This window comes from Streptomyces sp. NPDC001822, from assembly GCF_042892135.1.
GTDB lineage: Bacteria > Actinomycetota > Actinomycetes > Streptomycetales > Streptomycetaceae > Streptomyces.
Map to the genome: position 1 here is coordinate 55,071 of NZ_JBIATW010000002.1, position 54,113 is coordinate 109,183.

Here is a 54,113-nt window from a genome sequence, read left to right on the forward strand (position 1 = left end):
GCGGGAGGAGCGGCGGCCCCGGACGTGGCGGCCCCAACACGAAGGCGCTGCTGATCGCGGCCGTCGCCGTGGTCGCGGTCGTGCTCATCGGCATCGGCGCGGCGCTGATGACGGGCGACGACAGCGACAAGAAGAAGGACCAGGCGGGCACGTCGACGGGTGCGGCCGGCGAGGTGTCGGAGTCCCCGAAGCCGGAGAAGTCCGACAAGCCGTCCAAGGAGCCCGTCGAGCTGCCCGAGCAGGACGCGGCGACGCTGACGCTGGGCGGCACGGCCTCGCTGGACAACACCGTCAAGGGTGCCAAGGGCGCCAACGGGCAATACATCAGCCTCAACGAGGTCGGCCGGTCGGCGACCTGGACGGTGGACGTGCCGGACAAGGGCCCGTACACGCTGTTCGTGACGTACGGCGTGCCCGGCAGGGACGCGAAGACGTCGCTGACGGTCAACGACGAGGACCCGCGGTCGATCAACATGAAGAACTTCGCGAACGCCGCGGAGGGCGATCTGGAGAAGGGCTGGACGACGACGTTCGCCTATGTCCAGCTCAAGAAGGGGTCGAACACCCTGATGCTCTCGTGCAACCAGGGCGACTCCTGCGACGCCAACCTCGACCAGCTGTCGCTGAAGTCGGGCCACGTCCAGAACTAGTCACCACTGATCCGCCCCACCGTCCCGGTCGTCGCACGGCGATGACCGGGACGTGGTGTTTCTCCGGGCCGCGCTCCGGGCCGCGCCCGTTGTGTCAGGCCGCCGGCGCGTGCTGTTCGACGGCGACGCGGGTCAGCAGGTCCTCGTAGGCGGCGCGGTCGAACTCGCCGGCCGCCGGGGCCATGACGGTCGCGGTCGACAGGGCCACCGCCCGGGTCAGCCTCTCCTGCCAGTCCAGCCCCTCCGAGAGGGCGGACAGCAGCCCGGCCACCGCGGAGTCGCCCGCACCCGTGGGATTGCCCCGAACCGCTGACGGCGGCGCCGCACGCCAGATGCCGTCCGGGGTCACGGCGAGGAGGCCGTCCGGACCGAGCGAGGCGACGACGCTGCGCGCCCCGCGGCGGCGGGCGTCGCGGGTGGCGCGCAGGGGTTCGCGGGCTCCGGTGAGCCGGGCGAGTTCGTCGGCGTTGGGCTTGACGAGGTCGGGGCGTGCGGCGATGCCGCGTCGCAGGGGCTCCCCGCCGGTGTCCAGCAGCACGGGTACGCCGGCGGCGCGGGCGAGCCGTATCAGCTCCGCGTACGCGCCGACGTGTATGCCGGGCGGGAGGCTGCCGCAGAGGGCGACGGCGTCGGCGCCGGCGAGCAGGTCGCGGTAGGTCCCCAGGAGGGCGGCCCACTCGTCGGGGCCGATGTGCGGGCCGGGCTCGTTGAGCTGGGTGGTGTCCCCGGTGGTGCCGTCGACGACGGCGAGTGTGCGGCGGGTGTTCCCGGCGACGGTCACGAGCGCGTCGGTGGGCGGGTCGGGCAGCGCGCCGAGGAGTCCGCGCAGGACGGCCCCGTTGGCGCCGCCGGCGAAACCGGTGACCACGGTGTCGTGGCCGAGCGAGGAGAGCACCCTGGCCACGTTGACGCCCTTGCCGCCCGGCCGCTCGGTCACCTCGCCGACGCGGTGGGTGGTGTGCGGGACGAGAGCGGGGACGGCGTACGTCAGGTCGAGTGCCGTGTTCAGCGTGACGGTCAGTATCACCTGTACCGGCCCCCGGTTCCTTGGTCGTTCGTCTCCGTGCGCCGTCCCCCCGCGGCACTGTCCCGGTGATCATGCCAAAGAGGCGGCGGCCGTCCCAGGTTTCCGGGACAACCGCCGTCTCTTCGTTACGTGTTCAACCCGCCGTCGGACGGTGACGGGCCGTCACCCCTCGCGGGGGTCGACGATCCACTCGCCGCGGCGCATGACGCCCTTCAGCGTGAAGTCCGCGTCCAGGACCACCAGGTCGGCGTCCTTGCCCGGGTCCAGCGAGCCGACCCGGTCGTACATGCCGAGAAGCCTCGCCGGGGTGGCGGAGATGGACTGGACGACGTCCTCGACGGGGATCCCGTCGATCGTCACGGCCCTGCGGAACGCGGTGTCCAGGGTGAGGGTGGAGCCCGCGATGGACCCGCCCTCCACGAGGCGGGCGACCCCGTCCCTCACCTCGACGGCGAGCGGCCCGAGCTCGTAGTGGCCGTCGCCCGCACCGGCCGCGTCCATGGCGTCCGTGATCAGCGCGACCCGGTCCGCGCCCGCGTGGTGGTAGGCGAGCCCGAAGGCGGCGGGGTGCAGGTGCGTGCCGTCGTTGATCAGCTCGACGGTGACGCGCTCGTCCTCCAGGAGTGCCGAGACGGGGCCCGGCGTACGGTGGCCGATGGCGGGCATCGCGTTGTAGAGGTGTGTGGCGACGGTGGCGCCGGCGTCGATCGCCTCGACGGTCTGCTCGTAGGTCGCGTCGGTGTGGCCGACGGCCGCGATCACGCCGTGCTCGGCGAGCAGGCGTACGGACTCGATGCCGCCGGGGAGTTCGGTGGCCAGGGTGACCATCTTCGCGGTCCCGCGGGCCGCTTCGAGCAGCTTGCGGACCTCCGCCGGATCGGGGTCGCGGAGCAGCCCCTCGCTGTGTGCGCCCTTGCGGCAGGGCGAGATGAAGGGGCCCTCGAAGTGGATCCCGGCGAGCTCGCCCTGCTCGACCAGTTCGGAGAGCATGCCGGCCTGCCGGGCCAGGAAGTCCGTCTCGCCGGTGACGGTGGAGGCGACGACGGTCGTCGTGCCGTGGGCGCGGTGCGCCCGTACCCCGGCCAGGACGTCCTCGGCGGAGCCGGTCGCGAAGGACGCGCCGCCGCCGCCGTGGTTGTGGATGTCCACGAACCCGGGGACCACCAAGTGGCCGGAGAGGTCGACGGTCCGGGCGCCCTCCGGGGTGCTGCCGGCGATCCGGGTGCCCTCGACGATCACCCGGCCGTTCTCGACGGTGCCGGTGGGAAGGACCACCCGGGCACCTGCGAGGACTGTGCTGTCTGCGCGTCCGGCCATCAGGCGGATACCTCCGTGGAGAGTAGATCCCAGGCGAGCAGCCCTGCGCCCAGGCAACCGGCGGTGTCCCCGAGGGCCGCCGGGACGATGTGGGGCAGCTTCTGGAACGTGACCCGTTCCTCGACGGCCGCACGCAGTGGTGTGAACAAGGTTTCCCCCGCCTCGGCGAGACCGCCACCGATGATGAGCGTGCGGGGGTCCAGCAGAGTGAGGGCCGTGACCAGTCCGGCGGCGAGCGCGTCGACGGCGTCCTGCCACACGCGCACGGCCGCGGGGTCGCCCGAGGCCACCGCCTTCGCGCAGTCCGCGGCGTCCGCGTCGGGGTCGCCGGAAGCGGCGGCCCAGGCCCGGGACACCGCCGAGGCGGAGGCGAGGGTCTCCAGGCAGCCGCGTTGTCCGCAACCGCAGTCCGGGCCGTCCGGCCGGACGACGACGTGGCCGATCTCGCCGGCGTAACCGTGGGCGCCCGCCTCGATGGTGCCGGCGATGCCGATGGCTCCGGCGATCCCGGTGCCCAGCGGCACGAAGAGGAAGCGGTCGGCGCCCCGGCCGGCGCCGATACGGCCTTCCGCGAGGCCGCCGGTCCTGACGTCGTGGCCGAGCGCGACCGGTATGCCGCCGAGCCGCTCGCCGAGCAGCTGTCGCAGGGGCACGTCGCGCCAGCCCAGGTTGGCGGCGTACACGGCGATGCCGCGATCCGCGTCGACGATGCCGGGCACCGCGACGCCCGCGGCCACGGCGCCCTCGCCGAACTGCTCCCGGCCGTGGGCGTACAGGTCCGCGGCGAAGCCGAGGATCGTCTCCACGACGGCCTCCGCGCCGCGCTCCCTGCCGGTCGCCCGGCGTGCCTCGTGGAGCAGGGTGCCGTCGGCCCCGACCAGTGCGGCCTTCATTCCTGTGCCGCCCACATCGAGGGCGATGACGTGTCTCACGGAAGACAGTTTCGCCCGCCGACCCCTAAAAGGTCTAGTCCACTAGCGCGGTTTGTTGACCACCCATACAAAACGGCCCTGCTAGATTGCCGAATCGATACTCCGGGTGGTGTAGACCTCCACGCCGGACCTGAGGCAGGATCGCGGGTCACCGCTCGTGCGGTGGACGCGGCAACCAATGTAGGGATGGACAGGCTGTGCAGCGGCGCTTTGTGGGTCTGACCGCGGCGGTTGCCGCACTCGGTATGACGGCGACGTTGTCGGGATGCGGTTCGGACACGGGTGGCGGTGACGTCACTCTCAAGCTGGTCGCGGCCGATTACGGCACCGACGCGGAGAACAGTTCCCAGCACTACTGGGACGACGTCGCGGCGAAGTTCACGGCGAAGAACCCGGGCATCAAGGTCGACGTGGCCGTCTACTCCTGGAAGGACGTCGACCGCAAGGTCGCCGAGATGGTCGAGGCCGGCGACGCCCCCGACATCGCGCAGATCGGGGCGTACGCCGACTACGCCGAGGCGGGCAAGCTCTACTCCGCCGACGACATGATCACGATCCGTACGGGGGCCAACTTCCTCCCCTCGCTCACCGACGCGGGCAAGGTCGACGACAAGCTCTACGGCCTTCCGTTCGTGGCCAGCACCCGTCTGCTCTTCTACAACAAGAAGATGTTCACCCAGGCGGGCATCACGGCCCCGCAGACGTGGGACGACATCCGCAGTGACGCCGCGGCCCTCAAGCAGCGCGGGGTGAGCTACCCCTTCGCGCTGCCCCTCGGCGAGGAGGAGTCGCAGGCCGAGACCCTGATGTGGCTCCTCAGCGGGGGCGGCGGCTACACCGACGAGGTCGGCAACTACGACATCGACTCCCCGGCGAACATAGCCACCTTCCGCTGGCTGAAGGACAACCTCGTCGACAAGGGCCTCACCGGTCCCGTGTCGCCCGGCAAGCTCGACCGTGCGCAGGCCTTCGAGGCCTTCACCAAGGGCGATGTGGGCATGCTCAACGGCCACCCCACGCTCATGCAGGAGGCGGAGAAGAAGGGCGTCGACGTCGGCATGGTCCCGCTCCCGGGGGCCGACGGGCCCACCGAGGGCTCGATGGGCGTGGCCGACTGGATGATGGGCTTCAAGGAGCACGGCAACCGGGTGGCGATAGGGAAGTTCCTCAACTTCGCCTACGAGGACGAGAACGTGCTGTCGTTCGCGGACCAGTACGACCTGCTGCCCGTCACCGGCACCGCCTCCGAGGCGATGGAGGCCGACGACAAGCACAAGCAGCTCCACGCGTTCCTGGAAGCGCTGCCGAACTCGCAGCTGCCTCCCTTCGGCAAGACGTCCTGGGCGAAGGCCAGCGAGACGATCAAGAAGAAGATCGGCACCGCCGTCGAGCCCGGCGCCAACCCGGAGACCGTGCTCGTGGACATCGCGACCCAGGCCCGGCAGGCGGAGAGCGCGGAGTAGGTTGGCCGACATGACCGCCGACCCGCTCCCCGACCAGGCGCACGCGGTGCTGGCCATGGAGCGGCGCTCCTGGCCCGGCCCCGGGGCGAAGGAGCGGGCGATCCGTGAAGAGCTCGACATGTCTCCGGTCCGCTACTACCAGCTGCTCAACGCGCTGCTGGACGACCGCCGCGCGCTCGCGGAGGACCCGGTGACGATCAACAGGCTCCGCCGGGTCCGCGACGCGAGGCGGGGCCGCCGCTGAGCGCGGCATCGGGCGTACGGCGCCGGGTTCCCCGGTGACTCCGGCGGCGTCGCCCGTCGGGCTCACCGGACCGGTCCGGTGAGCCCGTACCCCCGCAGGCGCGGTCGTCTCCGGGCGGGAGCGGCCCCGGGAGGACCGCGCGGCCGCGGGGCCCGCCCGCTACGCTCGGCCGCATGGGCAATCAGGACCACCCCCTCCCGACCCCGTCCACCCGGGCCGGCCGCGACGGCCTCGCCGCGCTGCTGGCCCGGCCCGGCCGTGCGGTGATCGCGCTCGACTTCGACGGCACGCTCGCCGACATCGTCCCGGACCCCGAGCGGTCCCGCGCCCATCCCGACGTCGTCCCGGCCCTGTCGGCGCTGGCGCCGAGGGTCGCCGCCGTCGCGGTGATCACCGGGCGTCCGGCCGGCACGGCGGTGCGCTTCGGCGGTTTCGCCGGGGCGCCCGGCCTCGACCACCTGGTCGTGCTCGGCCACTACGGTGCCGAACGCTGGGACGCCGTCAGCGACAGCGTCCACGCACCCGCCCCGGACCCCGGCGTCGAAGCCGTGCGCGCGGAACTCCCCCGGGTGATCGAGGAGTCCGGGGCGGGCGACGGCACCTGGATCGAGGAGAAGGGCCGCGCGGTCGCCGTGCACACCCGCCGCGCCGCCGACCCGCAGGCCGCCTTCGAGGCGCTGCGGGTCCCGCTGAGCGGCCTCGCGGCCCGCCACGGCCTGATCGTGGAACCCGGCCGTCTCGTACTGGAGTTGCGCCCCGCCGGCATGGACAAGGGTGTGGCGCTGGAGGAGTTCGTGCGGGAGACGGGAGCGGAGACCGTCCTCTACGCGGGCGACGACCTGGGCGACCTCGCCGCCTACGCCGCCGTGGAGAAGCTGAGGGCCCGGGGCGCCCGGGGCCTGCTGGTGTGCAGCGGCTCCGAGGTGCCCGAACTCGCCGAACGGGCCGATCTGTCGCTGCCGGGGCCGGCGGCGGTGGCCGGCCTGCTCGCGGCCCTGGCCGGGCGGCTCGCGCAGGACTGACGCCGCCACGAGGACCGGTCCGCGACGGGGTCCGGGCCGACGGGGCCCGGACCCCGGACCGTCGCCGGTCAGGCCCGCAGCGCCTCCAGCTGGTCCAGGAACCACTGCTGCGGCGGCAGCGCGGTCGCCGCGGCGGCGAGGCGCTTCGAGCGCGCCGCCCGCTCGCCGGACTCCATGGTCAGCGCCTCGTGCAGCGCACGCGCCGTGGCCGACACGTCGTAGGGGTTGACCACGAGGGCGTCCTCGCCCAGCTCCTCGTACGCGCCCGCCTCCCGGGAGAGGACCAGCGCGCAGCCGTCGTCGGAGACGACGGGTACCTCCTTGGCGACCAGGTTCATGCCGTCGCGGATGGGGTTGACGAGGGCGACGTCGGCCAGCCGGTACGCGGCGAGCGAGCGGGCGAAGTCGTCGTCGACGTGGAGCAGGACAGGGGTCCAGCCCTCCGTCCCGAAGTCCGCGTTGATCGCGTCGGCGACCCGCTGGACCTCGGCCGTGTAGTCCCGGTACACCGCGAGGTCCTGCCGTGAGGGGTAGGCGAAGGCGATGTGCACCACACGCTCGCGCCACTCGGGGCGCTCCTCCAGAAGAGCCCGGTAGGCGTGCAGCCCGCGGACGATGTTCTTGGAGAGTTCGGTGCGGTCCACGCGCACGATCGTGCGCCGGCCGGCGCCCACCTGGTCCCGCAGCGTCTCCATGCGCTCGTCCACGTCCGCCTCGCGGGAACGGCGGCGCAGGAAGTCCGCGTCCGCCCCCAGCCCGTGCACACCGATCCGGGTGCGTCCGGTGCCGCCGAGGATCTCCGTGCAGCAGCCGATGAAGGCGTCCGCCCAGCGGCGCGTCAGGAACGCGGCGCGGTCGGCGCCGAGGATGCCGTTCAGGAGCTGCTCGCCGATGTCGTCGGGCAGCAGGCGGAAGTAGTCGACGGGCGCCCAGGGAGTGTGCGAGAAGTGCCCGATCCGCAGGTCGGGGCGCAGCTCGCGGAGCATCCCGGGGACCAGCGAGAGGTGGTAGTCCTGCACGAGGACCGCCGCGCCCTCGCCCGCCTCCTCGGCCAGCGCCTGGGCGAAGGCCCGGTTGTACGCCTCGTAGGAGGCCCAACGGCGGCGGAACTCCGCGTCGAAGACGGGCTCCACCGGCGTCTCGTAGATCATGTGGTGGACGAACCAGAGCACGGAGTTCGCGATGCCGTTGTAGGCGTCCTCGTGGACTCCGGCGTCGATGTCGAGCATGCGCACACCGGGCTCGGACACGCCACGCCGGACCGCTTCCCGGTCGCCGTCGCCGAGAGCGGCGCACACCCACAGCTTGTCGTCGACGGCGCTCAGCCCGGAGACGAGCCCGCCGCCACCGCGCTTCGATTCGAGCGTGCCGTCCTCCCGCTCGGCGTACGACACCGGGCCGCGGTTGGACGCGACGAGGACCTGGGCAGCGTGCTCGGAGACCATGTACCCGAACCTAGCCCGTGAGGGAAGGCGCCAAACGTGAGGAACGGCCGGAGATCCGGTCCGGCTCCGCGGGCGCGCGGGCCGCTATGCGGCGTTCCTGGACGCGTACTCCGCGATCTCCCGCATCGGCGGACGCTCCTGCGTGTCCACCGCGTGGGTGCGCGGGACGAACCCCTCGGGTCCCCGCTCGAACTGCGTGATCTCGGGCCGTACGAGCGGGCCCCGGGACAGCCTCGACTGCGCGGTCCGGTAGATCGCCGCGGCCATCCGTCCGAGCGCCTGTCCGTCCTGGTGGCGGTGTCTGCGCACGCCGACGTCGACCTGAGCCAGTGCGTCCAGGCCCACCGTGTGCAGCGCGTCGACCAGCAGGCCCAGCTCCACCCCGTAGCCGACCGGGAAGGGGAGCCGCTCCAGCAGGGAGCGGCGCACCGCGTACTCGCCGCCCAGCGGCTGGACGAATCCGGCCAGCAGGGGCCAGTGGAGGTTGAGCAGCGGGCGTGCCACCAGTTCCGTCACACGACCGCCCTGACCAGCGGCTTCGCCCAATGGCCGGTCGTACATGGCCTTGACGAACTGTACGGACGGCTCGGTCAGCAGGGGGCCGACGATCCCCGACACGAAGTCCGCGGAGAAGTCCCTGAGGTCGGCGTCGACGAAGCAGACGATCTCCCCGCTCGTCACCAGCAGTGAGCGCCACAGGACCTCGCCCTTGCCGGGGAGGGCGGGGATCCGGGGGAGCACGGAGTCGCGGTGCACGACCCGGGCGCCGGCCCGCCGTGCGACCTCGGCCGTGGCATCGGTGGAACCCGAGTCGATCACCACCAGCTCGTCGACCAGGCGGACCTTCTCCATCAGCTCGCGCCGGATCTCCGTGACGATGGCGCCGACCGTCGCCTCCTCGTTCAGCGCGGGCAGGACGACGCTCACGCGCGCGCGCCGCGGATCCCGTGCTCGCGCGGCCGTGAGGCGGTCGAGCGGACGGTCGTCGGCCGACCAGGAACGCCTGGTCAGCCAGCGTTCCACCTCTTCCAGCACGGTCGATACTCCCTGTGTGTGATCCATCTCGCGGTACGGACGACTCATCCGGTCGTCCGGTGCTTCGGTTACAGTCTTGAACAACGCGGATGGCCCTCGCATGTCGGGGTGGGTCCGTGAACAAACGCCCGGATCGATGGTCCGGTGCCATAGCGCTCATCCAGAGGGACTGAGGGAACGGCCCGTTGAAGTCCCGGCAACCCTCCTGCCGACCGCGAGGTCACGGTGGGGAAGGTGCCAATTCCGTCTTGTGGCGAAATACGTTGCAAGGAAGATGAGGAGAAAGGGCCTCCGCCATCATGGCTGTGCAGACAGTTGCAGCGAACACCGATTCTTCGGCCGTGGATCTCGGTCCCGCCGCGGCGCTTTCCTGCCGCGAATGCGGCGAGCGTTTCGAACTCGGCCCCCTTTTCGCCTGCGCGTCCTGTTTCGGGCCGCTCGAAGTGGCGTACGACCTGCCGAGCGGCTCCCCCGAAGAGCTGAAGAAGCGCATCGCCGAGGGGCCGGACAACATCTGGCGTTATGCGCTGCTGCTCCCCGTCCCCGCCGACGTCGCGGACAAGCCCAACATCAACCCCGGTTTCACGAAGCTGGTCAAGGCCGACAACCTCGCCCGCGAGCTGGGCGTGACCGGCGGCCTGTACGTCAAGGACGACTCCGGCAACCCGACGCACTCCTTCAAGGACCGTGTCGTCGCCATCGCCGTCGAGGCCGCCCGGGCCTTCGGTTTCACCACGCTCTCCTGCTCCTCCACCGGCAACCTCGCCGGCGCGGTCGGAGCCGCGGCGGCCCGCGCCGGATTCCGCTCGTGCGTGTTCATCCCGCACGACCTGGAGCAGGGCAAGGTCGTCATGGCCGCGGTGTACGGCGGTGAACTGGTCGGCATCGAGGGCAACTACGACGACGTCAACCGCTTCTGCTCGGAGCTCATCGGCGACCCGCTCGGCGAGGGCTGGGGCTTCGTCAACGTCAACCTGCGGCCGTACTACGGCGAGGGCTCCAAGACCCTGGCGTACGAGATCTGCGAGCAGCTCGGCTGGCGGCTGCCGGACCAGCTCGTCATCCCCATCGCGTCCGGTTCGCAGCTCACGAAGATCGACAAGGGCCTCCAGGAGCTGATCAAGCTCGGCCTCGTCGAGGACAAGCCGTACAAGATCTTCGGCGCCCAGGCCGAGGGCTGCTCCCCGGTCTCCACCGCCTTCAAGGCCGGCCACGACGTGGTGCGGCCGCAGAAGCCGAAGACCATCGCGAAGTCCCTGGCCATCGGGAACCCGGCCGACGGACCGTATGTACTGGACATCGCCCGCCGCACCGGCGGTGCGGTGGAGGACGTCGACGACGAGCAGATCGTGGACGCGATCAAGCTGCTGGCCCGCACCGAGGGCATCTTCGCGGAGACCGCGGGCGGTGTGACGGTCGGCGTGACGAAGAAGCTGATCGACGCCGGTCTGCTGGACCCAACCCTGACCACCGTCGTCCTGAACACCGGCGACGGACTGAAGACGCTGGACGCGGTCGCCCCCACGACCGGCCTGTCGGCGACGATCCGGCCCAGCCTGGACGCGTTCCGCGACGCGGGCCTCGCGGCCGCCAGCTGACCCCCCGAGACCGAAGGAAGGCACCGACATGAGCGTCAAGGTCCGTATCCCCACCATCCTCCGCACCTACACGGGCGGTCAGGCCGAGGTCTCCGCCGAGGGGGCGATCCTCTCCGAGGTCATCGCGTCGCTGGAGCAGAACCACCCGGGCATCGGCGCCCGCGTCCTGGACGACCAGGGCAAGCTGCGCCGCTTCGTCAACGTGTACGTCAACGACGACGACGTGCGCTTCGAGGGCGGACTGGACGCCGTGACGCCGGACGGCGCGGGCGTCTCGATCATCCCGGCCGTCGCCGGAGGCTGATCCCCGGCAGGGCGCGCGGACCGGGGAGTGACGGCCCCGGCCGCCCGCCGACTGCGCAGCGTGAGCACGATGGCCCTCTCCGCAAGAGAAGCGGAGGGGGCCATTCTGCATGGTTGAGCGCGGTACAGTTGGGGAAGCCCCCGCCGCTGCCCGTGCCGCCCGCATATGAGAATGCGCCCGGCCGCGACAAGAAGCAGCCAAAGTACGTGAACCCCTTGAGGCATAAGTGGCCTTTGTCAGGCCCGACTTGCCCAGGATTCCTCCCGATCATCCCTATCCGGGTGATCCCGCGTGCCCAGAATTCCCGTCCGATTGCCCTGTTGCAGAGGGCAGTTGGGCAGATACATTCGGCCGCGGTCGACGCGTTCCGGCGCACGCCACCCTCTCCTGTCGGAGGGTGCGTTCTGACCCGGGCCCGCGAAGTGCGGTCTCGTGCAAGGGCCAGTAATAGGGGAGTTGGGCATGGCTCAGGGCACCGTCAAGTGGTTCAACGCGGAGAAGGGGTACGGCTTCATCGCGGTCGACGGTGGTGCGGATGTTTTCGTCCACTACAGCGCGATCCAGATGGACGGGTACCGCACCCTCGAAGAGGGTCAGCGAGTTGAATTCGAGATCTCGCAGGGCCAGAAGGGGCCGCAGGCGGACATGGTCAAGCTCGCCGTCGGCTGAGCTCGGCGCGGTCGGCCAACGACGCTTCTCACGCACGCAGGGTCCGTTCCTCCGCAGGGGGACGGGCCCTGCGTGCGTCCGCGTGCACCCCCGGGCGCCCCTCCGTCCAGCGAGCCGTCGCCGAAGGCGCTTGCACTCGACGGGGTCGAGTGCTAATCATTGGCGTTAGCACTCTCCAGGTGAGAGTGACAGAAACTTGGACCGGGCCGGTGAGGCCCGCAGGCTCAGCGGGGCAAGGAACCGCTGAGCAGGCAGGCCGTCCGTCGCGGGCGCCTCTCGGTCCGGAGCAATCCACCCCTGTCCGGGAGGACCACTTCACATGGCCAAGATCATCGCGTTCGACGAGGAGGCACGGCGCGGTCTCGAGCGCGGGATGAACCAGCTCGCCGACGCCGTCAAGGTCACCCTCGGCCCCAAGGGCCGTAACGTCGTCCTCGAGAAGAAGTGGGGCGCGCCCACGATCACCAACGATGGTGTCTCCATCGCCAAGGAGATCGAGCTCGAGGACCCGTACGAGAAGATCGGTGCGGAGCTGGTCAAGGAGGTCGCCAAGAAGACGGACGACGTCGCCGGCGACGGTACGACCACCGCCACCGTTCTCGCCCAGGCGCTCGTCCGCGAGGGCCTGCGCAACGTCGCCGCGGGTGCCAACCCGATGGCTCTGAAGCGTGGCATCGAGAAGGCCGTCGAGGCCGTCTCCGCCGCCCTCCTGGAGCAGGCGAAGGACGTGGAGACCAAGGAGCAGATCGCTTCGACGGCCTCCATCTCCGCTGCCGACACCGAGATCGGCGCCAAGATCGCCGAGGCGATGGACAAGGTCGGCAAGGAAGGCGTCATCACCGTCGAGGAGTCCCAGACCTTCGGTCTGGAGCTGGAGCTCACCGAGGGTATGCGCTTCGACAAGGGCTACATCTCGGCGTACTTCGCCACCGACATGGAGCGCATGGAGTCGTCCTTCGACGACCCGTACATCCTGATCGTCAACTCCAAGATCAGCAACGTGAAGGACCTCCTTCCGCTGCTCGAGAAGGTCATGCAGTCGGGCAAGCCCCTGCTGATCATCGCGGAGGACGTCGAGGGCGAGGCCCTGTCGACCCTGGTCGTCAACAAGATCCGTGGCACCTTCAAGTCCGTCGCCGTCAAGGCTCCGGGCTTCGGTGACCGCCGCAAGGCCATGCTCGGCGACATCGCCATCCTCACCGGTGGCACCGTCATCTCCGAGGAGGTCGGTCTCAAGCTGGAGAACGCCGGCCTGGACCTACTCGGCACCGCCCGCAAGGTCGTCATCACCAAGGACGAGACCACGATCGTCGACGGCGGCGGTGACAGCGACCAGGTTCAGGGTCGTGTCAAGCAGATCCGTGCCGAGATCGAGAACTCCGACTCGGACTACGACCGCGAGAAGCTCCAGGAGCGCCTCGCGAAGCTGGCCGGCGGCGTGGCCGTCATCAAGGCCGGCGCCGCCACCGAGGTGGAGCTCAAGGAGCGCAAGCACCGCATCGAGGACGCGGTGCGCAACGCCAAGGCAGCCGTCGAGGAGGGCATCGTCGCCGGTGGTGGCGTGGCTCTGCTCCAGGCCTCGGCCGTCTTCGAGAAGCTCGACCTCACGGGCGACGAGGCCACGGGCGCCAACGCCGTGAAGCTCGCGCTGGAGGCCCCGCTCAAGCAGATCGCCGTCAACGGTGGTCTTGAGGGTGGCGTCGTCGTCGAGAAGGTGCGCAACCTGCCGATCGGTCACGGCCTGAACGCCGCGTCCGGCGAGTACGTCGACATGATCGCCGAGGGCATCATCGACCCGGCGAAGGTCACGCGCTCCGCCCTGCAGAACGCCGCGTCCATCGCCGCGCTCTTCCTCACCACCGAGGCCGTCATCGCCGACAAGCCGGAGAAGGCCTCTGCGGCCGCTCCGGGCGGCATGCCGGGCGGTGACATGGACTTCTGATCCCCGGATCAGCAGCTCCAGCAGTACCCGCAGTATCCGTACGACGCCGGCCCCCGGGATTCGTCCCGGGGGCCGGCGTCGTACGTGCGACCGGATACTGAACACTTCTGCCCCATCGTGAAGGAGTGTGACCGGTGACCACCGACGTGCGTACAGGGCCGCCGACCGCGGGCGACGAGCGCGAGACGCTGCGGGCCTTTCTCGACTACCACCGGGCCACTCTCGCCATGAAGTGCGAGGGCCTGGACGACGAGCAGCTGCGGCAGCGGTCGATGCCTCCCTCGACGCTCTCGCTGCTGGGCCTGGTGCGGCACATGGCGGAAGTGGAACGTGCCTGGTTCCGGCGCGTGTTCGACGACAACGAGGCCCCGATGGTGTGGTCGGACCGGATCGACTTCCAGGCCGCGTACGACGCGAGCGCCTCGAACCGGACCGAGGCGTTCGGCGCCTGGGAGGCCGAGGTGGAGAACTCCCGCCGCATCGAACGGGAGGCCGCCTCCCTGGACCTGACAGGCCTTCAGCCCCGCTGGGAGCGGGAGGTCTCCCTGCGCATGGTGATGGTGCACGTGCTGCTCGAATACGGCCGCCACAACGGCCACGCGGACTTCCTGCGCGAGGGCGTCGACGGGACCGTGGGCGCGTGAGGCGCGTACACCGGAAGGTCTGAGGCGTCCACGGGCCCGCCGCGTGGGCGGGGAAGGCCGTCGCCTCGCTCTCGCTGTCGCCGTCGCTCGCGCGCTCCGTGCACCGCGACCCGGGCGGGAGTCGCCCGCAGCACGCACTTCCTACGCAAAAACATGACGTGAACTTGCATGCATTGTGCAGCAGGGCGAAATGTTCTCGCACGACTCTTGTGGTGGTAGTTCCGCGCGCCCTAACGTCGCCTCACCTTCCGAGAGAAACGGGCATGCGATGTCACGTCACATCACGGTCGCCGCGCTGACGGCAGCCGTTGTCGGACTGGGGGCGCTGACCGGCGCTCCCGCGGCTCAGGGTGCGGAGGGGAAACCGTCCGCCCCGTCCGCCCCGGTGGTGACGCGCGCGGGCCTGGCCCCCGCGCTGGTCGCCGGCCGGGGCGCCGAGGTCCCCTTCGCCGAGCAGGAGGCGGAGAACGCGGCGACGAACGGCACGGTCATCGGCCCCGACCGTGCCGCGTACACCCTGCCCGCCGAGGCCTCGGGCCGTAAGGCGGTCCGGCTGGTGCCGGGCGAGCACGTCGAGTTCACGCTGCCGGAGGCCGCGAACGCGATCACGGTGCGCTACAGCATCCCGGACGCCCCGGGCGGGGGTGGCATCACCGCGCCGCTCGATGTCGCCGTCAACGGCACGAAGCGCTCGACGATGACGCTGACCTCGCAGTACTCCTGGCTGTACAACCAGTACCCCTTCACCAACGACCCCGGGGCCGGGCTGCTCCAGCCCGGCTGGTGGATCACCGAGTGCGCCTGCGTGCCCAGCGAGACGACTCCCGCGCCGGTGATCTCCAAGCCGTTCCGGCCGAGCCACTTCTACGACGAGCAGCGCCTGCTGCTGGGGAAGCGGTACCGCGCGGGTGACACCGTCCGGCTGACGGTTCCGGCCGGCAGCCGTGCCGCCTGGACGGTCATCGACGTGCTGGACTCCGAGCTCGTGGGACTTCCGCACGTCGAGCTGAAGGCCGCCAACGCGCTGCTGTTCGGGGCCGATCCCACGGGGCGCCGGGACTCCGCGGACGCCCTGGAGCGGGCCATCGCCTTGGCCAAGCGCACGAACCTGCCGGTGTACGTGCCTCCGGGCACCTTCCAGGTCAACCGCCACATCGTCGTGGACGACGTCACGATCAGGGGGGCGGGCAGCTGGTACACGAAGTTCAAGGGCAGGGAGGTCGCGCTCGACACCCCTGCCGCCGACGGCTCGGTGCACACAGGCGTCGGCTTCTACGGAAAGGACGCGGCCGACGGCGGCAGCCGCAACGTCCACCTGTCGGGCTTCGCCATCGAGGGGGACGTCCGCGAACGCGTCGACACCGACCAGGTGAACGGCATCGGCGGGGCGATGAGCGACTCCTCCGTCGAGGGGCTGCACATCCGGCACACCAAGGTCGGCATGTGGTTCGACGGCCCGATGTCGAACCTGAGGATCACGGGCAACGTCATCGTCGACCAGATCGCCGACGCCATCAACTTCCACGGCGGTGTCACCGGTTCGACCGTCACTCACACCTTCGTCCGGAACTCGGGCGACGACGGCCTGGCGATGTGGTCGGAGAAGCGCGCCAACACCGGCAACACCTTCGCCCGCAACACCGTGCAGAGCCCGGTCCTGGCCAACGGCATCGCGATCTACGGCGGTACGGACAACGAGGTGTCCGGCAACCTCGTCGCCGACCCCGTCCGCGAGGGAAGCGCGCTGCACGTGGGCGCCCGCTTCGGCGCGGAGGCCTTCCGGGGGCGGCTCGACCTGACCGGCAACACGACGGTCCGGGCGGGGACGTACGAACTGAACTGGAAGATCGGGCTCGGAGCCATCTGGTTCTTCGCGCTGGACCGGGACATCGACGCGGACATCCGGGTGACCGGGAACCACTTCCTCGACAACACGTACAACGCGATCATGCTGGTCACGGACTGGCCGGTGAAGGACACGTACGAGATCCGGGGCGTGCACTTCAAGGACATCAGGGTGGACGGCACGGGGACGTCCGTGGTGAGCGCGCGGGCGGCGGGGTCGGCGACCTTCGAGAACGTGGACGCGCGCAACGTCGGTGCCGTGGGCGTCAACAACTGCGGGTCCTTCAACTTCACCCCGGCGGGTTCGGAGTTCTCCCTGGTCGATCTCGGCGGCAACGACGGCGGCGGCACGACGGGCGACTGGCTGGCGCCCTGGCTGCTGCCGAACACGATCACGTGCGACGACCGCCCGCCGGTCGTCGCCCCGCCCGCGCCGGGAGCCTGGTGACGCGCGCCGCCCTTCAGGACCGGTCGGCGCAGGGTTCGCCCGCGTCGGCCGGTGCGCCGTCGGCGTCGACGGAAGTCTCCGCGCCCGGCCGGACCCGCTGCCTGCCCGACGGTCGCGTGATCTTGCGCGCGTGAACCGTCCGCTCCGACCGTGGGACGAGGCCCGCCCGGACGGTCGCCATCCGCTCGGACACCCCGTCCGTGGGGACGGTGCCCGGCGGACGGGCGGCCTCGCCCGCCTCGCCCCGGCAGATCGCGCAGAGCCCTCCGCGCAACGCCTCGGGGCTTCCGGGGGCGCGGCACTCGCCGCATTCCAGCGCACGCAGCACGACGGCGCTCGGCGCCGGGACCGGACGTTCCGGCGGCAGCTTGTCGACGAGCCGCCGTCGGACGAGGGCGGCCGCGTGGTGCACGGGGGTCGGCAGGCCGTGGGTGAGGGCCCGCAGGGTCTCCGCCTCGGTGGCGCCCCGCTCGAACCACTCCGCGACCAGCGGCTCCAGGCTCAGGCAGTCCGCCGCCGACAGGCTCAGCGACGGCGCGGTACGGCCGAGGGCGGCCAGCAGCACGAAGGCCCGTGAGCGCGTGGGACGTCGGTGCTCCTGAGGTACGTCCCCCCGGGTGAACGCCGCCCACCAGTCGTCGTCGCGCGCGGTGCGGGAGAAGAACGTCCGGGTCACCCAGAGCATGACCGTGTCGGTCGCGAGGCACTCGCCGCCCCGGCGCAGGTGTCCGGCCGCCTGGAGCCGGTTGAGCGAGGTCCGCAGGGCGCACTGGCCGTACGGCAGCCACTTGGCCAGCGTCTTCACGGAGATGTCCGAGCCGTCCGGCAGCCGGTCGATGTAGGCGGCGACGGCGGCCTCGCGGGGCGGCAGGTGGGAGAAGTCGCGGGCGTCGCGCGGACGCTGGTCCGGGGCGGAACGCTTGCCGTAGCCGGGGTTCGCCATCGGGTGCGGGGGCTCGTACGGAGCGCGGGGGGCAGCACTAAGCTGGTCGACAGCCATCAGATCGCCTCTGGATCTCGTTGGTCAGACCCTCGTCCGGTGTTGGCGCACCGGCGGGGGTCGTCTGTTGTTCGGCACGCTAGAGCGTTACGACGCTCCGTTGCAAATCGCTCACACGGGGTCAACTTTCCAGGCGGGGAGGGTGGGTGGGTGAAGGCCCTCCGCCCATTCCTCAGAAAGAGCGCTCGGACTCCAAGGCTTGAGCTCCGGGCCGTACATCCCTCGGTTCGTGCCTGATGGTGCATCACCTATGTGTGGATGCGACGGAGTTCCAGCGGCACCGGCGGCGGCAGCGGGGCCGTCGACCCGGCGCGGAAGGACTGGAGCAGATAGGCGACCAGCCGCCGGGACGCGGCGGGCGCGTCGGCGCCCGCTCCGGCGGTGGCGCCGCTGTTGGCCAGCATCAGCAGCGTGATGTCGTGCACCTCGAAGTCCCGCCGCAGCTGCCCGCAGTCCTTGGCCCGCTCGATCAGCAGGGACAGACCCCGCTCGGCGCGGCTCTGTTCCTCGGCGTAGTCGGCGTGGTCGGGGAACTGGCTGAGGAACGCCTGGGTGAAGCCCCGCTCCGTCGCCTGCATCATGCAGACCTTCTCGACGACCGAGCGGAAGCCGCGCCACGGGTCCGGGTCCGCCAGACCCTCGTCGAGGACGGCCACGCAGTGCGCGAGCTGTTCGGAGAACGCCTCGGTCACCAGTGCGTCGCGCGTCGGGAAGCGCCGGTAGAGCGTGGCGACCCCGACCTTCGCGCGCCGGGCGATCGCTGCCATGGGCACGTCGAGCCCGTGCAGCGCGTAGGCCTCGCGGGCGGCGGCGAGGATGCGCTCACGGTTCTCCCGGGCGTCCGCGCGCAGGGTCTCGGGGGGTTTCTGAGAGGGCTGAGCAGGCATGTTTCTCACTTCGCTTCAAATGGAGGGCGCCATCCACTTACCCGTCTAGCGTGGGACGTATGGACGATATGCGCGCAGCGCTCTACGACCGCTACGGCCCTCCCGAGGTGCTGTACGAAGGCCGGGTTCCGGTGCCGGAGCTCCGGGACGGCGAGGTGCTGGTCCGCGTCCACGCGGCGAGCGTCAACGGAGGGGAGCTGTACGGCCGGGCCGGACGCGTCCGCCTTGTCACGGGCCGCCGCTTCCCCCTGCGGACGGGCATCGACTTCGCCGGCGAGATCGCCCGGGTGGACGGCGCCGTGAAGGGACTGCGTGAGGGCGACCGGGTGTGGGGCCTCCTCGGCCGCACCTTCGGCAGCGCCGCCGAGTACGTCGCGGTCCGGCCGCGCCGACTCTCCTACGCTCCCGAGAACATCACCCTCGTCGAGGCCGCCTCGCTGCCGGTCGGGACGACCGCCATCACCGCACTGGAGACCAAGGCGCGCCTGAGGGCGGGGGAGCGGCTGCTGGTGCGGGGCGCGGCGGGCGGGGTCGGCAGCATGGCCGTACAGCTGGGCAGGGCGCTCGGTGCGCATGTGACCGCGCTGGCGGGCGAGAGGAACCTCGACTTCGTACGCGAACTGGGCGCGGACGAGGCGTACGCCTACACGACGACGGGCCCGGACGATCTGGGCGCCTTCGACGTCGTCCTCGACACCGTCGGCACCGAACACCGGGCCTTCAGGAAGCTGCTGGCCCCCGGAGGACGCATGGTCTCCATCGCCTTCGACATCGACCGCCCGGCCGCGAGCCTCTCCTACCTGCTTGCTTCTACGGCCCATGGTCGCCGCCGGGTCCGTTTCTTCAGCGGCAACCCGACGCACGACCTCTTCGCCCGGCTGACCCGCTACGTGGAGAGCGGCGCGATCCGCCCCGTGGTGGACACCGTCCACCCGCTCTCCGAGATCGCCGCCGCGCACCGGGCGCTGGAGGCGGGAGGTGTGCGGGGGAAGCATGTGATCCGGGTGATCTGATCTCCGTCCGGCCGACGGTGAGCATCCGTCAGAGAGGCCTTGCTGACTGAAAATCGTGGCAACTCGGCGGGGATTCGTGGAACCGATCCGCTGATACAGGACCTGGACATTGCGGGCATCATTTGAAGATCGACCCAGCTCTAGAGTCCTTCGTGTCAGCAGGAAGCACCGCAACCGACAACCGCTGGAGATCATGATGCGCTCGCGTCTCGCCGCCCGTTCCGCCCGTCTCGCCCTGGCCGCCGCAGTCATGACGGCCCTTGCCGCCACCTCCGCCTGCGGGCCCCAGGAATCGAAGGCGAGCGCCGACTCCGCGGCCCTCGTCGCCTCCTCGTCCGACCGCAGCGGGAGCGAGGCGCCCTCCGGCAACGACAAGTCGACCGGCAGCGTCACTCCCGCCAAGGGAACCAGCAGCGACAGCACAGGCGACAAGGGCGGGTCCAGCGGTAGCGCACCCGCGAAGAGCGGCGGCTCGGACCAGGGCGGCAAGAGCGGCTACGGGCAGTCCTGCGGTACCAACGACCTGAACTTCACGGTGAACTGGGTGCACGAGCCCGAGATCGACGGCTACTACCTCGTCGCCGCCAAGGCCAAGCCGGGAATCACCTGCTACCTGGACGTCAACACCCCCAGTGTCTCCTTCGGATCCGGCGCCGACGGCGTCGCCTCCCCCGTCGGACAGGGCGGCGAAGACCCCATCAAGCTCACCGGCTCCGCAACGGCGTACACCGGCATCGACGTCAAGACCACCGACGGCGAGGGCGGCACGGAGTTCGGGAGTGTCATCATCGCGGTCACCGAGGACGACCCCGACCCCGCCGAGCTGGAGCTCCCCGACATGGCCACCGTGGACAAGCCCGTCGTCACCAACTGGTCGACTCAGCGCGACGAGGTCGTTCCCCGGATCATCTGACTGTGACTTCGTCGGGAACGGGACAGCCCTCAGCTCCGCTTGAGGCTGGTGATAAAGGCCGACCAGGTGGTGGTCCGGAACACCAGTACCGGGCCGCCGGTCGCTTTGGAGTCGCGGACGGGGACGGCGTCGGGGTGATCGGTGACTGCTTCGAGGCAGTCCCCTCCGTCGCCGCCGCTGTACGAGGACTTGTGCCAGACCGCCGAGGCGAAGTCGTATTCAGAGCTGCTCATCGTCATGGGCGTAATCCTCCGCCACGGACTCCAGCAGGACCAGGGAGGCATCAGGTGACAAGGCATCAGCCACCAGCAGGTCGTAGGTGAGTGCATATCGAGCGACGGTTGCTGGGTCGTCCTGGAGTCTGCCCATTCCCAGGCCGTCCACATACGCGAGCGGTGGTGCGTCCGTGAATGACATGAGCTTCACTCCTCCGTCCAAGGCTGCATGTGCCCCTACCGAGAAGGGCAGTACCTGCCCGATCACCCGATTCTGCCGGGCCAGGCCCACGATGTGCCGTAGTGCCGCTGCCATGACTGCGGAACCGCCGGACCGTCGGCGCAGTACCGCCTCGTCCAGGACCACCCACAACAAGGGTGTTGTTGGATCTGCCAGGATCTGTGCCCGCTCCAGGCGAGCCGACACGAGTTGGTCGATCAATTCCTCCGTGGCCGTCGGCTGGTACGCGCGGAACACAGCTCGTGCGTAGGCCTCGGTCTGCAGTAGTCCTGGGATGAGAAGAGGCGCGTACTGCTTGATGGTCGTGGCGACGCGCTCCGCCTCCGCCGCCTCCGCGAAGTGGTCCGGGTACTTCGACTGTTTCAGGGCGGCGCAGTTCCTTACGAAGAAGCCGTCCGCGAGCAGGGCCTCGTCCAGTCTCTGAGCCTGGTCCGCCTGCATCCGGCGCGTACCCGCCTCCAGCTGTCCGATGAACGAGCCGCTGACGAACAGAGGCGCGCCCAGGTCGTCCTGCGACAACCCTGCGGCCTCCCTGCGGTGGCGGAGCTCGGCCCCCAGGAGGGCGCGTGGGGACGAGGACGGGTCGAGCTTCTTGGGCCCTGGCATGGCGGCTCCCGGTGGCACACGTGCGGGTGTTGGATCTGCGCCCCTTCCACGGTAGTCGCCAATTGGACACGCTGAGTAGGCATACCCACTACTCAGCGTGGAAATGGGGAAGATCATGAAGACGGCTACGGAACGGCGCAGAGAAGCGGCGGACAGGGTGCGTGCGGCCGAGGACGCGGTGGTGCGGCTGAGGGCCGGGCTGGCCGGGGTCGGCGTGAAACTGCCGTCGCTGCGCATCGACCCGGTCTCGTGCGCGGGTGAGGAACCGGTTCCGCTCGTCGACCTCGGCCGGTGCACGCTCGACATGGCACTGCGGCTGAGTGAGCAGCTGGAAGCGGCGGCGATCCATGAGCGTTGAGGGCCTTGAGCCGTGTACGCCGGAGCCCGGAACGTTCGCGGTGGACGGCCGTGACGGCCGGGTCGGCCGGGTGATGGGCCGTGTCGGCCCCAATGTGCAGCTGCGTCCACCGGGCGGTGGCGCGGAGTGGGACTGCCCGCCGGACGTCGTCCGGCCGGCGCCTCCGGGCCTCGTGCTGCGGGCGCGGGTGACGGAGATCAACCGGAAGGGGCAGCTGCCCCGATGACGGGGTGTCCTCGCGGGCTTCCCCTCCCTCTAGAATTTCGATCAGCCGTGCGATCCATCCTGCGGGGACACTCTGCTCGGGCGCATCACCCGGCGCCCCTCACCATGAGTGGACTTCAGTCGCCGGTGCGTCGAGAGGACCACGCATGTCGCAGTCGCCGAAGGTCGGCCCCCTTGAACCGCCCACCAAGAAGAAGCTCTTCGACGGGCTTTCCCCGTGGCAGATGGTTCTCTCCGTGCTCCCGCTGGCACTGCTGCTGGTAGGTGGCGCGATCGGCGGCGGGGTGGGCGGGCTGGCCATGGTCGCCAACGTGAAGATCGCCAAGACGCAGCTGCCGACTCCCGTCAAGGCGGCAGCCATGCTGGGCGTCGCTCTCGCGGCGGGCGTCGTCGTCCTGGTGGTCGCAGGCATGCTGTCCGACGCCCTGGACTGAGTGACCGATCCAGGGTGACTGAGTGACCGGTCCAGCGGGACTGAGTGACCGGTTCAGCGGCGGACCCGCCGCGACTCGGTGAGTCGTGTCCGGGGTGACCACCCGCCGGGGTGGCGCGCTCGGCCGGCCGTGGCAGTGCCGTACGCCGAGCCGGAGCTGCGAAGTCAGGGGCCGCAGGATCTGAGGGTGCCGCTTGCAGCCCCGTCAAGCCGGGACTGCAAGCGGACGAGTCATCAGCGGACGTCGACGTAGTCGCCCGCAGCGCTGGTCGCCGATGTGGTGGTCGTGCCCGCGAAGGACCAGCGCCAGTAACCGTCAGCAGAGGCGGTGACCTTCGTCGACAGGTCGCCGTGGCTGTTGGTGTGGACCGTCTTGACGGTCTTGTAGGTACTGGTGCCCGCCTTGCGGAATTGCAGTTTCACCGGCTTGTCGGCGTAACCCGCGTAGGTGCGCCTGTCCCAGTTGGCGCGGGTCAGCTTGCCTGTGACCTTGAGGGGCTTGCCCTTGTGCACCGGCTCCGGCGAGGCGTTGGCGGTGAGTTTGCCGCGCCGCAGGACAGGATGCTTGAGCTTCCCTCCGTTGTTGTACAGGTCCCCGTCCTTGGCCTCCAGCTGGACGGTCACGTCCCACGGACCCGCGACGGTGTTGCGGGGGAGGTCGATGCTGGGGTCGAGCTTGTAGACGAGCGTGCAGGTCGAGGTGGTGGCACTGTCCTTGGAACACGTCGGGCGGCCGTGGAACGACCAGTAGTCGTCCCCGACCTCGCGGTCGAGCTGCAGGAACGCCAGGCGGCTGCTGATCCCCGAGTTGTCCGAGGCGGTCACCGAGATGGTGAACGACTCGGTGCGGGATGTGCCGAGGACGATGGGCTTGCCGCCGTTCACGGACAACTTCTTGATGACCACGCCGGTATCGGCCGCGTACGCGGCAGGGGCGGCGATGGCGGAGGCGGAAAGCACCAGTGCGCCGGTGAGAACGGCGGTTATGGATGTTGTGCGCATGAATCCCCAGATGATCGGAGCCGGCCGCAGACCGTGATTCCCCCCGGTCGCAGGCACGGCAGGTGGGGTGAGGATACGTCAGCCACGCGATTCAGCAGTTGGTTTGCGGCCGTTGAGCCCCATGCCCGGCGCACGGCGTCCGCGCGAAGGGGCGTCTCCCTTCACCGTGTGACGCTGCCGGCAGTCCGGCGTCCCTTGTGCGGAACGCGCGGGACGCCCAGTAATCCCTTGCTTGATCAATCAGTTGTTATACTTGATCTGTCAAATATCTTCACCCTGCCTTCAGTTCGTGTCTGCACCTGTGACCGTTCGATACGCCTCACGGCGTTCTGACGGATCCTCATGTCGCACGTGAGGGGCGGGGCCCGCCTCAAGGAGTTGAACAGAATGCTGAAGACCATCGCCAGGTCCGCGATCACCGTTGCGGCCGTCGCCGCCGTCGGACTGGGGGTTGCGGCCTCGCCGGCCGCCGCCGCATCGACGGGCACCGTCTGGGGTGCTCGGGGTCAGTCCGACAACAACCCCGGTAACGGCGCTCAGGCTTGGGTCTGGGCCTACAGCGGCGAGAACGACCAGGCCCGCCTCACGTACCAGTTCTACGACAACTCGACGGGCCAGCTCAACGTCTGGGGCAAGGGGCAGAGCGCCAGCGCCAACCTGAGCAAGGACGTCTGGAGGATTCAGGTCTGCGTCCCGTCCGCGGCCCAGGAAGGCGTGAGCTGGAACTGCACGCCGTGGGCCTACTGAGGTCCCCGTCAGCGAGTCCATCTGATGATGTGTCTGCCGAAGTCTGCTGCCGACCGGTTCGTGGCCACGACGACGCTGCGTTGGCCTGACTTCGGTTGACCTGTGCTGCCGCCCGGTGGACCTCCGGGCGGCACGCGGACGCCCCGTGCGGGCCGGCAACGTGTCCATCAGGCCCCGCTCCTCGTCTGCGGGCTGCCGTCGGAGCTCGTCAGGTGGTGTCACGTTGCGGGCATCACGAGATCTGGCGCCGGGCGGGCCGCAGTCGTGCGGCGCATCGCACGGCAAGGGCGGCGACTCCCGTCAGGACCGCGACCTGAGCCAGCAACTGGCCGGATGCATACGGAACTTCTGCGAGCAGATTGTGCTGGTACAGCAGTGCGGAAGGGACTCCGACCAGTGCGGCAGCGGCGAGCGCCCCGTAGCGCACTCGGGCCACACCGAAGGCGGTCGGGAGTGCCAGCGCAAGAGGAGCGAACAGCAGGAACAAGCGTATGGGATCCGGGCGGGCCGACTCCGTCCCGCCCGGACCGGTCAACGCCTGGAAGACCGTGACCGAGCCGACCACCAGGGGGACTCCGACGGCCAACGCCGTCAATGCGGCGTCGCGGCGGGCGCGTGAACCGACCGGCGGCAGGTCCGGCGGGCTGGCGATCACCAGGACGGCGGCCACCGCGAGACCGAGGACGGTCGCCAGATTCTGTGACAGCCCGGCCGCACCTCCCGTCCAGTACGCGATCGGAATCGACAGTGCGGCGCCGGTCAGAGCTGCGGCCGCACCGGCCCGGGCCCACGCCCAGCGGCCCGCGAGGAGACAGCCGAGCACCAAGAGCCACGGAGCGTAGGCCAGTGGCGTGTAGGTACGCTCGCCGTCTCGGGCCATCGGCTCCAGTGGCCATACGGTCAAAAGGGCGGCCGACAGGGCAGTAGCGATGGCTACGGCGTACGGCACCAGTCCGGCCAGCGCCCGGCCGGCGGGGCGGGCGGAGTCCAGGCCCACGCGCATCCGCAGGGCGTGCCCGGCAACAGCAGCAGTCTCACGCATGACACCGCTTCCCCGTCCGTCCTCGGCGATGTCCGCCAAGGTCGCCGTGATCGCCGCGCCGTGCTCGTCACGGTAGGCCGCCGGATACAGCCGGACCGCCCGGTGCAGGGAGGGTGTGGCGCTGCGCGGGTTCGTTGCACTTCGGTTCGTCACGCCCGGGCTCCGTCCGGCGTCGGACGACCCAGCACCATACGTCGCTCCGCCTCGCGTGCGGTCGTCCGCAGGCGGTCCGCTTCTGCGGCGAGCAGGGTGTACCCGTCGTCGGTGAGTGCGTAGGTGCGACGGAGCCTGCTGTCGACGACCTCTTCGCGTTCGACGCGGATGACCCCCTGCCCCAGCAAGCGGTCGAGTGCACCGTAGAGCGTGCCCGCTCGGAGGCGGACCCTGCCGGCCGATATCGCGGCGACCTCCTGGATCAGGGCATATCCATGCCGGGGTGCATCGGCGAGCGCGGTGAGCAGGAGCAACGTCGGCTCCTGCATGGGACGTTCAGACATGGTCGACACCATATACCGTTCAACGGCATATGAAGTGAGCCGATGTGCAGGCCGGCTTCGGAACATGACCCGAGAAACAGTGCCTGCTAGAAGTAACCGGCGCGCTCGTACTGCGGGATGTCGTCGAAGATGGCGCGCAGCCACGGCCTGCGGACGGCCGGCAGTCGCGCCAGCGTGTGACGGAGGGCGTCCGGATCGGCCCGGAACAGCACACCTGGGTGCGGTGCCGCGTCGAAATCGTCGCGGAGGACACCCTCCGGCAGGCCACCCGACGCGGGCACGGGCAGGCTCCGTTCGGGGGAGACCAGCCACAGCCACACCCCTAGCGGCAGTGGCACCAGATGTGCCGCCGGGTGTTCGGCAGGGGCCCACAGCTCGCCCGTCTGCGGGTGGGACGGCACGAGGAGGATGCGGGCGTCCGCGTCGGGAGCAGGCGCTCCCGGTCCGGCGAGGGCCGCGCGTCGCGCCGGTGCGCCGCCGGGCAGCAGGGCGTCGAGTGAGCGTTGGAACAGCTCTTTGGCCAGGCCGTCCGGGACGGTCACCGGCTGACCGTCCGAGGCTGCCAGCAGGTGGGCGAGGGCCCGGCCGCCCGCAGCCTCCCACTGCGGGTTCCAGGACCACCAGTAGTTCTGCCAATGAGCCGACCCGCTTCGCGATCCCCACGTGGTGATCGGCGCGAACGGTGGTGTTCGCTTCCCCTCCGTCAGCAGGTCCGCCCAGGAGCGTGGTGTGATGTCGGTGCCGCGGACGTGGAGACGGCGCACGGCGCCGGGCGCGAGCCACAGCGCCTGCCAGATGGAGCAGTCGTCGATACGGCTCGCCACGGGCAGGGAGCATTCCGCGCACACCACGTTGGGGCCGTCGGCGCCGACGGTGCCGCAACAGCCCGATGCGTTGTCCTCCGGGATCAGGATCGTGCCGCGGGCGTCGCCCGGCGCGATGACGACCGCGCCCGGGGCGCCGTAGGACAGGGTGGGGACCGGTGCGTGGATTCCCCGGCCCGCCGCCTCGCCCGGAGGTATCTCCTTCCACCTCCGCCACGGTGGCCCCGACGGCTCCGGGGCGACGGCGAAGGTTCCCGACTCCATGAGTCCGGGGAGTTGAACCCCGCTCCCGTACTTCTGGTGGGCGTGGTCCGGCAGGGTGACCTGGGACAGGGGCGTGGTCAGCTCGGCACCGCATGCCTCGCAGACGAAGACGAACAAATGTCCTCCTGTTGGGAAACGGAGGAATCGTCCCAGCTCCGGAGCCCCCGGCCAATCAGTTTTCGGTGGGGCCGGAGCGTCGATCGGCGCACGGTCCGTCTGTACCGGAAGGCGAACCGGAACCCGGCGCGCACGAACAGCGGGGCCGGCTCCGTCGAGGAGCCGGCCCCGCCTCTGATCGCGGAAGCGCGGGGATCACATGATCCGGTAGCTGTCGTAGTAGCCGCCGATCTGGGCGTGATAGCCGGGATCGCCCGCGTGCTTGTGCTTGTCGAACTCGGGGGAGTCCTTGATCTGGTCCTTGGTCAGGTCGACGAATACCGTGCGGTGTTCCGTGTCGATGCCCTTGACGGTGCCTGCCGGAAGCAGGACGTCCTTGCCGAAGATCCAGACACCGGTGTCGACGACCAGATAGGCGGAACCCACCTCGTCGGAGTGCTTGTCGACCTTCCCGATGCTCCCGTCCGTCGCCTCGACCGAGTATCCGGTCAGGTCGGCGCCCGCGGTGTGCCCGGTAGAAGGCTGGTAGCCCCACAGGTTGTCGCTCATCATCGGCTCCTTCCTCGACGGTTCGTCCGGCGCGGCATATCTCATCGAAATGAGGATGAGTGCCGCTCGACATATCGGCTGCCCGCACTTTCCCGGTCCACACATCGAATGTGCGGAGCGCACGGAAAGACGCGGGTGGCGCGGGACCAGAAGGTCCCGCGCCACCCGCGTCAGTGCTGGTAGAGGGCGTCTACCAGCGGTACCAGCGGCCACGCTTGCCGCCGCCGGAAGCCGGTCGGACAAAGAATCCGACGAGCCACACCACAAGTACGATCACCGCGATCCACCAGAGTGCCTTGAGTGCGAAACCGGCACCGAAAAGGATCAGGGCGAGAAGAAGAACGAGAAGCAGGGGAACCATTGTTATCAACCTCCGAAGCATCAGGTGCCCGGCAATCCATTGCCTACACACAGATGTTCGTACGGAAAGAATCCTCGGCACTTCTCGTGGGCATCGGGGGCGAGCGCACCCCCGTCGGGCCTCGGCGGAGGGGCGCTCAGACTCCGGCGGGTTCCTTCGCGGGGTTGTCGCCCGCACCGGTCGCCGTGCCCTTGCCGGTGGCGGCGACGGTCGACGCGGCCGGTTCCCGGGAGACGTTGAACTCCGCGAGCAGGGCCGCGCTGAAGCCGAAGAAGTACGTCGCCACGAAGCCCGCGACATAGCCGACCAGCAGGCCGCCCGCGTAGATCGCGATCGTGGAACCGAGCCCGTGGTTGCCGTCCAGGAGGGGGAACAGCGCCCAGCCGGACGGGCCGATGGCGGTGGAGCCGACGGAGTCGCCGAGCTGGTTGAACAGGCCCACGAAGCCGCCGCCGAACGCGCCGCCGACACACGCCGTGATGAACGGGCGGCCCAGGGGCAGGGAGACGCCGTAGATCAGTGGCTCGCCGACGCCCAGCAGCCCTGCCGGGAGGGCGGACTTGATGGTCCTGCGGATCGACTCGTTGCGGGGGAGGCGGAGGTAGACCGCGGCAGCCGCGCCGACCTGGCCGGCCCCGGCCATCGCAAGAATCGGGAGCAGCACCGTGAAGCCCTGCTGCTCGATCAGCGTGGTGTGGATCGGGATCAGGGCCTGGTGCAGGCCCAGCATCACCAGCGGCAGGAAGAGGCCGCCCAGCAGGAAGCCCGCGCCGGCGCCGCCGGTGGAGAGCAGCCAGTCGGCGAACGTACCGATGGCGCTCGACACCTCACCGGCGACGTACATCAGGCCGAAGATCGTGACGAGGCCGGAGATCAGCACCGTGAGCGTCGGGGTGACCAGGACGTCCAGGGCTTCCGGCACCCAGCGGCGGCACCACTTCTCGACGTACACCGCGAGGACCGCCGCACCCAGCGCGCCCAGGACGCCGCCCTGGCCGGGGGAGAGCGTCTGGCCGAAGGCGTGGATGTTCGCGACACCGGGGAAGACGATGATCGCCGCGACCGCGCCGCCGAGGATCGGCGTGCCGCCGAACTCCTTCGCCGTGTTGTAGCCGACGAAGACCGCGATCAGCGCCATGAAACCGGAGGCCATCGCCGCCAGGGCGGGGGTGACGGACGGCAGCCAGCCGAGGTTCACCAGAAGGCCGTTGAGCCCGGCGATGATGCCGCAGCCGATGAGCGCGGGGATCAGCGGCACGAAGATGTTCGCGATCCTGCGCAGGAACATCTTGAACGGCGTGGCGTTCCTGGCCTTCTGCTGGGCCTTGAGCGCCGCGCCCTTGTCCGCCAGTTCCTCGGCCGTGTGGACGGCCGGGGCCTCGGAGGCGCGGCCCTCCTCGACCAGCTGCTCGAACTCCGGTGTGACCCGGGCGACGGTGCCCGGGCCCAGGACGATCTGGTAGGTGTCGTCCTCGACCACGCCCATGACGGCGGGGACCGCCTTGAGGGCTTCGTCGTCGACGAGGGAACGGTCGTGCAGGCCCAGCCGGAGCCGGGTCATGCAGTGGGCGATCGAGCTGACGTTCGCGGGGCCACCGACGAGCGGCAGGATCGCGGCGGCAGTGGCGCGGTTCTTGTCTTCAGCAGTCATGGTGCGTGGTGCCTTGCTGTGCGGGGAAGTGGTGCGTCAGGTGGTGCGGACGGCCGCGAGGGCGGCGCGGAGGTGGCCGTCCGACTCGGCCAGCAGCGTGGCGGCGGTGGGTCCGTCGACTGCGCCGAGGATGGTGAGGATGGCGTTCTTCACCTCGCCGCCGGTGGCGGCGAGTGCCGTCTCGATCTCCTCGTCGGAGGCGCCGGTGGCGAGGGAGACGATCCGGCGGGAGCGGGCGCGGAGCTTCTCGTTCGACGCGCGCACGTCGACCATCAGGTTTCCGTACGTCTTGCCGAGCCGGATCATCGTGATCGTCGAGAGCATGTTGAGGACGAGCTTCTGCGCGGTGCCCGCCTTGAGGCGCGTGGAGCCCGTGAGCAGCTCGGGTCCGACGACGATCTCCAGGCCGTGCTCCGCGGCCGCGGCGAGCGCCGAGTCCGCGTTGCAGGAGAGGCCGAGGGTGAGCGCGCCCTTCCCGCGGGCGTGCTCGACGGCGCCGATGGCGTACGGCGTGCGGCCGGACGCGGAGATGCCGACCACCGTGTCGTCGGCGGTGAGGCCCAGCGCGTCGAGGTCGGCGGCGGCCAGTTCCTTGCTGTCCTCGGCGCCCTCGACGGCCTTGACCATGGCGGTGGGGCCGCCCGCGATCAGGCCGACGACCTCGGAGGGGTCGGTGTTGAAGGTGGGCGGGCACTCGCTGGCGTCGAGCACCCCGAGGCGGCCCGCGGTACCGGCGCCCGCGTAGATCAGCCGCCCGCCGCGGCCCATGCGCTCGGCGGCGGCGTCGATCGCGGCGGCGATCTGCGGGAGCTTCTCGGCGACCGCGGCGGGGACGGTGGTGTCCTCGCCGTTCATGATGCGGGCTATCTCCTCCGTTGGGAGCCGGTCGATCTCGGCGAGTTCCGGGCGGAAGGCCTCGGTGGTGAGGGTGGCGAGCTGGGCGCGCAGCTCGCCGTAGCCGTCGGCGGCGGCATCGGTGTTGGCGTCGGTGGTGGAGGTCATGAACAGCGCTCTGCTTTCTCGTCCATACGGTTCTGCGGGTGCGGGTGCGGGTGCGGGTGCCGGCCGGGTCAGCGGCTGCGCGGGGTGTGCCGGTGGGCGAGCGCCTCGTAGGAGGCGGACAGCGCGGGCGCGGCCGTCTCGTAGGTGCGCTGGGCGACGCCTATGAACAGGCAGTCGACGACCAGCAGCTGGCTCGTGCGGCTCGACATGGCGGCGGGCCGCAGCTCGCTCTCACGGGCCGTGGAGGTGGTCAGCACGTGGTCGGCGTACTGCGAGACGGGGCCGTCCGGACGGCCGGTGATCGCGATCGTGGTCGCACCGCGGTCGAAGGCCACGCGGAGCGGCTCGATGACGTCACCCGTGGATCCGGAGTGCGTGATCGCGATGGCCACGTCGCCGGAGCGGAGCTGCACCGCGTTGGTCACGGCGAGGTGCGGGTCCATGTGGGCGTGGGCTATCAGACCGATGCGCAGCAGCTTCTGGGCGAGGTCCTGGCCGACGAGCGAGGACGCCCCGATGCCGTAGATGTCGATGCGGCGGGCCGTCGCGGCGGCGGCGACGGCCGCACCGAGCTGCACGGTGTCGAGACCGGCCGCCGTGTCCGCGAGCGTCTGCTGCTCGTCGTAGGCGAGCTTCGTGACGACGTCCGCGATGGGGTCGTCGACCGTGATGTCGGCGGTGACGGCGGGCGCCCGGCCGGACAGCTGGTGCGCGGCGAGTCCGGCGAGGGCCAGGCGCAGGTCCCGGTATCCGGGGTAGCCGAGGAGACGGGCCGTGCGGACGACCGTGGCCTCACTGGTGCCGGTGAGCTCGGCGAGACCGGTGACGGTGAGGGCGGCGCACCCGGCGGGGTCCCCCGCGACGGCTTCGGCGACCCGCTGCATGGAACGGGTCATGGACGGGGCGAGGGTCCGCACCTTGGCCGCGAGGGCCGCTGGTGCGGGCGGTGAATCGCCGGTGAAACTTTCCTTCACGTCATGGGTCACATTTGAAAGATATTTTCACGACGGAATCCCGTCAACCCCCCTTTTGTCCCCGCTCCGGAAGGATCAAGGCCGGGTTTGCGCGGCAGGGGACAATGGGTGCATGGAGTTGAACAGCCTGGAGCAGGAGCTGCACACCGCGCGTGCGCTCGTGATGGCCGATCTGGTGGCCGGTGACGTCGCCGAGGCGCAGATGGTCTCGATGGTCGAGGACGCGGTGACCCACCGGCGCTGGTGGGTGGAGCAGTGGCCCGAGGGAGCGTCCTTCGTCACCGGACTGGTGGCCCAGGACGTCCAGGACGCGCTCCTGGAGGAGTACGGCCGCTGGCCGTTGTGCCCGGTCTGCACGGGGGAGGCCCCGCACGCCCTGGACGTCGAGCCCGAACTCGGCCCCGATCCGCACTGGGTCTGCACGAAGGCGACCGTGTCCGTCGCGCCGGTGGGCAGACTCGCCGGGGTGCTCGGCCGGTGACGGTCTACATCGATCCGCCGACCTGGCCGGGGCACGGGAAGATGTGGTCGCACCTCGTCAGCGACGTGGCGTTCGAGGAGCTGCACGCGTTCGCCGCGGCGATCGGCTGCCCGCCGCGCGCGTTCGAGCGCGACCACTACGACGTGCCGGAGGCGCGTTACGCGGACGCGGTGCGCGCCGGGGCGCGCGAGGTCGGGTCGAAGGAGATCGTGCGCCGGATCACCGAAGCGGGCCTGCGGAGGCCGAAGGGGCGGCCTGCTCCGGGCTGACGTGCGCCGGTGCGCCCGCGATCCGCTTGGAGGGCCTGCCGCTGTGGAGCCGCATCGAGACCACCACGGCCACCAGGCCGGCCACCAGCATCGCGGCGCCCGCCCAGGCCGTGGCGCGGAAGCCGAAGTCGGCGTCGATCACCGTGCCGCCCAGCCAGGGCCCGCTCGTGTTGCCCAGGTTGAACGCCGCCGTGGTCGTCGCCCCGGCCAGCGTGGGTGCGACGCCGGCCACGTTGAACATCCGGGCGTTGAGCGCCGGGGCCGTGTAGAACGCCGAGAGGCCCAGCAGGAACGCCAGGACGACCACGGCGACCTGGTTCGAGGCGAACAGGGCGAGCGCCACCAGGAAGACCGTCGAGGCGGTGATCCCGCTCAGGAGCACCCCGAAGAGGTGGGCGTCCGCGACGCGGCCGCCGATCGTCGTACCGATCACAGCGCCGATGCCGAACAGGGCGAGCACCCACGGCACCCAGCCCGAACCGAGCCCCGCCACATCCGTCAGGAGCGGCGCGAGATAGCTGAACGCGCAGAACACGCCGCCCGCCGCGAGGGCCGTGATCACGATCGACAGCCAGACCTGACGGTCCCGGTAGATCGCGACCTCACGCCTGAGCTGCGGCTTCTCGTCCGGCAGCGGAATGCGCGGGATGCGGGTGACGACACCGGCCAGGGCGACGGCGGACGCGGCGCCCACCGCCCAGAACGCCGACCGCCAGCCGAGGCCCTCCCCGAGGAACGCGCCCAGCGGCACACCCAGCACGTTGGCGATCGATATCCCGCCGATCATCACCGCCATGGCCCTGGCCCGCGCGTTCACCGGCACCATTGCGATCGCCACCGCCGCGCCCACCGCCCAGAAACCGGCGCACGCCAGCGCGCTCACCACCCGGGAGACGAACAGCACCTCGTAGGTCGGTGCCAGGGCGCCCGCGATCTGGCCCAGTCCGAAGACCGAGATGAGCGCGACGAGGGTCGTGCGGCGCGGCAGTCGCAGCGTGGCGACCGCCAGCAGCGGGGCGCCCACCACCATGCCGATCGCGAACGCGGATATGAGGAGTCCGGCCTTCGGGATCGACACGTTCAGATCGTCGGCGATGGGTGGCAGCAGCCCTGACAGCATGAACTCGCTGGTGCCGAGAGCGAACACCGAGAGGCCGAGGATGTAGACGGCCATGGGCATGCGGGGACGGCTGGAGGCGGAGTCGGGCATGACAGTGGCCAACAGTGTCCTCGTCCCCGGCATTCCCCCGTCTCAGTGGGTGGGCAGGGCCCGCCGCCTCACCGGGTGAGCAGCTCCAGCTCGGTCGTCAGGTTCTGCCGCGCCCTCGGCTCCCACTCCGCCGATCCCAGCGGGGTGCGGAACAGCCGGGGCAGCCCCAGGAGCTGCCGCAGGACGGCGGCCCGCCCCTCGCGGAACGCCTCGTCGGGGACGAAGCCGTACTCCTCCCGGACCTGGGCCGCGTACGCCGCGTACTCCTTGGGGGCCGCCGCCAGGATCGCGAGGTCCGCGTCGCACAGCGCCTCGCCGTTCGTGTCGTCCGGGGCGGGGTCGTGGGTGACCGTGAGCCGGACCAGCCGGGCGACCTCCGCCGTGGCCGCGTCCGGGAGGCCGGCCTCGGCCAGGGCGCGTTCCGCGAGGGCCGCGCTGCGTTCCTCGTTCTCGGAGCGGTCGGGCCGGTAGACCGCGTCGTGGAACCAGACGGCCAGGCGCACCAGGTCCGGGTCGGCGGCGTGACCGGCCAGGGCGTCGACCCGGTCCAGGACCTGCGTCAGGTGTGCGGTGGTGTGGTAGCGCCGCTGGGGCTCCGCCCAGCGGCCCAGGAGGTTGTCGGCGTACGGCAGGGGGTCGGGGCCGGGAGCGGCGCCCCGGGCGGCGACGAGGGCGTCCTGCCAGCGGGTGCGGAGCGCGGTGGCGTCGGTCATACGGCGACTGTAGAGCGGCCCGGTCTTGTCGCGCGGGGCGGCCGGTCGCTAACGTGCGGCCGTGACGGAACGGGCGCAACCCACGAGCCCCATCGACCTCAACGCGGACCTGGGCGAGGGCTTCGGCCGCTGGACGCTCACCGAGGACGAGGCGCTGCTGACGTGTGTCACCAGTGCCAACGTCGCCTGCGGCTTCCACGCGGGCGACGCGTCCGTGATGCGCCGGGTCTGCGAGACGGCTGCCGAGCGGGGCGTGCGCATCGGCGCCCAGGTCTCCTACCGCGACCTGGCCGGATTCGGACGGCGTGCCATGGACGTGCCCGCGGACGAGCTCACCGCCGAGATCGCCTACCAGATAGGGGCTCTGCGGGTCTTCGCGGAAGCGGCCGGTTCCTCGGTGTCCTACGTCAAACCGCACGGGGCCCTCTACAACCGCGTCGTCCGGGACGACACCCAGGCCGCCGCCGTCGTCGCGGGAGTGGTGCTCGCGGGCGGGTCCCCGGCGGTGCTCGGGCTGCCCGGCTCGCGGTTGCTCGCGCACGCCGGGGAGGCGGGTCTGACCCCTGTCCCCGAGGCCTTCGCCGACCGGGCGTACACCCCGCAGGGCACGCTCGTCCCGCGCGGTGAGGCGGGCGCCGTGGTGCACGACGCGGACGAGGTCGTGCGCCGGAGCGTCGGCATGGCCGTGGAGCGGGCCGTCACCGGGGCGGACGGCAGCCGCGTCACGGTCGCCGCCCGCTCGCTGTGCGTGCACGGGGACACCCCCGGAGCCGCGGCGCTCGCCCGGCGGGTCAGGACGGCGCTGGAAGAGGCGGGCGTCCCCGTCCGGGCCTTCGCGTGAGCGGCGTACCCGTGAGCGGCGTACGGGTGCTGGCCGCCGGCCCCCGAGCCCTGCTCGTGGAACTCGCCTCCGGCGAGGAGGCGGAGGCCTTCCACGCGGAACTGCTGCGCCGCCGGGCCGCCGGAGAGCTCCCCCCGGTGCGCGAGATCGTGCCCGGCGCGCGGACCGTGCTCCTGGACGGGGTCGACGACCCGCTCCTGGCCGGGCGGCTGCGCTCGTGGACCGTGCCACCGGCACCCCGGAGCGCGGCCGGGGCCGTCGAGATACCCGTCGTCTACGACGGCCCCGACCTCGCCGACGTGGCCGAGGCGTGGGGCGTGGCCGTCGGGGAGGTGCCGCGCATCCACGCCGGTACGGATTTCCGGGTCGCCTTCTGCGGCTTCGCGCCCGGCTTCGGATACCTCACGGGCCTGCCCGGACACCTGGCCGTCCCGCGCCGAGCCACGCCCCGCACCCGGGTGCCGGCCGGGTCCCTGGCCCTCGCCGGTCCGTACACCGGGGTCTATCCGCGCCCGTCGCCCGGCGGCTGGCAGCTCATCGGCCGGATGCCCGGACCGGAGGCCCTGTGGGACCCGGGGCGCGAACCGGCGGCGCTGCTCGGGCCCGGGACCCGGGTGCGCTTCGTGGCCGCCGGGGCGCGCGGATGAGCGCGGGGCTGGACGTGGTGCGGGCCGGTGCGCTGACGACGGTGCAGGACGAGGGCCGTACCGGCTGGGCGCACCTCGGAGTGCCCCGGGCCGGAGCACTGGACGGGCCGTCCGCGCGGCTGGCCAACAGGCTCGTCGGCAACACCCCCGGCGCGGCGGTGCTGGAGACCACGCTCACGGGGTGCGCGGTCCGGCCGTCCGGTGTGCGGTCGGTGCTCGCCGTCGTCGGCGGCGCGGGCTGCGCGGTCACCGTGGACGGACGCCCCGTCGCGTGGGGCGCGCCGGTCCGCGTGCCCGCCGGTGCGGTGCTGGAGGCCGGGCCGGCGCTCCACGGGCTGCGTGCCTACCTGGCGTTCGCCGGCGGGCTGGTGCCCGAACCCGTCCTCGGCAGCAGGTCGACCGACCTGCTCTCGGGGCTCGGGCCGCCCGTCCTGCGCGAGGGCGACCGCCTGCCGCTCGGTTCCCCGGGTGGCGCTCCGGCGGCCGACACCGTGCCCTGGCCCGGTGCGCCCGCCGAACTGGTCCTGCCGCTGCACCCGGGCCCGCGCGACGACTGGTTCACGGGCCCGGCCCTGCGCACGCTCACCACGGCGGCCTACCGGGTGTCGGAGCGCGGGAACCGCATCGGGCTGCGCCTGGAGGGCCCGGCCCTGCGGCGCGCGCGGGACGGCGAACTGCCCAGCGAGGGGATGGTGCTGGGCGCCGTCCAGGTGCCGCCGGACGGACGGCCCGTGGTGTTCCTCAACGACCATCCGACGACGGGCGGTTACCCGGTCGTCGGAGTGGTCGCGGAGGCGGCCCTGGCGGGAGCGGCGCAGGCGGTCGCGGGGACTCCGGTGCGGTTCGTGCGCGCCTGACGGGCACGGCGGCGAGGGCACCGTCCGGCCCGTGACAGCGAGGTCCGCGGCGCGTCCGGTCCGCGGATGCCGGCGCCGTCTCGCGTATCTTCACGCTTGCGTTCACATGGGGAGCTGCGCGGCCGGGTGGCTGACCCGTAGTCTGGTTATTGGACTAGACCTGTAGTCCGTAGCCGCTCCGAGGGAATGGAACACCATGAGCAACCGTGCAGTCCTGGAGGTGATCGCCCTCGACGCCGAGGACGCGGTCGCGGCGCAGGCGGGTGGTGCGGACCGTCTCGAACTGGTCACCGACATGGCGGCCGACGGCCTCACACCCTCCCTGGAGACCTTCACGGCGATCAGGGCCGCCGTCGGGATCCCGCTGCGGGTCATGCTCAGGGCGGCCGACGGATTCGCCGCCGGTGATGTCGGGGTCCTGGTGGAGAAGGCCCGCGCCATGCGGGCGGCGGGTGCCGAGGAGTTCGTCCTGGGCTTCCTCGACCAGGACGGGCACGTCGACCTGGTGGCCGTCGAGCGGATCGTCGCCGAACTGAACGGCTGCTCCTGGACCTTCCACCGCGCCATCGACCGGGCATCCGACCGTGACGCCCTGCGCAAGCACCTCGCGGACCTCCCGGGCCTGGACACCTACCTCACGGCGGGCTCGCCGAGCGGGGTCGACGCGGGCATGGACGTCCTGCTGGCCGAGGCGGGCCGGTCGGACCTGCCCGGCTACGAGCCGCAGATCATGGTCGGCGGCGGCCTCCGCCTGGACCACCTGGCCCGGCTGCGGGAGGCGGGCGTCGAGGCCTTCCACATCGGGGGCGCGGCACGTCCGGGCGGCTGGGACGGTCCGGTGGACGCGGCAGCCGTACGGCAGTGGCGCGAGGCGCTCGACGCCTGACGCAGGGCCGGCGGACGGCCCGGTGTCACCCGTTCCCCCCACCCTGGAGTGCCGGGGGCGGGCGGCCGATCCATGCTGAACTCCCTGAGGTGTCCGGTCCAGCCCCGCGCGGAGTCCACATGCCATTGCCGCAGCCCGACCGCGCCGCCGCCACGGCGCAGCGCCGCCCGGGAACGCTGCACAGGACCGGTGCGTGGTGCGCCCGCCACTTCGTGACCGTCATCGTCCTGTGGCTGGCCGCGCTGGCCGCTCTCCAGGTCCTGCACCACGCGTACGGGGGTGACTACTCCGACGACTTCTCCATCTCCGGTACGCAGTCGCAGGACGGTCTCGACGTGCTGCAGGCCCACGCTCCCTCGGCCGGCGGCTACAGCAGCAACGTGGTGGTGCACGACTCGGACGGCTCGCTCACCGCGCTGAGCAGCCAGATGTCGACGGTCGTCGGCAGTCTTCAGAAGCTGCCGGACGTGCTGTCCGTGACGAACCCCCTGACGGCCGGCACCAGCACCAGCACCCCGAACGTGGGGCCGCTCTCCACGGACGGGAAGACGGCGTACATCACGGTCCGGTTCAGCGTCCAGCCCTCCACGCTCGGGTCCGGCTACCTCGACGGGGTGGACTCGGCCGTCAAGCCGCTGCGGTCCGCCGGTGCGGAGGTCGAGTACGGCGGCTCGCTGGGTGAACTGGCCAGGCCCTCGGCGAACGACCGCGTCAGCGAGGCCATCGGGTTCGGCGTGGCGATCCTGGTGCTGCTCATCGGGTTCGGCAGCCTGGTGGCCGCGGTGCTGCCGCTGGTCACCGCACTGATCTGCGTCATCTGCGGACTGGGTCTGCTGGCGCTGCTGGCCGCCGCCACCACCTTCGCGACGGTGTCGCCGACGCTCGCCACGATGATCGGCCTCGGCGTCGGCATCGACTACGCCCTGTTCCTGGTCACCCGGCACCGCCAGAACCTCATGGACGGCGCGGACCCCGTCGCCGCCGCCGGTTCGGCCACGGCGACCAGCGGCCGTGCCGTGCTGCTCTCCGGCTGCACCGTGATCATCGCCCTCTGCGGCCTGTGGGTGTCGGGCATCGGCTTCATCGGCAAGCTCGGCGTCGCGGCCGCGGTCACCGTCGTCACCGCCGTGCTCGGGGCACTCACGCTGGTGCCCGCGATCCTGGGACTGGTGGGCCGGCACATCGACCGGATCCACGTGCGTACCCCGATCGCCGAGGTCGAGGGCGGCCCGTCGGACGCGGGCGGCGGCTCGCGGGTCGTCCCCGGCGACACCGCGTACGGCACCTGGCACCGGTACGCGCGACGGGTGGAGCGCAGGCCGTGGTGGTTCCTGGCCGGCGGTGTCGTCGTGCTGGCCGTCCTGGCCTTCCCGCTCCTGTTCATCCAGCTCGGGCACATCGGGGACGGAGCCGACCCGAAGTCCTTCACCGACCGCCGGGCCTACGACCTCATGTCATCGGCGTTCGGTCCCGGCTCGAACGGGCCGCTGACCCTCGTCATCGACCAGAGCTCGGTGTCGCAGAGCGACCGGTCCGCGCTGAAGACCCAGGCCCAGCAGGCCCTGACCAAGGTGCCGAACGCGGCCCTCATCACCCCGCTCACCGCGACGTCGGACGGGGACGTCCTCACGGCCACCGCGTATTCGGTCGCGGCGCCGCAGGACGAGCGGACGACGAGCCTGGACAACCACCTCAAGGACGACGTCCTGCCCAGTGCGGTCTCCGGCACGGCCGCGAGCGCCTACGTGACCGGGACGACGGCCGCCCAGGTCGACTTCCTGGACATCGTGTCGAGCAGACTGCCGCTGATCATCGCGGTGGTGGTCGGGCTGGCGTTCCTCGTGATCCTGGCCGTGTTCCGGGGGGTGCTGGTCGCCGTCAAGGCCGCACTGCTCAACGTCCTGTCGATCGCGGCCTCGTACGGCGTCGTGGTGGCCGTCTTCCAGTGGGGCTGGGGCGGGCCCGCGCTGGGGGTCTCGGGCAAGGTCCCGATCGAGAGCTACGTGCCGATGATGATGTTCGCCATCGTCTTCGGCCTCAGCATGGACTACGAGATCTTCCTCCTGTCACGCATCCACGAGGCGTGGCTGGCCACCAAGGACCCCAAGGCGAGCGTCGCGCACGCCCTGGAGATCACCGCGCGCGTCATCACGTGCGCGGCGCTCATCATGGTCAGCGTCTTCGCGGCCTTCATCATCAGCGACAACATCGTGGTCAAGATGCTGGGGCTCGGGCTCGCCGCCAGCGTCCTGATCGACGCCACCGTCGTACGGCTGCTGCTCGTGCCCGCCGTGATGACCCTGCTCGGACGCGCCGCCTGGTGGACACCGCGGTGGCTGGACCGGATCCTCCCGCACCTCGACCCGGAGGGACCGGAGGAGCGGAAACCCGCCGCCGCCCACCCCGGGTGAGCGGACGGCGCCGGGCCGGCCCTCACCGGGCGAGTTGCTCCGGGAGGGGGGCCGCGTGCAGGACGACGAGCCCGGAGACGGCCCGGGTGAGGGCGACGTACAGGCGGCGCAGGCCGGTGCGTTCGTCGGGTTCGCCGTCGACCACCGCCGCGGGTTCGTCCAGCACGACGTAGTCGTACTCCAGGCCCTTGGCCAGCGAGGCCGGGACCAGGGTCAGGCGGGACTCGGCCGTCGTCTCCTCACCGGGGGAGAGGCAGCTGTGGCCCGCCCCGGAGAGGGCGGCCGCCAGGGCCGGGATACGGGCGTCGGCCGCGATCAGGCCGATGGACCCCTCGTGGCGCAGCGACTCCTCGCACGCCGCGACCACCGCCGCGTCCAGCTCGCCCGCGTCGGACACCTCACGCACGGCGAGCGAACCCGGCGCTTCTCGCACCGACTTGACCGGGGCGAGGCCGGGGGAGATCGCGGGGAGCAGCCGGGAGGCGTAGGCGATCACCTCGCGCGGCACGCGGAAGCCGGCCGTCAGCTCCTCCACCACCGCGTCCGTCTTGCCGAGGTGGAAGAGCGCCTGCTCCCAGCTCTGCGTCGACCACGGGGTCGTGCCCTGGGCCAGGTCGCCGAGGACCGTCGCCGAACCGGTCGAGCAGCGGCGCCCCACCGCGCGGTACTGCATGGGGGACAGGTCCTGTGCCTCGTCGATGACGACGTGTCCCAGCGAGTGCGTCCGGGCCACCAGGTCGGCGGCCTCGTCGATCAGGACCGCGTCCGCCGCCGTCCACCTCGCCGACTTCACGCTGCGGGCGGGCTTCTCCATCAGGATCCGCTTCTGCTCCTCGTCGGTGAGCGTCCCCGCCGCGTGGGCGGCGAGGAAGTCCGCGTCGGTCAGCAGCCGCAGCACCAGCTTCTCCGGATCGACCGCGGGCCAGATCGCCTTCACGGCCGCCTTCACCGCGGGATTGCGCGCGACGGCGTTCTGCACCCGGTCGTCGGGAGCCTCGCCCGCCTCCTCCATGCGCACGAGGACGGCGTGCGCGATGCGCTGCGGAAGCGCCTCGTGCGCGGCGCCGTAACGCATGTCGCGGGCCAGTAGCTCGGCGACCATCTCCTCGATCTCGTACGCCGGGACACGCCAGCGGCGCGACCCCCGGACCACCATGACCGACTCCGTGGGAGGAGTGACGTGGGAACGGATCGCACGCCGCAGTACCTCCGCCATCCGGGCATCGCCCTTGATCACGGCGGCGGCGGCCTCGTCGGTGCCGCGCACCTCGACGCGGGCCGTCACGAGGTCCTCGACGGTGGCCTGCTTCACCTCCAGCTCGCCGAGCGCCGGCAGGACCTGCTCGATGTAGTGCAGGAACGACCGGTTCGGGCCGACGACGAGGGTGCCGGTGCGGGCCAGCCGCTCGCGGTGCGCGTACAGGAGGAAGGCGACCCGGTGCAGGCCCACGGCCGTCTTTCCGGTGCCGGGGCCGCCCTGGACGCAGACGGTCCCGCCGAGCCCGCTGCGGACGATCTCGTCCTGCTCGGGCTGGATCGTCGCCACGATGTCACGCATCGGACCGACACGGGGCCGCTCGATCTCGGCCTGGAGCAGCTTGCTGGTCTGCTCCTCCTCCGCCGGGTCGGTGAGGCGTTCGTCCTCGTACGCGGTCAGCTCGCCGCCGGTGTAGCCGAAGCGGCGGCGGCGGTCGACGTCCAGCGGGTTGTTCTTGGAGGCCTGGTAGAAGGGCTGCGAGACCGGGGCACGCCAGTCGATGACCATCGGATCGCCGTGGGCGTCGTGGACGTGCCTGCGCCCGATGTAGAACTGCTCCCCCTCCGAACCCTCCGCCTTCTCGGCCCCCACCACGTGCAGGTAGTCGAGACGGCCGAAGAACAGCGGGGTGTGGGTGAGGTCGGCGAGCGCCTTGATGCGGTCGTCGATCTGGGCCTGCAGGACGGCGGCGTTGACCCAGTTCGCCGTGACGTCGCGGATGTCGAGCGACTGCACGTCCTCACGCATGGCACGCAGGGCGGCACGGGACGCGGCGAGGTGCGCCCGCTCCCTGACCAGTGGATTGCTTGACTCTTCGTGCGCGGGCACGGTGTTGCCTCCGGCTTTTCGACGCAGGACGGCGGACAGGGCCGGCCGCCCTGTCCGCTCGGGGACGTACTCACAGGGGATGCGCACGCGGGTGGGCGCGTGCGGCGGTTGTCGGCCGGTTTCCGTCCGGTCGGCGGCGCTCCCCCGGCTGCCGGCCGCCGGAAGGGCGGGCCGGTACCACGGTGCGGGAGGCGGGCAGACCGGCGAGTGTACCGAGCGTTTCCCGCGGGAGCGAACGAATTCGGGGAACATCACCCGGCGGCCCGGGCCCCCGTACGCCCCGTAGGGGACGGCACGCGGCGGCATGCGACCTGAGGCCGACGGGGGTCCGCCGGGACTTCGCTCCGTGGGCCGATGCCCGTGCGGAGAGGGCGGAGCACCATGGAAGGCATGAGCAGCGTTTATCTGGACCCACGCAGGACCGGCCCCGCGCACGGCGCGACCGCGGCGACCGGCCGCCACCGCGGTCACCGCGTCGGGAACGCGGTGCGGGCCGTCTCGGTCTACGTGCGCGCCGCGTTCGGCGTGGCCGTGCTCGGTGAGTACGCGGAGGAGGCCGGCGTCGTCCGCCGCCACCGCTGAGTCCGGCCGGCACCGTCCCGCACCGGGACCGGCCGGAGCCGTCAGCTCTCGGTGAGCAGCTCGTCCGCGTCGACGATCCGGTACGCGTAGCCCTGCTCGGCCAGGAACCGCTGGCGGTGCGCCGCGAAGTCCTGGTCGATCGTGTCGCGGGCGACCACCGAGTAGAACCTGGCCTCGTGCCCGTCCGCCTTCGGCCGCAGCACCCGGCCGAGCCGCTGTGCCTCTTCCTGACGCGAGCCGAACGTCCCGGAGACCTGGATCGCGACGGTCGCCTCGGGCAGGTCGATCGAGAAGTTCGCGACCTTCGACACGACCAGCACGCTGATCTCGCCCTCGCGGAACGCGTTGAACAGCTTCTCGCGCTGCGCGTTGCTCGTCTCGCCCTTGATCACCGGCGCGTTCAGGTGCTCACCGAGCTCGTCGAGCTGGTCGATGTACTGACCGATGACGAGGGTCTGCTCGCCCCGGTGCTTCCGGACGAGCGCCTCGGTGACCTTCCGCTTCGTCGCGGTCGTCGCGCAGAACCGGTACTTCTCCTCGGCCTCGGCCGTCGCGTACGCGAGGCGCTCCGAGTCCGTGAGGTTCACGCGGACCTCGACGCAGTCGGCGGGCGCGATGTAGCCCTGCGCCTCGATCTCCTTCCACGGGGCGTCGAACCGCTTGGGGCCGATGAGCGAGAAGACGTCGGACTCGCGCCCGTCCTCGCGCACGAGCGTCGCGGTGAGCCCGAGGCGGCGGCGGGCCTGGAGGTCGGCCGTGAACTTGAAGACCGGTGCGGGCAGCAGGTGCACCTCGTCGTAGATCACGAGCCCCCAGTCGCGGGAGTCGAACAGCTCCAGGTGCGGGTAGATCCCCTTACGCCGGGTGGTCAGCACCTGGTAGGTGGCGATCGTGACCGGACGGATCTCCTTGCGCGTCCCGCTGTACTCGCCGATCTCGTCCTCGGTCAGCGAGGTCCGCTTCACCAGCTCGTGCTTCCACTGCCGGGCCGAGACGGTGTTCGTGACCAGGATGAGCGTGGTCGCCTTGGCCTCGGCCATCGCACCGGCCCCGACCAGCGTCTTCCCGGCACCACACGGGAGGACGACGACACCGGAGCCGCCGTGCCAGAACCCCTCGACGGCCTGCTTCTGGTACGGGCGGAGCGCCCAGCCCTCCTGGTCGAGCTCGATCGGGTGCGCCTCGCCGTCGACGTATCCGGCGAGGTCCTCGGCGGGCCAGCCCAGCTTCAGCAGCGTCTGCTTGATCTGCCCGCGCTCGGAGGGGTGCACGGCCACGGTGTCCGGGTCGAGGCGCGCCCCGACCAGCGGCTGGACCTTCTTCGAGCGGAGGATCTCCTCCAGCACGGGCCGGTCGTTGGAGGTCAGCACCAGGCCGTGGACGGGGTGCTTGGAGAGGGTGAGACGGCCGTACCGCGCCATCGTCTCGGCGATGTCGACGAGCAGCGCGTGCGGCACGGGGTAGCGGGAGTACTCCACGAGGGCGTCGACGACCTGCTCGGCGTCGTGTCCGGCGGCGCGGGCGTTCCACAGGCCGAGCGGTGTCAGCCGGTAGGTGTGGATGTGCTCGGGCGCACGCTCCAGCTCGGCGAAGGGGGCGATGGCACGACGGCAGGCGTCGGCCTGGTCGTGGTCGACTTCCAGGAGCAGCGTCTTGTCGCTTTGGACGATGAGTGGCCCATTCACGCGCGTCGGCCCTTTCTGTTCCGCTTCTGCCCTGCTGCTGGGATCCGCCGCCGGGACGGCCGCGAACGGCCAAACGTCCAGTGTGCCGCATCCGGGGCGCAACCGGGCGGGCGCGCGGGAGCGGGGTTCCGGCCCGCCGGGCCCGTAGCGTGGGCGGATGGACGAGACGGAGCCTGCGGGCGGGGTGCCCGGACCCGACGACGCCGGGTTCCCGGGCCGTCTGCCGGACGGCGGCGGCATCGACGGCGGCAGCGGCTACGTGCGGGCCTGCGGGGTCCGAACCCTCCCCCGCTCCCAGAGCTCTTCGCCATGCTCCGCGAACCGGTCGAACATCCCGCCCGCGCCCTGCCTTCGCAGGTGCAGGAGCGGTGAGTCGTGCCCGACGAGCCGGGCGAGGTGGGGTGTCACGAACGCCTCGTCGTCGAACCTGAACACGGAGAGGCTCACGTGGTTGACCGCGTCCTCGGGCGCGCTGAAGCGGGTTTCCAGACCATCCAGGGGACCGACGCGATCAAGGTGCTCCAGCGTGATCCTGATGCGCGTGGAGACGGTCAGGGCCACGTCCTCGACGGCCTCCCGTTGCCGGGTCACTTCTCCTTCCGGGTCTCCCAGCAGGAAACGGACCCGGCACCCTGCCTCCGCTTTCCGGCGGACCGTGTCCACGAAGGCCGGCACCTGCGTCCAGAGGAAGTAGTTCGTGTATCCGGCGAGGAAGATCTCCGACTCGGCATCGCCGGTCAACTCGCTCCACACCGTCGACGGGCACGCGGAACGGTACGGGTAGCTGTGGATCAGTTCGCGGTCGTGGCCGCTCTTGATTCGGTCCTTCACTGCCTGGGGCCAGATCATTTCCTCATCCACTCCCAACGCCCGGCAGGCGTCATCGCGATTCCGTGCGTGGGGCGTCAGCTCCGCGTCGGCCAGCCATCGCTCAACCGTCTTCCCGGTCACACCAATATGCATGGCAAGCTGCCGAGTGGTGATGCCGGCACTCTCCATAGCGGATCGGAGGAGTGTGTTCAAGGGTTCTCCTGCGGACGTTCGGGCCTTTCGGCGACCGTAGCGAGGAACGGTCCAACTGTCCTTCGTTCGGCGTGGATACGTCCGGAAGGAACGTCGAGGATCACGGCATGACTGAGCCAACGACTCGCCGGACCGGTCCGCTCGGGCTGCCGCTCCGTGCGGAGGCGGAGCCGACGCCCGTCGAGGGGTGCGCGGGCTGCGCCGAACTCGCTGTGGTGCGTGACCGCTCCCGCCTCGTGGGTGACCTGAGCACGGTGTCGGACTGCAACGTCCTGATGCGGCGCCATCCGGAAGGTCACTCGTGATCACGCACAAGGTCGGCGTGCGTACGACAGCTCGGGGCGTATCCGCGTTCCGGCCCGCCGGGCCCGTAGCGTGGGCGGATGGACGAGACGGAGCCTGCGGGCGGGGTGCCCGGACCCGACGACGCCGGGTTTCCGGCCCACCACGCGCCGAGTGCCGCGGGGATGGCGGAGCTGGACGGCCTGGTGACCCGGTGCCGTGCGTGTCCCCGGCTGGTGGCCTGGCGGGAGGAGGTCGCCGCGGTGAAGCGGGCGGCCTTCCAGGAGTGGGACTACTGGGGGCGGCCCGTGCCCGGCTTCGGGCCGGCCGACGCGTCGGTGGCGGTGGTCGGGCTGGCGCCCGCCGCGCACGGGGGAAACAGGACCGGCCGGATGTTCACCGGTGACGCGACGGGCGACTTCCTCTTCAGGGCCCTGTACGAGGTGGGCCTGGCCTCGCAGCCCACCTCCGAGCACGCCGACGACGGGCTGCGCCTTCGCGGCGTGCGCCTCGTCGCGCCCGTCCACTGCGCGCCCCCGGCCAACAGGCCGACGCCTCGGGAACGCGACACCTGCCGGCCGTGGCTGACCAGGGAGCTGGCCCTGCTGAACCCCGGGCTCCGCGCGATCGTCGTCCTCGGTGCCTTCGGCTGGCAGGCCCTGCTGCCGGTGCTCGCGGAGTCCGGCAGGACGCTGCCCCGACCGCGCCCGGCCTTCGGCCACGGCGCGCACGTCGTGCTGCCCGCCACGGAGCACGGGCACGAACTGCACCTGCTCGGGAGTTACCACGCGAGTCAGCGCAACACGTTCACCGGCCGGCTCACCATGCCCATGCTCACCGACGTGCTCCGGGAGGCCGCCGTCCTGGGCGGGCTCGGACCGGCGGGCCCCGGCGGCTGACCCGTCGGCGGGGCGGTCCGTCAGGTCGTCTGTTCGTCCGCCAGTTCCGCGACGCCCGTGATGCGGTGCAGCGGGTAGGTGCGCACCTCGTCGGCGGTGTGGTCGTATCCCGTGACGAAGCCGCCCTCCACCTTCACCGGGGCGATCACGCGCTGGCTGGCCGCACCGTCCGCGTTGACGTAACCGATCCAGACGGCCGACCCGGTCATCGCCGCCGCCTGCACCGTGGCCAGCGTCTCCGCGGGCGTCGTGCGGGGGAGCGAACCGGACGCCGCCGTGTCCGGCGCCTCCTTGTTGACGGCCCTGGCAGCCGTGTCGCCGGCCCTGATGGCCCGTACGGCGGCGGTCAGCAGAGTGGCGTCCGGGACCGGCGGCCCCTCGGGCACGGGCGCGGGGGGTGTGCGCGGCGGGGTGCGGCGTGCCCCGGCCCGGGTGATCAGGACGTCGCCCTCGGCCGACTCGGCGGCGGGGGCGTATCCCATCTCGCGCAGCCCTTCGAGCAGCGAACCCGGGTCCGCCTGCGCGGCCAGCACGGTCGGGGCGAGGCGGCGCAGGCGCAGGGTCGCCGAGCGCTTGTCGGCCAGGATCTCGTTGAGCACGGCCTCGTCGTCGCAGCGCACGTACGCGGAGGCGGCCCCGATGCGGAGGTGGCCGTGGCGGCGGGCGACGTCGTCGATGAGGTAGCTCAGCGGCTGCGGCACCGGGGTCCGGCTGTGTGTGGCCAGGAAAGCGTGCAGGTCGGACGCGGCCCGGCCGGCGTCGAGTGCGCGGCGTACGGAGCCGGGGGTGAAGCGGTAGACCGTCGCGCCGCCCTTGGACTCGATGTCGGCGAGCACCGAGAGCATGTCGGCGAGCGGGCGTTCCAGCGGACCGGGGGCGACGGCGGTCAGGTCGGCCTGGAGCAGCACGTGGTCCAGGGGCTCCGGGATCAGCGGGGCGAGCCGGGCCGCCGCCGCGTCGGGGCCCTCGTCGAGCAGTGCGCGGGCCTGGGAGGAGAGCGCCCCGCGTCCGGTGATCCCGATGAGTTCGGCTTCGTTGGCGGTCCACAGGGCGATGCGGGACCGCAGGTCGGAGGTGTCGCCGGACGGCTGCCCCGAGGCGGGTGACCCCGCGGTGGGCCCGCCGGGTCTGGACGTCCGCAGCGGCCGCTCCCAGCGGAGGCGGGCCAGCAGGGTCTGCGGGTCGGGAGCCGTGCCCGGGGGCAGCGAGGCGAAGAGTTCCAGGACCCGGTGGCGGACCTCGGGTGCGGCCGAGCGGTCGAGGTCGGGGCCGAGTGCGGACAGTGCCCTGCCCTTCGCGTCCTGGCCTCCGATCAGCCCGGAGGTGCGGGTGGCGGCGAGCCAGGCGGTGGCGAGGTGGGTCCAGCGGTCCTGGGCGGGGAGGTCGAGCCACTCGTCGGCCGCGGGGGTGGGGGCGTAGCGCTCGTCCGTCTCGCCGTCGGAGGCCAGCAGGCCCGCCGTGTAGGCGAGTTCGATCCAGAAGGCGGCCGTGTTCTCGGGGACGTCCAGGGCGGTGGCGGCGCGCTTCAGTTCGCGCACGCTCAGGCCGCCGGCCCGCAGGATGGCCGGGCCGCCGTTGTTCCAGAGCTTCAGCAGCTCCTCGACGGTGGACAGTGCCGTGAACCCCTGGCCGGCCGCCGCTCTGTCCACAGCCTGGGGATCGCGCTCGGCCGCCGCGACGAGCTCCGGCGCGACCGGCTCGGGCACACGGTGGGCGCGGCCGGCCCGCAGATGCAGTGCCGCCTCACGCGGCAGGACGACGGTGCGGGTCGACACGGGCAGCAGCAGCCCGCGGTCGCGCAGCCATTGGACCGGCGGTGCGGGGTTCGGGGTGACCTCACCGTACGGCGGGCCCCACACCAGCCGGTCGAGGACGGACAGCGCCTCGACCGGGGCGGTGTCCAGGAGTTCCGCCATCCTCGTACGGTCCGTGAAGAGTCCGGCCAGCGCGGCGACGGCGGACACGGGGTCGTGGGTGGCCGGGAGCCCGGCCGCCGTCAGGATCTCCTGCAGCCGGCCCGGTGACATGCCGGCCGTGGCTTCCGCGACCGTCGGCCCGAGACCGGTGGGGGAAGGGTGCTGCGGGGACGGGGCGAGGAGTTCGCGCGCGGTGCGCACGAGGTGCAGGCGGGCGTCCTCGCCCCAGACGAGGGCCTGTTCGCGCAGTGTCGCGAGCGCCGCGGGCAGTGCGGCGGTGATCGCGGCGCCCGCGTCGTCCCGCCCGTCGCCGTCGCCCTCGCCGTCACCGGTGAGCAGGGCGAGCAGCGTGTCGTACGGGGCCGGGTCCGGCGCCACCGCCAGCGCCTCGGCGGTCTGCAGCGCGAAGCGGTCGAGGTGCTCCAGCGCGCGGACGACGGAGGCGCGGGTACCGGCCCGCGTGGCCAGCTGGGTGATGTCGTTCGGCACGGGGCTGAGCAGGTCGGGGCGGGCACGCAGAAGCCCTGCCAGCGATTCGTCGCCCCGTGCGCGCAGAGCTTCGGCGAGCGTGCGCGGTGGTGTGGTCGTCCCCATCCGTCCCACGGTAGCCCCTGGAACGCTACCGTCGGGGCAGGGCGGGTAGAGGGAGAACCATCGCGTGGGGATCGAGAGCGACCAGCTTGTCTACGACTTTCTCAGCCGGGTCGGTGACCTGGCCCAGCAGCAACAGCTGTCGTCGGGTGCCCGGATGAGGCTCGTGTCGACGCTGCGCGGCGAGATCGACCGGCAGCGCGGCACGGACGGTGCGGACTCTCCCGCTGCGGTCCGGCGCATCCTGGGGCGGCTCGGCGCCCCGGACGAACTCGTCGCGGCCGCGGCCGGATCGGGCGACGGCACGGTGCCGCTGCCGTCGCCCGGGGAGGCGGCGGGCGCGGGTGCGGAGAGGCCTGCCGGGGTGCCGCGGGCGCGGCGGGGGACGCTGGGGAAAGACGCGTTCCGCAAGGGCGCGTCGCGGGGGCCGGCGGAGCCCGATTCCCGGGAGCCGGGTCCCCTGGGGGCTCCGGCGCCGGGCTGGCCGTCCGCGGACGCGCCGCACATGACGGGCCTGGGCCGGGCGCCGTCCGGGGGCGAGCCGGAGTGGTGGCGGATCGAACCGGGGCCCTTCGGTGAGGGGGCGCGGGGCGCGGTCGCGCCGGGAACCGACGTGCCGGGGTTCGTCGGAGGCCTGGAGAGCCCTGAGCTGTTCCGTCCCACCGGGCCGCCCGTGGCGGTCACCCCGGAGGAGGCGGAGGCGGCGAAGGCGGCCGAGGCGCTGAAGCCCGCGCAGGAGAAGCCCGGGCAGGAGAAGCCCGGTCCCGCGGTGGCCGTACCGGCGCCCCGGAGGCGGCTGCGGCTGCGCGGACGCCCCGGGCCGGCCGCCGTGGACGGTGAGGCGGCCGTGAGGCCGCGCCTCGCGAACCCGCTGCTGCTGCTCGCCGCCGCGTTGCTGGTGGCGGGCGCCGTGCTGGGCTCCTGGCTGGCGCTCGCCGGTGGCTGGCTCCTCGCGTACAGCTCGCGCAGGATCTCGCGCGCGGAGGCGAAGTGGGTCGCGATGGGGCTTCCCGGCGTGGTCGTCGCCGGTGCCTTCGTGTGGCTGTGGGGCCGGATGGAGGGCCGCTGGGGCGCGCCCATCGCGGAGGGCGCCCTGGGTGACGCGATGACGGACGTCTGGCCGGTCGTGGTGCGCGTGGCGGCGGTGGCCTCGGCGCTGTACCTGGTCTGGCGCGCGCGGAGGCTGTCCGGCTGACGGCGGGGACGGCGGGGCCGGAAGGTCGTACGTGCGCACCCTCCCGAGGCGTACGTTCGTACACCTCGGGGGTGTACCGTCGTCCGCATGCCCACGGACTACTTCGCCGACGATCCGCGCACCCACATGGAGCGCATGCGCGCGGGCGACCTCTACATCGCCGACGACCCGGAGATCGCCCGGGAGCAGCAGCGCGCGATGCGCCTCGCGGCCCGCTACCAGGCTCTCCACACCGAGGACGCCGACGCCGCCCGCGCGGTCCTGGCCGAACTCCTGGGTTCCCTGGGTGAGGGCGTCGACCTCAGGCCGCCGCTCTACGTCGACTACGGCAGCAACATCCGCATCGGGGCCCGCACGTTCGTCAACTACCACCTGACGGCGCTGGACGTCGCGGCGATCACCATCGGCGAGGACTGCCAGATCGGCCCCAACGTGCAGCTGCTGACCCCGACGCACCCCGTGGAGCCGCAGCCCCGCCGGGACAAGCTGGAGGCCGCGCAGCCCATCACCATCGGCGACAACGTGTGGCTGGGCGGCGGAGTCATCGTGTGCCCCGGTGTGACCATCGGGGACGACTCCGTCATCGGCGCCGGGTCCGTGGTCACCAGGGACATTCCCGCCGGTGTGGTGGCGGTGGGCAATCCGGCCCGCGTCGTCCGGGACGTCTGAGCGCCCCGTGGCCACCGGACGCACGGACCCGCAGCGGCGCGAGCGCATCCTCGCCGCCACGCTCGACCACATCGCCGAGGAGGGCGTCGCGGGCGTCTCGCACCGCAAGATCGCGGTCCGCGCCGATGTGCCCCTGGGTTCGATGACGTACCACTTCACGGGCATCGACGACCTGCTGCGCGAGGCCTTCACGCGGTTCGCCGACCACATCGTGGCCGTGTTCGAGCTGCATCTGGGCCGCGCCGGAAGTCCGGAGGAGGCGCGTGAGGCCGTCACCGATCTGATCCACGTGCTGTCCGAGGGGCCCCGCCGTGATCTCGTCCTCACCCAGGAGCTCTACACACTGGCGGCCCGGCGCGACGAGTACCGCGAGCTCACCCACGCCTGGATGAACCGCAGCCGCCGCCTGCTGGAGCAGCACTTCGACCCGGACACCGCACGGCAGCTGGACGCCCTGATCGAGGGCACGTCCCTGCACCGGTCCCTCGACACCGAACCGCAGGACCGCGCTCTGACGCGGCAGGCGGTGGGCCGCATGACGTCCGGCGGTTAGGGCGGCGTGGGGCACCCGAACGGCCTGTGGGGCGCGGACCTGACACCGCGCCCCACAGGCATGTCAGAGCCCCTTCTCCGGGGTGGCCCGCGCGGGGGTCCAGGGCGCGCCCGGCACGACGAGCGGCGACCCCGTGACCGGGTCGGGGACGACGACCGCCTCCAGCCCGAAGACCTCGCGGACGAGGTCCGCGGTGACGACGTCCCCGGGCCTGCCCTCGGCGACGATCCGGCCCGCCTTCATGGCGACGAGGTGGTCGGCGTAGCGGGCGGCCTGGTTGAGGTCGTGCAGCACGGTGACCACGGTGCGGCCCCGGGTGCCGTCCGCGGCGGGTGTGGCGAGCCGCCGCACCAGGTCCAGGACCTCGACCTGGTGCGCGATGTCGAGATACGTCGTCGGTTCGTCGAGCAGCAGCAGATCCGTGTCCTGGGCGAGTGCCATCGCGATCCACACGCGCTGGCGCTGTCCGCCCGACAGCTCGTCCACCGGCCGGTCGCCGAGCGCGGTGACGTCCGTGCGCTCCATGGCCTCCGCGACCGCGCGTTCGTCCGCCTCCGACCACTGCTGCCACCACCGCTGGTGCGGCTGCCGGCCACGGGCCACCAGGTCGGAGACGGTGATCGCCTCGGGTGCGACGGGCGTCTGCGGAAGGAGCCCCACCGACTGCGCGATGGTGCGCGTCGGTATGCGGGAGAGTTCCGTGCCGTCCAGCAGCACCGCCCCGCCCGCCGGTTTCAGCAGCCGCCCCATCGCCCGCAGAGTCGTGGACTTGCCACAGGCGTTGGGGCCGACGATGACCGTCACCCGGCCGTCCGGGACGGCCAGGTCGAGCTCCTGCACGACGGTGCGGTCCTCGTAGGCGAGCGTCAGGGACCGCGCCGTGAGCCTGGAGGTGGCCGGGGGCGCGTCGGTGGCCGGGGAGTCCGTGCGGCCGGTCGTGGTCATGCGTTGCCTCCATTACGGCCGCGGTGACCGCGGATGATCAACCAGATCAGATACGGGGCGCCGACCGCCGCGGTCAGCACGCCCACGGGGAGCTCGACGGGGGAGAAGAGCCTGCGCGCCAGCAGGTCGGCGAAGACGACGATCACCGCGCCCAGCAGCGCCGAGCACACCAGCGGGATCTGTGCCGTACGCGTCATCCTGCGGGCGATCTGCGGGGCGAGCAGGGCCACGAAGTCGACCGGCCCCGCGGTCCCGGTCGCCACGGACGCCAGGACGACTCCCAGGGCGACGAGACCGAGGCGCACGCGGCCCAGGCGCACCCCCAGCGCCGTCGCGGTGTCGTCGTCCATCGACACGGTGCGCTGCGCCCGCGCCGCCCACAGCACGGCGGGCAGGAGGGCCAGCAGCGCCCAGCCGATCGGCGCCGCCTCGCTCCAGCCGCGGCCGTTCAGCGAACCCGTCATCCAGATCTGCGCCTGCTGGGCGACCAGGTAGTCGCCCTTCGTCAGGAAGAGGGTCGTCACGGAACGCAGGGCGATGGCGAAGCCGATGCCGATGAGGACGAAGCGGGTCGCGTGGAGCCCGCCGCGCCAGGCGAAGACGTACACCAGCGCCGCGGCGGCGATCCCGCCGGCGACGGACAGGTAGGGCAGGACGGTGTAGGAGGTGAGGCCGAAGGTCATGGCGCCGACCGTGAGCGCGCTCGCGCCCTGGCTGATGCCGATGATGTCGGGGCTGGCGAGCGGGTTGCGGGCCACCGTCTGGATCAGCGCGCCCGCGACCCCGAACGCCGCGCCGACGAGCAGCCCGACCACCATCCTGGGCATCCGCAGCGTGCCCACGACCAGCTCGTCGGGCGACGGCCTGCCGAGGACGACCTTCACGACCTCACCCGGGGCGACGAAACTCTCGCCGACACAGAGGTACGCGACACAGACGGCCGCCAGCACGACGAGGAGGGCCGCCGCGACGAGCGTCGCCCGCCGGTGGACCAGGAAACGGGCCCGCTTCCCGATCCGCAGGACGCCGTAACCGGCCGGGCGTACCGGGGGGCGTACGGGCACTGCCGTGTCCGTGCTCATGCGGGGGCCGCCTTCCGGCGTACGAGGGTGACGAGGAAGGGCACGCCGATCAGCGCCGTCATGACGCCGGCCGGGACCTCGCCCGGCGGGAGCAGCACCCGGCCGACGACATCGGAGACGAGGAGCATCACGGGCCCGAGGAGGGCGGCCATCGGCAGCACCCAGCGGTGTCCGCCGCCCACGATCGCGCGGGCGATGTGCGGCACCGCGAGCCCGACGAAGGCGATCGGCCCGGCCGCCGCGACACCCGCGCCGGTGAGCACGGTCGCCCCGATACCGCCGACGACACGGACGGCCGCCACGTTCTGTCCCAGGCCCTTGGCGACGTCGTCGCCGAGCGCCAGCGCGTCGAGGCCCCGCGCCACGGACACCACCAGCACGGCGCCGACCAGCAGGAACGGCCAGATCCGCTCCGCGACCTCGGCCTCCCGGCCGGAGATCGACCCCACCTGCCAGAAGCGGAACTCCTCCAGCGCCGACGCCTTGGTGGTCAGGACCGCCATGGTCACCGACACCAGCAGCGCGTTGATCGCGGCCCCGCCCAGCGCGAGCTTCACGGGGGTCGCGCCGCCGCGCCCCCGTGAGGCGATGGCGTAGACGGCGACCGACGCGACGGCGGCACCCGCGAACGCGAACCACACGTATCCGGTGAGGGTGTGGACTCCGGCGTAGGCGATGGCCAGGACGACCGCGGCCGAGGCGCCCTGGCTGATGCCGAGGATGCCCGGATCGGCGATGGGGTTGCGGGTGATGCCCTGGAGCACCGTGCCGGCGAGGGCCAGGG

Annotated in this window: 56 protein-coding genes and 1 riboswitch (2 of these 57 cut by a window edge); of the genes, 29 read left to right on the forward strand and 27 right to left on the reverse strand. The window is 71.7% G+C overall.

The window, feature by feature from the left end; all coding sequences use genetic code 11:
- Positions 1 to 650, forward strand: partial view of a carbohydrate-binding protein gene (locus tag ACFYY2_RS04485; RefSeq protein ID WP_388736949.1) — the 3' portion only. The gene continues 355 nt to the left of window position 1, outside the view; the window shows 650 of its 1,005 coding nt (coding positions 356-1,005); its start codon lies off the left edge, out of view; the stop codon is at positions 648 to 650.
- 94 nt (positions 651 to 744) lie between these two features.
- Here the strand turns inward: ACFYY2_RS04485 and ACFYY2_RS04490 are convergent, their stop codons facing one another.
- The 3 genes from ACFYY2_RS04490 to ACFYY2_RS04500 form a co-directional block, all read right to left on the reverse strand.
- Entirely contained in the window at positions 745 to 1,677 is a 933-nt protein-coding gene (locus ACFYY2_RS04490) for a 1-phosphofructokinase family hexose kinase (protein ID WP_388736952.1), read from the reverse strand.
- Between the two features lie 162 nt (positions 1,678 to 1,839).
- On the reverse strand, positions 1,840 to 2,994 hold the full coding sequence (gene nagA, locus ACFYY2_RS04495; RefSeq protein WP_388736954.1) for an N-acetylglucosamine-6-phosphate deacetylase: 1,155 nt from the start codon (positions 2,992 to 2,994) through the stop codon (positions 1,840 to 1,842).
- Positions 2,994 to 3,926 (reverse strand): ROK family protein, encoded by a 933-nt coding sequence (locus ACFYY2_RS04500; protein WP_388736957.1) that lies wholly within the window; start codon positions 3,924 to 3,926, stop codon positions 2,994 to 2,996. The genes nagA and ACFYY2_RS04500 overlap by 1 nt, the downstream gene beginning before the upstream one ends.
- 245 nt (positions 3,927 to 4,171) lie before the next feature.
- Between ACFYY2_RS04500 and ACFYY2_RS04505 the strand changes: the two genes are divergently transcribed.
- The 3 genes from ACFYY2_RS04505 to otsB all read left to right on the forward strand — a co-directional run bounded on the left by ACFYY2_RS04505 (position 4,172) and on the right by otsB (position 6,655).
- Positions 4,172 to 5,389, forward strand: coding sequence for an ABC transporter substrate-binding protein (locus ACFYY2_RS04505; protein WP_388738551.1), 1,218 nt, complete (start codon positions 4,172 to 4,174; stop codon positions 5,387 to 5,389).
- A gap of 10 nt (positions 5,390 to 5,399) precedes the next feature.
- Positions 5,400 to 5,633: a DUF3263 domain-containing protein gene (locus ACFYY2_RS04510; protein ID WP_388736958.1), complete on the forward strand. Its 234-nt coding sequence runs from the start codon at positions 5,400 to 5,402 to the stop codon at positions 5,631 to 5,633.
- Positions 5,634 to 5,806: 173 nt separating this feature from the next.
- A complete protein-coding gene (gene otsB, locus ACFYY2_RS04515) occupies positions 5,807 to 6,655 on the forward strand; it encodes a trehalose-phosphatase (protein ID WP_388736961.1) in 849 nt (282 codons plus the stop codon).
- 68 nt (positions 6,656 to 6,723) lie between these two features.
- On the opposite strand, the gene ACFYY2_RS04520 is transcribed toward otsB, so the two are convergent.
- Positions 6,724 to 8,100 (reverse strand): trehalose-6-phosphate synthase, encoded by a 1,377-nt coding sequence (locus ACFYY2_RS04520; protein ID WP_388736964.1) that lies wholly within the window; start codon positions 8,098 to 8,100, stop codon positions 6,724 to 6,726.
- An 84-nt stretch (positions 8,101 to 8,184) separates the two neighbouring features.
- Positions 8,185 to 9,135: a glucosyl-3-phosphoglycerate synthase gene (locus ACFYY2_RS04525; RefSeq protein WP_388736966.1), complete on the reverse strand. Its 951-nt coding sequence runs from the start codon at positions 9,133 to 9,135 to the stop codon at positions 8,185 to 8,187.
- Between the two features lie 153 nt (positions 9,136 to 9,288).
- Positions 9,289 to 9,416: riboswitch (SAM riboswitch) on the forward strand.
- 18 nt (positions 9,417 to 9,434) lie between these two features.
- Here ACFYY2_RS04525 and thrC point away from each other — a divergent pair.
- From thrC to ACFYY2_RS04555, 6 genes are all read left to right on the forward strand, one after another.
- Positions 9,435 to 10,733 carry a threonine synthase gene (gene thrC / locus ACFYY2_RS04530; RefSeq protein WP_388736969.1) on the forward strand — a complete coding sequence of 433 codons (1,299 nt, stop codon included), beginning with the start codon at positions 9,435 to 9,437 and terminating at the stop codon, positions 10,731 to 10,733.
- 28 nt (positions 10,734 to 10,761) lie between these two features.
- Positions 10,762 to 11,037: a MoaD/ThiS family protein gene (locus tag ACFYY2_RS04535; protein WP_388736971.1), complete on the forward strand. Its 276-nt coding sequence runs from the start codon at positions 10,762 to 10,764 to the stop codon at positions 11,035 to 11,037.
- 462 nt (positions 11,038 to 11,499) lie between these two features.
- Positions 11,500 to 11,706 (forward strand): cold-shock protein, encoded by a 207-nt coding sequence (locus ACFYY2_RS04540; protein ID WP_003967346.1) that lies wholly within the window; start codon positions 11,500 to 11,502, stop codon positions 11,704 to 11,706.
- A 319-nt stretch (positions 11,707 to 12,025) separates the two neighbouring features.
- Entirely contained in the window at positions 12,026 to 13,648 is a 1,623-nt protein-coding gene (groL, locus tag ACFYY2_RS04545; protein ID WP_388736974.1) for a chaperonin GroEL, read from the forward strand.
- 134 nt (positions 13,649 to 13,782) lie between these two features.
- On the forward strand, positions 13,783 to 14,292 hold the full coding sequence (locus ACFYY2_RS04550; protein WP_388736975.1) for a DinB family protein: 510 nt from the start codon (positions 13,783 to 13,785) through the stop codon (positions 14,290 to 14,292).
- Positions 14,293 to 14,560: 268 nt separating this feature from the next.
- On the forward strand, positions 14,561 to 16,585 hold the full coding sequence (locus ACFYY2_RS04555; protein WP_388736976.1) for a glycosyl hydrolase family 28-related protein: 2,025 nt from the start codon (positions 14,561 to 14,563) through the stop codon (positions 16,583 to 16,585).
- 13 nt (positions 16,586 to 16,598) lie between these two features.
- Here the strand turns inward: ACFYY2_RS04555 and ACFYY2_RS04560 are convergent, their stop codons facing one another.
- Positions 16,599 to 17,528: a hypothetical protein gene (locus tag ACFYY2_RS04560; protein ID WP_388736978.1), complete on the reverse strand. Its 930-nt coding sequence runs from the start codon at positions 17,526 to 17,528 to the stop codon at positions 16,599 to 16,601.
- Positions 17,529 to 17,833: 305 nt separating this feature from the next.
- Positions 17,834 to 18,472, reverse strand: a complete 639-nt coding sequence (locus ACFYY2_RS04565) for a TetR/AcrR family transcriptional regulator (RefSeq protein WP_388736981.1) — start codon at positions 18,470 to 18,472, stop codon at positions 17,834 to 17,836.
- A 59-nt stretch (positions 18,473 to 18,531) separates the two neighbouring features.
- Here ACFYY2_RS04565 and ACFYY2_RS04570 point away from each other — a divergent pair, with 59 nt between their 5' ends.
- On the forward strand, positions 18,532 to 19,485 hold the full coding sequence (locus ACFYY2_RS04570; RefSeq protein WP_388736983.1) for an NAD(P)-dependent alcohol dehydrogenase: 954 nt from the start codon (positions 18,532 to 18,534) through the stop codon (positions 19,483 to 19,485).
- A 196-nt stretch (positions 19,486 to 19,681) separates the two neighbouring features.
- A complete protein-coding gene (locus ACFYY2_RS04575) occupies positions 19,682 to 20,398 on the forward strand; it encodes a hypothetical protein (protein ID WP_388738554.1) in 717 nt (238 codons plus the stop codon).
- Positions 20,399 to 20,427: 29 nt separating this feature from the next.
- Here the strand turns inward: ACFYY2_RS04575 and ACFYY2_RS04580 are convergent, their stop codons facing one another.
- Both ACFYY2_RS04580 and ACFYY2_RS04585 read right to left on the reverse strand, forming a co-directional pair.
- Entirely contained in the window at positions 20,428 to 20,637 is a 210-nt protein-coding gene (locus ACFYY2_RS04580) for a DUF397 domain-containing protein (protein ID WP_388736985.1), read from the reverse strand.
- Positions 20,618 to 21,460 carry a helix-turn-helix domain-containing protein gene (locus ACFYY2_RS04585; RefSeq protein ID WP_388736988.1) on the reverse strand — a complete coding sequence of 281 codons (843 nt, stop codon included), beginning with the start codon at positions 21,458 to 21,460 and terminating at the stop codon, positions 20,618 to 20,620. The genes ACFYY2_RS04580 and ACFYY2_RS04585 overlap by 20 nt, the downstream gene beginning before the upstream one ends.
- Positions 21,461 to 21,575: 115 nt before the next feature.
- On the opposite strand from ACFYY2_RS04585, the gene ACFYY2_RS04590 reads away from it, so the two are divergent.
- The 3 genes from ACFYY2_RS04590 (at position 21,576) to ACFYY2_RS04600 (ending at position 22,477) form a co-directional block, all read left to right on the forward strand.
- Complete coding sequence (locus tag ACFYY2_RS04590; RefSeq protein WP_388736990.1) at positions 21,576 to 21,818, forward strand: hypothetical protein; 243 nt, start codon at positions 21,576 to 21,578, stop codon at positions 21,816 to 21,818.
- Positions 21,808 to 22,044 (forward strand): hypothetical protein, encoded by a 237-nt coding sequence (locus ACFYY2_RS04595; RefSeq protein ID WP_388736992.1) that lies wholly within the window; start codon positions 21,808 to 21,810, stop codon positions 22,042 to 22,044. Before ACFYY2_RS04590 ends, ACFYY2_RS04595 begins: the two co-directional genes overlap by 11 nt.
- 145 nt (positions 22,045 to 22,189) lie before the next feature.
- Positions 22,190 to 22,477: a hypothetical protein gene (locus ACFYY2_RS04600; RefSeq protein WP_388736995.1), complete on the forward strand. Its 288-nt coding sequence runs from the start codon at positions 22,190 to 22,192 to the stop codon at positions 22,475 to 22,477.
- A gap of 233 nt (positions 22,478 to 22,710) precedes the next feature.
- Here the strand turns inward: ACFYY2_RS04600 and ACFYY2_RS04605 are convergent, their stop codons facing one another.
- Positions 22,711 to 23,478: a hypothetical protein gene (locus ACFYY2_RS04605; protein ID WP_388736997.1), complete on the reverse strand. Its 768-nt coding sequence runs from the start codon at positions 23,476 to 23,478 to the stop codon at positions 22,711 to 22,713.
- 387 nt (positions 23,479 to 23,865) lie between these two features.
- On the opposite strand from ACFYY2_RS04605, the gene ACFYY2_RS04610 reads away from it, so the two are divergent.
- Complete coding sequence (locus ACFYY2_RS04610) at positions 23,866 to 24,225, forward strand: hypothetical protein (RefSeq protein ID WP_388736999.1); 360 nt, start codon at positions 23,866 to 23,868, stop codon at positions 24,223 to 24,225.
- A 232-nt stretch (positions 24,226 to 24,457) separates the two neighbouring features.
- Here ACFYY2_RS04610 and ACFYY2_RS04615 read toward each other — a convergent pair whose 3' ends face one another.
- From ACFYY2_RS04615 to ACFYY2_RS04650, 8 genes are all read right to left on the reverse strand, one after another.
- On the reverse strand, positions 24,458 to 25,420 hold the full coding sequence (locus ACFYY2_RS04615; RefSeq protein WP_388737002.1) for a hypothetical protein: 963 nt from the start codon (positions 25,418 to 25,420) through the stop codon (positions 24,458 to 24,460).
- Positions 25,417 to 25,764: a PadR family transcriptional regulator gene (locus ACFYY2_RS04620; protein WP_388737004.1), complete on the reverse strand. Its 348-nt coding sequence runs from the start codon at positions 25,762 to 25,764 to the stop codon at positions 25,417 to 25,419. The genes ACFYY2_RS04615 and ACFYY2_RS04620 overlap by 4 nt, the downstream gene beginning before the upstream one ends.
- An 86-nt stretch (positions 25,765 to 25,850) precedes the next feature.
- Positions 25,851 to 26,969, reverse strand: a complete 1,119-nt coding sequence (locus ACFYY2_RS04625; RefSeq protein WP_388737007.1) for a hypothetical protein — start codon at positions 26,967 to 26,969, stop codon at positions 25,851 to 25,853.
- Between the two features lie 195 nt (positions 26,970 to 27,164).
- Entirely contained in the window at positions 27,165 to 27,518 is a 354-nt protein-coding gene (locus ACFYY2_RS04630) for a PRC-barrel domain-containing protein (protein WP_388738557.1), read from the reverse strand.
- Between the two features lie 190 nt (positions 27,519 to 27,708).
- Entirely contained in the window at positions 27,709 to 27,879 is a 171-nt protein-coding gene (locus tag ACFYY2_RS04635; protein WP_327116081.1) for a hydrophobic protein, read from the reverse strand.
- 136 nt (positions 27,880 to 28,015) lie between these two features.
- On the reverse strand, positions 28,016 to 29,530 hold the full coding sequence (locus ACFYY2_RS04640) for a PTS transporter subunit EIIC (protein WP_388737009.1): 1,515 nt from the start codon (positions 29,528 to 29,530) through the stop codon (positions 28,016 to 28,018).
- A 36-nt stretch (positions 29,531 to 29,566) separates the two neighbouring features.
- On the reverse strand, positions 29,567 to 30,532 hold the full coding sequence (gene murQ, locus ACFYY2_RS04645; protein ID WP_388737012.1) for an N-acetylmuramic acid 6-phosphate etherase: 966 nt from the start codon (positions 30,530 to 30,532) through the stop codon (positions 29,567 to 29,569).
- A gap of 68 nt (positions 30,533 to 30,600) precedes the next feature.
- Positions 30,601 to 31,518 carry a MurR/RpiR family transcriptional regulator gene (locus ACFYY2_RS04650; RefSeq protein ID WP_388737014.1) on the reverse strand — a complete coding sequence of 306 codons (918 nt, stop codon included), beginning with the start codon at positions 31,516 to 31,518 and terminating at the stop codon, positions 30,601 to 30,603.
- A 100-nt stretch (positions 31,519 to 31,618) separates the two neighbouring features.
- Here ACFYY2_RS04650 and ACFYY2_RS04655 point away from each other — a divergent pair, with 100 nt between their 5' ends.
- A complete protein-coding gene (locus ACFYY2_RS04655; RefSeq protein ID WP_329039749.1) occupies positions 31,619 to 31,987 on the forward strand; it encodes a hypothetical protein in 369 nt (122 codons plus the stop codon).
- On the forward strand, positions 31,984 to 32,256 hold the full coding sequence (locus ACFYY2_RS04660) for a DUF4031 domain-containing protein (RefSeq protein WP_388737016.1): 273 nt from the start codon (positions 31,984 to 31,986) through the stop codon (positions 32,254 to 32,256). Before ACFYY2_RS04655 ends, ACFYY2_RS04660 begins: the two co-directional genes overlap by 4 nt.
- Here the strand turns inward: ACFYY2_RS04660 and ACFYY2_RS04665 are convergent.
- Both ACFYY2_RS04665 and ACFYY2_RS04670 read right to left on the reverse strand, forming a co-directional pair.
- A complete protein-coding gene (locus ACFYY2_RS04665; protein WP_388738560.1) occupies positions 32,207 to 33,436 on the reverse strand; it encodes a Cmx/CmrA family chloramphenicol efflux MFS transporter in 1,230 nt (409 codons plus the stop codon). The genes ACFYY2_RS04660 and ACFYY2_RS04665 overlap by 50 nt on opposite strands.
- A 98-nt stretch (positions 33,437 to 33,534) precedes the next feature.
- Complete coding sequence (locus ACFYY2_RS04670; RefSeq protein ID WP_388737018.1) at positions 33,535 to 34,179, reverse strand: hypothetical protein; 645 nt, start codon at positions 34,177 to 34,179, stop codon at positions 33,535 to 33,537.
- A gap of 91 nt (positions 34,180 to 34,270) precedes the next feature.
- On the opposite strand from ACFYY2_RS04670, the gene ACFYY2_RS04675 reads away from it, so the two are divergent.
- The 5 genes from ACFYY2_RS04675 to ACFYY2_RS04695 all read left to right on the forward strand — a co-directional run bounded on the left by ACFYY2_RS04675 (position 34,271) and on the right by ACFYY2_RS04695 (position 39,821).
- Positions 34,271 to 35,020 (forward strand): LamB/YcsF family protein, encoded by a 750-nt coding sequence (locus ACFYY2_RS04675; RefSeq protein WP_388738562.1) that lies wholly within the window; start codon positions 34,271 to 34,273, stop codon positions 35,018 to 35,020.
- 11 nt (positions 35,021 to 35,031) lie between these two features.
- Complete coding sequence (locus tag ACFYY2_RS04680; RefSeq protein ID WP_388738564.1) at positions 35,032 to 35,667, forward strand: allophanate hydrolase subunit 1; 636 nt, start codon at positions 35,032 to 35,034, stop codon at positions 35,665 to 35,667.
- Positions 35,664 to 36,524 carry a biotin-dependent carboxyltransferase family protein gene (locus ACFYY2_RS04685; protein ID WP_388737021.1) on the forward strand — a complete coding sequence of 287 codons (861 nt, stop codon included), beginning with the start codon at positions 35,664 to 35,666 and terminating at the stop codon, positions 36,522 to 36,524. Before ACFYY2_RS04680 ends, ACFYY2_RS04685 begins: the two co-directional genes overlap by 4 nt.
- A gap of 196 nt (positions 36,525 to 36,720) precedes the next feature.
- Positions 36,721 to 37,410 carry a copper homeostasis protein CutC gene (locus ACFYY2_RS04690; RefSeq protein WP_388737024.1) on the forward strand — a complete coding sequence of 230 codons (690 nt, stop codon included), beginning with the start codon at positions 36,721 to 36,723 and terminating at the stop codon, positions 37,408 to 37,410.
- Between the two features lie 119 nt (positions 37,411 to 37,529).
- A complete protein-coding gene (locus ACFYY2_RS04695; RefSeq protein WP_388737026.1) occupies positions 37,530 to 39,821 on the forward strand; it encodes an MMPL family transporter in 2,292 nt (763 codons plus the stop codon).
- A 22-nt stretch (positions 39,822 to 39,843) separates the two neighbouring features.
- On the opposite strand, the gene ACFYY2_RS04700 is transcribed toward ACFYY2_RS04695, so the two are convergent.
- The gene (locus ACFYY2_RS04700) at positions 39,844 to 41,907 is read right to left on the reverse strand and encodes a HelD family protein (RefSeq protein ID WP_388737028.1); all 2,064 of its coding nucleotides are present in this window, start codon (positions 41,905 to 41,907) and stop codon (positions 39,844 to 39,846) included.
- Between the two features lie 390 nt (positions 41,908 to 42,297).
- Here ACFYY2_RS04700 and ACFYY2_RS04705 point away from each other — a divergent pair, with 390 nt between their 5' ends.
- Positions 42,298 to 42,489 (forward strand): hypothetical protein, encoded by a 192-nt coding sequence (locus ACFYY2_RS04705; protein ID WP_388737031.1) that lies wholly within the window; start codon positions 42,298 to 42,300, stop codon positions 42,487 to 42,489.
- A 41-nt stretch (positions 42,490 to 42,530) separates the two neighbouring features.
- Here ACFYY2_RS04705 and ACFYY2_RS04710 read toward each other — a convergent pair whose 3' ends face one another.
- Together ACFYY2_RS04710 and ACFYY2_RS04715 are read right to left on the reverse strand one after the other, a co-directional pair.
- A complete protein-coding gene (locus tag ACFYY2_RS04710) occupies positions 42,531 to 44,174 on the reverse strand; it encodes a DNA repair helicase XPB (protein WP_388737032.1) in 1,644 nt (547 codons plus the stop codon).
- A gap of 255 nt (positions 44,175 to 44,429) precedes the next feature.
- Positions 44,430 to 45,023 (reverse strand): XRE family transcriptional regulator, encoded by a 594-nt coding sequence (locus ACFYY2_RS04715; RefSeq protein WP_388737034.1) that lies wholly within the window; start codon positions 45,021 to 45,023, stop codon positions 44,430 to 44,432.
- A gap of 281 nt (positions 45,024 to 45,304) precedes the next feature.
- Between ACFYY2_RS04715 and ACFYY2_RS04720 the strand changes: the two genes are divergently transcribed.
- Complete coding sequence (locus tag ACFYY2_RS04720) at positions 45,305 to 45,502, forward strand: hypothetical protein (RefSeq protein ID WP_388737037.1); 198 nt, start codon at positions 45,305 to 45,307, stop codon at positions 45,500 to 45,502.
- A 78-nt stretch (positions 45,503 to 45,580) separates the two neighbouring features.
- On the forward strand, positions 45,581 to 46,378 hold the full coding sequence (locus tag ACFYY2_RS04725) for a uracil-DNA glycosylase (protein ID WP_388737039.1): 798 nt from the start codon (positions 45,581 to 45,583) through the stop codon (positions 46,376 to 46,378).
- 20 nt (positions 46,379 to 46,398) lie between these two features.
- Here ACFYY2_RS04725 and ACFYY2_RS04730 read toward each other — a convergent pair whose 3' ends face one another.
- The gene (locus tag ACFYY2_RS04730; protein WP_388737041.1) at positions 46,399 to 48,888 is read right to left on the reverse strand and encodes a helicase-associated domain-containing protein; all 2,490 of its coding nucleotides are present in this window, start codon (positions 48,886 to 48,888) and stop codon (positions 46,399 to 46,401) included.
- 64 nt (positions 48,889 to 48,952) lie between these two features.
- On the opposite strand from ACFYY2_RS04730, the gene ACFYY2_RS04735 reads away from it, so the two are divergent.
- From ACFYY2_RS04735 to ACFYY2_RS04745, 3 genes are all read left to right on the forward strand, one after another.
- Positions 48,953 to 50,080: a hypothetical protein gene (locus ACFYY2_RS04735; RefSeq protein ID WP_388737043.1), complete on the forward strand. Its 1,128-nt coding sequence runs from the start codon at positions 48,953 to 48,955 to the stop codon at positions 50,078 to 50,080.
- Positions 50,081 to 50,167: 87 nt separating this feature from the next.
- Complete coding sequence (locus ACFYY2_RS04740) at positions 50,168 to 50,749, forward strand: sugar O-acetyltransferase (protein WP_388737045.1); 582 nt, start codon at positions 50,168 to 50,170, stop codon at positions 50,747 to 50,749.
- A 7-nt stretch (positions 50,750 to 50,756) separates the two neighbouring features.
- Positions 50,757 to 51,302: a TetR/AcrR family transcriptional regulator gene (locus ACFYY2_RS04745; RefSeq protein WP_388737047.1), complete on the forward strand. Its 546-nt coding sequence runs from the start codon at positions 50,757 to 50,759 to the stop codon at positions 51,300 to 51,302.
- Positions 51,303 to 51,365: 63 nt separating this feature from the next.
- Here the strand turns inward: ACFYY2_RS04745 and ACFYY2_RS04750 are convergent, their stop codons facing one another.
- The 3 genes in view from ACFYY2_RS04750 to ACFYY2_RS04760 are tightly spaced (each overlapping or abutting the next) and all read right to left on the reverse strand, a layout consistent with a single transcriptional unit that may run on beyond the window.
- On the reverse strand, positions 51,366 to 52,247 hold the full coding sequence (locus tag ACFYY2_RS04750) for an ABC transporter ATP-binding protein (RefSeq protein ID WP_388737049.1): 882 nt from the start codon (positions 52,245 to 52,247) through the stop codon (positions 51,366 to 51,368).
- A complete protein-coding gene (locus ACFYY2_RS04755; protein ID WP_388737052.1) occupies positions 52,244 to 53,329 on the reverse strand; it encodes a FecCD family ABC transporter permease in 1,086 nt (361 codons plus the stop codon). Before ACFYY2_RS04755 ends, ACFYY2_RS04750 begins: the two co-directional genes overlap by 4 nt.
- Positions 53,326 to 54,113 carry the 3' portion of a FecCD family ABC transporter permease gene (locus ACFYY2_RS04760; protein ID WP_388737055.1) on the reverse strand. The gene runs 223 nt beyond the window's last position, so 788 of the gene's 1,011 nt are visible here — the last part of the coding sequence; the start codon falls outside the window, past its right edge; it ends in the stop codon at positions 53,326 to 53,328. The genes ACFYY2_RS04755 and ACFYY2_RS04760 overlap by 4 nt, the downstream gene beginning before the upstream one ends.

Excerpts from the sequence above, each read along its gene's own strand:
- ACFYY2_RS04630 (WP_388738557.1), bottom strand. The coding sequence starts at position 27,518 with ATGAGCGACAACCTGTGGGGCTACCAGCCTTCTACCGGGCACACCGCG.
- ACFYY2_RS04600 (WP_388736995.1), top strand. The coding sequence starts at position 22,190 with ATGTCGCAGTCGCCGAAGGTCGGCCCCCTTGAACCGCCCACCAAGAAG.
- ACFYY2_RS04635 (WP_327116081.1), bottom strand. The coding sequence starts at position 27,879 with ATGGTTCCCCTGCTTCTCGTTCTTCTTCTCGCCCTGATCCTTTTCGGT.
- groL (WP_388736974.1), top strand. The coding sequence starts at position 12,026 with ATGGCCAAGATCATCGCGTTCGACGAGGAGGCACGGCGCGGTCTCGAG.
- murQ (WP_388737012.1), bottom strand. The coding sequence starts at position 30,532 with ATGACCTCCACCACCGACGCCAACACCGATGCCGCCGCCGACGGCTAC.
- ACFYY2_RS04670 (WP_388737018.1), bottom strand. The coding sequence starts at position 34,179 with ATGACCGACGCCACCGCGCTCCGCACCCGCTGGCAGGACGCCCTCGTC.
- ACFYY2_RS04685 (WP_388737021.1), top strand. The coding sequence starts at position 35,664 with ATGAGCGCGGGGCTGGACGTGGTGCGGGCCGGTGCGCTGACGACGGTG.
- ACFYY2_RS04640 (WP_388737009.1), bottom strand. The coding sequence starts at position 29,530 with ATGACTGCTGAAGACAAGAACCGCGCCACTGCCGCCGCGATCCTGCCG.
- ACFYY2_RS04540 (WP_003967346.1), top strand. The coding sequence starts at position 11,500 with ATGGCTCAGGGCACCGTCAAGTGGTTCAACGCGGAGAAGGGGTACGGC.
- ACFYY2_RS04580 (WP_388736985.1), bottom strand. The coding sequence starts at position 20,637 with ATGACGATGAGCAGCTCTGAATACGACTTCGCCTCGGCGGTCTGGCAC.
- ACFYY2_RS04740 (WP_388737045.1), top strand. The coding sequence starts at position 50,168 with ATGCCCACGGACTACTTCGCCGACGATCCGCGCACCCACATGGAGCGC.
- ACFYY2_RS04520 (WP_388736964.1), bottom strand. The coding sequence starts at position 8,100 with ATGGTCTCCGAGCACGCTGCCCAGGTCCTCGTCGCGTCCAACCGCGGC.
- ACFYY2_RS04690 (WP_388737024.1), top strand. The coding sequence starts at position 36,721 with ATGAGCAACCGTGCAGTCCTGGAGGTGATCGCCCTCGACGCCGAGGAC.
- ACFYY2_RS04590 (WP_388736990.1), top strand. The coding sequence starts at position 21,576 with ATGAAGACGGCTACGGAACGGCGCAGAGAAGCGGCGGACAGGGTGCGT.
- ACFYY2_RS04750 (WP_388737049.1), bottom strand. The coding sequence starts at position 52,247 with ATGACCACGACCGGCCGCACGGACTCCCCGGCCACCGACGCGCCCCCG.
- ACFYY2_RS04560 (WP_388736978.1), bottom strand. The coding sequence starts at position 17,528 with ATGGCGAACCCCGGCTACGGCAAGCGTTCCGCCCCGGACCAGCGTCCG.
- ACFYY2_RS04510 (WP_388736958.1), top strand. The coding sequence starts at position 5,400 with ATGACCGCCGACCCGCTCCCCGACCAGGCGCACGCGGTGCTGGCCATG.
- ACFYY2_RS04555 (WP_388736976.1), top strand. The coding sequence starts at position 14,561 with ATGTCACGTCACATCACGGTCGCCGCGCTGACGGCAGCCGTTGTCGGA.
- ACFYY2_RS04605 (WP_388736997.1), bottom strand. The coding sequence starts at position 23,478 with ATGCGCACAACATCCATAACCGCCGTTCTCACCGGCGCACTGGTGCTT.
- nagA (WP_388736954.1), bottom strand. The coding sequence starts at position 2,994 with ATGGCCGGACGCGCAGACAGCACAGTCCTCGCAGGTGCCCGGGTGGTC.
- ACFYY2_RS04575 (WP_388738554.1), top strand. The coding sequence starts at position 19,682 with ATGCGCTCGCGTCTCGCCGCCCGTTCCGCCCGTCTCGCCCTGGCCGCC.
- ACFYY2_RS04505 (WP_388738551.1), top strand. The coding sequence starts at position 4,172 with ATGACGGCGACGTTGTCGGGATGCGGTTCGGACACGGGTGGCGGTGAC.
- ACFYY2_RS04665 (WP_388738560.1), bottom strand. The coding sequence starts at position 33,436 with ATGCCCATGGCCGTCTACATCCTCGGCCTCTCGGTGTTCGCTCTCGGC.
- ACFYY2_RS04695 (WP_388737026.1), top strand. The coding sequence starts at position 37,530 with ATGCCATTGCCGCAGCCCGACCGCGCCGCCGCCACGGCGCAGCGCCGC.
- thrC (WP_388736969.1), top strand. The coding sequence starts at position 9,435 with ATGGCTGTGCAGACAGTTGCAGCGAACACCGATTCTTCGGCCGTGGAT.
- ACFYY2_RS04725 (WP_388737039.1), top strand. The coding sequence starts at position 45,581 with ATGGACGAGACGGAGCCTGCGGGCGGGGTGCCCGGACCCGACGACGCC.
- ACFYY2_RS04655 (WP_329039749.1), top strand. The coding sequence starts at position 31,619 with ATGGAGTTGAACAGCCTGGAGCAGGAGCTGCACACCGCGCGTGCGCTC.
- ACFYY2_RS04730 (WP_388737041.1), bottom strand. The coding sequence starts at position 48,888 with ATGGGGACGACCACACCACCGCGCACGCTCGCCGAAGCTCTGCGCGCA.
- ACFYY2_RS04705 (WP_388737031.1), top strand. The coding sequence starts at position 42,298 with ATGAGCAGCGTTTATCTGGACCCACGCAGGACCGGCCCCGCGCACGGC.
- otsB (WP_388736961.1), top strand. The coding sequence starts at position 5,807 with ATGGGCAATCAGGACCACCCCCTCCCGACCCCGTCCACCCGGGCCGGC.
- ACFYY2_RS04610 (WP_388736999.1), top strand. The coding sequence starts at position 23,866 with ATGCTGAAGACCATCGCCAGGTCCGCGATCACCGTTGCGGCCGTCGCC.
- ACFYY2_RS04585 (WP_388736988.1), bottom strand. The coding sequence starts at position 21,460 with ATGCCAGGGCCCAAGAAGCTCGACCCGTCCTCGTCCCCACGCGCCCTC.
- ACFYY2_RS04755 (WP_388737052.1), bottom strand. The coding sequence starts at position 53,329 with ATGAGCACGGACACGGCAGTGCCCGTACGCCCCCCGGTACGCCCGGCC.
- ACFYY2_RS04595 (WP_388736992.1), top strand. The coding sequence starts at position 21,808 with ATGAGCGTTGAGGGCCTTGAGCCGTGTACGCCGGAGCCCGGAACGTTC.
- ACFYY2_RS04565 (WP_388736981.1), bottom strand. The coding sequence starts at position 18,472 with ATGCCTGCTCAGCCCTCTCAGAAACCCCCCGAGACCCTGCGCGCGGAC.
- ACFYY2_RS04535 (WP_388736971.1), top strand. The coding sequence starts at position 10,762 with ATGAGCGTCAAGGTCCGTATCCCCACCATCCTCCGCACCTACACGGGC.
- ACFYY2_RS04715 (WP_388737034.1), bottom strand. The coding sequence starts at position 45,023 with ATGATCTGGCCCCAGGCAGTGAAGGACCGAATCAAGAGCGGCCACGAC.
- ACFYY2_RS04570 (WP_388736983.1), top strand. The coding sequence starts at position 18,532 with ATGGACGATATGCGCGCAGCGCTCTACGACCGCTACGGCCCTCCCGAG.
- ACFYY2_RS04620 (WP_388737004.1), bottom strand. The coding sequence starts at position 25,764 with ATGTCTGAACGTCCCATGCAGGAGCCGACGTTGCTCCTGCTCACCGCG.
- ACFYY2_RS04720 (WP_388737037.1), top strand. The coding sequence starts at position 45,305 with ATGACTGAGCCAACGACTCGCCGGACCGGTCCGCTCGGGCTGCCGCTC.